Raw genomic sequence first — 57671 nt, forward strand, 5'->3', positions numbered from 1 at the left:
CTTAAGTTATATTTTATGATGACAGAACGAATCAGGATATATTTCTGACTAGGTGATAAAGTTATTTCCTTCCCATCCTCCCTTCCATAAGTTTGATCTTTTTTAACAATTCATTTTCTGCCTTTAGTAAGTTCCGTTCGGCTTCTAAACGAGCATACTTCTCTTCTAACGTAAGCTCTCTCTCAAGAGTTCTTCCCGCGTTTTGGCGTGTATCTCGCAAACCAAATACACCATTTTTTCTGTAAGCAGCACGCCATCTACTTCCTGATGACATAATTCGTTTCATTCCAATCATATCTATATCAAAACCACATTCTTCAAAAATATTTCGAGGTAGTTTTCCTTTCTCATTTTCCTCAATAAAAATACGCTTAAATTCATCTGTATAAGTGATACCTTTCTGACTTACAGATTTTATGTAGGGGTTATTTGATAGAATTTGAATGTCTCTTTCTGTAAATAGCTTTTTTGTCATTTTGAACTTTCTCCGATCCCAATTTTCTCTCATTATACAAGAAATACCCTATAGAATAGACTTTTTTTCAGTGTCTATTCTATAGGGTACATTTTAAATTGTCATGCTTTTTTATTTCTATCAATATTTTTTCACCCCTAACCTGTTACAGAACCTTATACTCAGGAAAGGACTTTTTTATTTATTGACACCACTTAATTCTCAAACACAAAATTAATCTTATTATCTTTCCACTCTAACTTCGCATCAAACGTTTTCTCGCCTTTTTTAAAGCCTTTTATTAAATCGGTCTTCTCACCTTTTAATAGTTTCGTCATGTTTTTTTGCGAAATAGCTTTGCTTAAAATCTTCTTCGAGATGGTAAAGTCACATTGTGTTGTATTGTAGTTAGAACAACCGTAAAACGTCGACTTATCAATAACATCGCCATCGCATTTTTTACAGTTCCCGACCTTTTTACCTGTTGTAAATTTCGATCCTTTTCGTTCAATCGATTCAACATGTAATCCGGTGAAATCCCATTTCTCCGACATTTCTACCGCATCTTCAATAATTTTAGCTGATAGCTTTTTCGTTTGCTCCATAAATGTCGCTGGTGAAGCTGTACCTTCTCCAATTTCCGCAAGGCGTTGCTCCCATTTTGCTGTCATTTCTGGTGAAGCCAGTATTTTATCACCGATTGCTGTAATTAATACTTTCCCTTTATCGGTTGCGTACACTTGGTTTTTCTGTACATCTATATATTTACGGTCTTTCAGCATTGTAATAATACCAGCACGAGTGGCCTCAGTACCTAAACCTTCTGTTTTCTTCAATACTTTCTCAAGCTCTTCATTTTCTAAATACTTACCGGCCGTTTTCATTAACGTAATGAGTTGTCCTTCTGTATAACGTTTCGGTGGCTGTGTTTTTCCTTCTTTCACTTTCACCTTTACAACTTTTCCTTGTTCACCTTCAGCTACAATTGGAAGAATCGTTTCGTCATCTTTATCGTCTTGGAAAATAACTTTACGCCAACCTTCTTGAATTTGCTGTTTTCCTTTCGAAATGAACGCAGCACGTTCGTCTACAAGAGTTGTAATCGTTGTGTAATCAAAGATTGCTACTTCATAATGCGCCGCAATCAGCCTTCTTACGATCATATCGTAAATTTTCTTTTCATCACCTGATAATTTGCTTGGATTTGTAACTTGCTCTGTCGGTATAATTGCGTAGTGATCTGTAACTTTCTTTTCATTCACATAACGCTTATTATTCATAATCGATTCAATTGGTGCTGGCAATAAACCTTTATATTCATCAAACTGACTTAACTTCTGTAAAATATCAGGGAACGTCGCTGCCTCTCCTTGTGTAACATAGTTAGAATCCGAACGAGGGTAAGAGACAATCCCTTTTTGATATAGTGCTTGCGTTATATCAAGTGTTTTTTTTGGTGAAAATTTAAAGGCTTTATTCGCTGTCGCTTGCAGTGCTGATAAATTAAATAAAAACGGCGGCTGAAACTCTTTACGCTCCGTTTTCATTTCTTTTACTACAGCCGGTTTGTTTTGACAAAACGCTGCAATTTTATTTGCCAAATCAGGGTCATTTAAGCGGGACTCATTATCTTTCTCCCATTTCCCCTCATATTTCTTTCCTTCTATATTAAAGGTTGCGAACACTTCCCAAAACGGCTCTGACTTAAAGTTCTCTATTTCTTTTTCACGCTTTACAATGAGTGCTAATGTTGGTGTTTGTACACGACCAGCGGAAAACACATCATTCATTCCTTTTTTCTTTAGCAAAATACTAAAGACACGCGATGCATTCATACCAACGACCCAGTCAGCGCAAGATCTTGTATATGCTTCGTAATACGTATTAATCGTATCTGCTTCATCTAGTAAGTTTTTAAATCCTTGATAAATAGCTTGCTTCGTTAAAGATGAAATCCAAAGACGCTTCATTGGCTTTTGCACGTTGCAAAGATTAATAATATTTCTTACAATCAGTTCCCCTTCACGCCCAGCATCGCCCGCGTGAATAATTTCTGTTACCTGTGGATTATGTAACAGCTGTTTCACAACGTTAAATTGCTTATACTTTGACTTTGTTACCTCAAATTGAAAACGCTCTGGAATCATCGGCAATGTATTAAGTGACCATTTCTTCCACTCAGCGTGATAATGTTCTGGATTACATAACTGCGTCAAATGACCAATTGCCCATGTACAGTACGCTCCATTTGGAAATAACTCATTTGCTTCTACTTCTAAATACCCATCTTTCCGGCGATATTTAAACTGTGAAACAAGAGCCAAACCTTGATCTGGTTTCTCGGCAATAATTAATTTCATCTTCTAACTCCCTATCTGTATTCCAGTGTTACTTTCATTGTCTATCTGTTTAGAAGCGATGATAAAACAACCATCTTATTTATCATTCGCGGTTTGCCTCACAAATGGGAGACTTATAATATTATACGCTTATTCTTTATGGCTTCACAATAGAAACTCATTATATAACACTTTCTTTCTCATGCTTATAGACAAAAAAGACGCTCAAAAATCGAACATCTTTTCCATTCACTACTACTTGCTTACATATATTCTCTCAAAATAAAAATACAACAATTCTTTATGAAGCATCGTCCACTAAGAGAACCATCATTATTTGAAAATTATATTGAACTTACCTTTTTTAAATTGTGCAGATAATTTGCATATATATATTAGCATAAGTACTCTCCATTTGAACATATGATGAAGTGAATGATAGGACAGGGAGGTATCATGATGTTCGCTTATACGTTAACTGCCTTAACACTTTGTTGTATCTCGATTATTATTACATCATATATTTCTAAACGTAAGGGTACCCTAATGGAGTATATGGTATTTATTATGTCTTTTAGTATGTGTATCGGTTTAAGTATAGGTTTTTATTTAGGGATTCTCTTCAAAGGAGAATTACTATATTCTACTTTGCTTGCTATTTTGATTAGTGGGTTTATCGGTTTTTTAGTCGGTCTACGTTTTCACCTATATACTGCTTTAGAAGGACTGTTCTCTGGATTAATGGCAAGTATGATGGGAGCTATGATTACAGAAATGTTAAACGCTCAACAAGCCCACAGTATACTGTTCATTAGTCTTTTACTTACTATAACAATAACTATGTCATGTATAATTCAACTTTTATCAGAAACCTTTTCTACTTTTATCCAACGGCGTTTTTTATTATTACTTTCAATTAGTGTGGTAATTATCGTTGCCGTGTTCGTGACATTCCCCGATCATACTCCCCCATCTTCATCCGGGCACGATCAACATATGCATTAACACTTGCAACGAAAATGAATAAGCAGCTATCCATAGGATAACTGCTTCATATTATTCTGGCTTATTAGGAATGTTAGGGTTTGGAACATAATCAGATTTATAATCTGTATATTTCACTTCTGTTACCATCCCCGCTGAAGCATGGTGTAAATCATGACAGTGGAACATCCATTCACCCGGATTGTCTGCTACAAAGGCTACTTCATATTCTTCTCCTGGTTTTAAGTTCAAAGTGTCTTTAACAATTGGAGAACCTTCTACCGGTTTTCCATCTTTACTTAACACCTGGAAGAAATGACCGTGTAAATGCATCGGATGATCGTCCGCTTTAGAGCGATTTACTAATTTTACTTTTACTAAGTCACCCTTTTTCACTGAAATTGGTTCAATATCTGGGAATACCTTTCCGTTAATTGTATATACCATTTCATTTCCATTCATTTGCGTATTCAAGTCCATATTATATGTGGCAATATACTGTTGATTTAACGTGAAACTACCTAGTTTTTTAGCACCATATTTCGTCATATCTAATTTCGGTAATTTTTCTTTTTCATCTGCTTTGTCTTTCATCTCTTTGCTGCCATCATATTCAATAATAGCTTTCATTCCTTTTGCACCTTTACTTTCTGAATGGTCTTCAACGTACCATTTCCCAGGATTGTTAGCTGTAAATTCAATATCATAACGTTCACCCGGTGCGATTGAAATTACTTTGTCTTTTATAACTTTTGGATCGTTAATTGGTTGACCATCTGTCGCAATTACTTTTATATCATGACCGTGAACATGTATATCATGTGATAGATAACCAGCATTAACGAGTCGAAGACGAACTTTATCCCCTTCATTCACTTTTAACAGCTCTACTAAATCTCCGCTTTTACCATTGATTGTGAATAAGTCATACATACTCATATCATGACCTTCCATCTTCATATTTCCATGGTCCATTCCTGCCATATTACTAGAGTCTTTTTTATCACTGTCCATACCGGAATGATCCATGCCTTTCATATCATCATTCTTTTTCGTATTTTCATTACCCTTAGATTTATTACCTGTTGGCCCTTTTGTCATTTCTTTTAACTGCTTATTAATTTCTTCTTTATCTGTAACCCATTCATCCAACATTAATGTGTAATCTTTATCATATTTTTCATTAGTATCTTCTACAATGAGAGCACCATATAAACCTCTATCTAGTTGATTCACAGAATCTTGATGCGAATGATACCAATATGTTCCTGGTACGTTCGCTTCAAATTCATAGGTGAAACTCTTTCCAGGTTCAACCGCATCTTGCGTCACACCTGGAATTCCATCCATGTTATTTGGGACAGGATACCCATGCCAATGAATAGATACTGGTGCAGATAATTCATTTTTTAATGTCACTTTAACCTTTTCACCTTTTTTCACTCTGATTTCTGGACCTGGGGATGAGCCATTAAATGTCCAGACTGGAACAATAACACCGTTACTTAGCTTTTGCTTTTCTTCTTTCGCTACTAAAGTAACTTCTGGCCCTTTTACAACTTTCAATGGTTTTGTAGCCGTTTCAGTCTGTGTTGTTTTTTTATCGTCCATATTTTTATGATCATTTGTTGTATTTGTGGTCGCAGAACATGCAGCAATTAAAGATATTACGGAGACTGTAACTGCTGTTAATATAAATCTCTTCATTGAAAATCCCTCCTTTTTCTTTTTCAAGATTATTATAGAAGACAATTTTCAAGAAAATATGGAGGTTTAAAATGGCCCAAATAAAAAGACGCCCAAAATTGAGCGCCTCTTCTAATAATTATTTCGTAACAACTTCATCTTCTTTTACATTCACATTATTTTCACTCATAAACTCTTCAATCTCTTCAACTTCTCTAATGATATCTTTTGACAAGTTTTCATACCCATCTTTTGTTACAAGGATATCATCCTCAATACGAATTCCAATTGATTCTTCTTCAATATAAAGACCAGGTTCGATTGTTATAACCATACCTTCTTCTAACACTCTATCTTTGTATGTTCCTACATCGTGAGTATCTAAACCAAGGAAATGGCTAACGCCATGATAATAGTATTTTGATAACTCTTCATCTTCTTGAATTAAACCAATTGCTTTACACTCTTCTGCCAGTACCTTTTTTGTATGCTCATTTAATGCAGTAAACTTTAATCCTGGCTTAATAAGCTCAGTTGTTTCTTTCAATGCTTTTAACACTATATTATATATTTGTTTTTGGCGACTAGAGAATGTTCCACTAGCTGGGAATGTGTAACTAATATCAGCGTTGTAGTAATCTTTTTGAGCACCTAAATCGAGCAGCACTAAATCACCATTTTGAATTTGTGCATCATTATCTTCATAATGAAGGACTGTAGCATTTTTACCACTCGCCAAAATTGTATTGAATGCATGATGTTTAATTCCAGATGATTTAAGCGTAAAATCAAAATGAGCTTCTAATTCATATTCCATCACATCTGCTTTTGCATGCTTCAGCACGTTATAAATACCCTCTTTAGTTACAGCAATCGCTTCTTTAATGATTTCAATTTCTTCTTCCGTTTTAAACACTCGTAATTCACAAATATGCGGATATACATTACCAATTAAAACGTGTGGATACTGTTCTCTTACATATTTAGCAAACGCTAACGTTTTCGTCTCAGTACCCTTCCACTCACGACGCTCTAAATCTAAATACAGATGCTTCACATTTTCTGTGAAAAGTGTATTTGCCATTGTCTTCTCAAAGCTTTCTATATATACAACTTTTTTTATGCCTGAAATTTGTTCTGCATCTTCTTTAGAAACTGTTTTACCGTCCCATTTTTCCATTACTGGATCTGATTTTTCAATGAAAAGAGTTTCTTCCACACTATTTCCAAACTTTTTCAACATGAAAATAACATTTGGCTCATCGATTCCCGTTAAATAGTAAAAATTTCGATTCGGCACAAATTTATAATGTGCATCGGCTGACATATGAGGTGCTTGCCCAGCAAATAAAATAGTAATAGATTCATCCGGTAATGTGTTTACTAATCGTTCTCTATTTTGAGCAAAAAATGTTGATTTCATAATAATCCCCCTAGCGTTCTATGTATAATTTTGAAACTGATTATCCAATATAATTCATTCTATTATTGTTATAATTTTTCGTCAATTAATAGTGCTCATAGAGAAAAGAAAATCTTCATTACTAGGGCCCCTTCCACTCTAAATTATGCATACCACTCCACAATTTCTTGACATTTATTCCATATACTTAAAATCTCATATATATGGAAAGGAGTCTACAAAAGTGAAACATTATGTAGCAACAGGGTTAGCAATTACTTCTTTATTAATAATTACAGGATGTTCTAGCAATGCTGAAACAGCACCAGCTAAAAAAGAAACGGTGCAATCTCAGCCAAAACATACAGAAACAGCAAATACGATTCCGCAAAACTTCTATAAAGAAATTACCTCCGGGAAAATAGAGCACATTCACGGAATTGGCTATGCAGGAAATATGCCCGGGGTTTCTATCGCGACTCATAGCGGGATAAAAGTTTATCAAGATGGAAAATGGTTTGAAGCTAAGACTGAGCTACATGATTATATGGGATTTCAGGCAACGAAGAACGGATTCTTTGCCAGCGGTCATCCTGAACCAGGTGCAAATTTAAAAAATCCTTTAGGGTTAATGAAAAGTTCTGATGGCGGTAATACCCTCGAAAAGCTAGCGTTTTATGGAGAATCTGATTTTCATAACCTTGCTGTCGGATATAATACGGAAGCAATTTATTTATACAATGAGCGTCCAAATTCTAAATTACAACAAGGTTTTTATTTCAGTACGAACAACGGACAAGATTGGAAAAATAGTAAATTAAACGGTCTTTCAAGTACAATCCATTCCTTTTCAGCACATCCAGATCAATCTAGTGTAGTCGCGGTAAGTGCTAAAGACGGTGTATATTTGTCTACAGATTATGGAAATACATTTGAACTATTTTCTAAACCAGTTGAATCGACCGCAGTTACATTAAGTAATGAAGACATTATCTATGCCTCTATTAATAAGCAAACTGAGCAACTGATTACGAAGAAATCAATTGCTACAAATGAAGAAACAAACTTACAGATTCCATCTTTAGATTCTAAAGATACAATTATGTACATATCACAAAAACCTCAAAATTCAGCTGAAATAGTTTTTGCTACAATGAAAGCAAATGTGTTCCTCTCTACAGATGACGGTAAAACGTGGAAACAGCTTACTAGAAATGGAACATTCCAATTTAATTAGAAAGGTGAATATAACGTGTTTTCTACAATTAGCGAGTGGAGTTATCAACTCATGTCTCCTTTAATGGATATCGCGAATGCTACGAAATCAATTCCTCTTTTATTTGCGTTTTTATTAGGCATTGTAGGTACCCTTTCTCCTTGCCAATTAACAGGAAACATTAGCGCTATTACACTTTATTCCGCATTAACAGGCAGTAAAACTCCCACCTCAAAATTCGGATAGGACAAAGAAGTTAGGTGGGATATCAACTGCCCGTAAATGCCCGATTGGTGAGGGCTAATAATCAGTGGGGGATGAACAAAACCCCCACTGATTAAAGTTTCACTTTATGGCAATCAATCTTTACAAAAGGGACATGCATGGAAACATATATTGTTATTCATTTTAGGAAAAATAATAGCTTTTACGACACTTGGACTATTAGTATGGTTCTTAGGAAAAGAGATTCAGCAAATATTAACTTTGTATTTCCCATGGTTACGAAAAATAATTGGACCTTTATTAATTTTAATGGGGCTAATGTTGGCGGGTATTATAAAAGGAATAAGTTTCTTCTCGATCAAATTTATACGAAAACAAAATGAGGTTGGCTCATTTTTACTTGGATTCTTCTTTTCCTTAGCTTTCTGTCCGACTATGTTCGTTCTATTTTTCGGAACGTTAATCCCTTTATCTTTCTCATCTAATTATGGCTACTTGTTTCCAACATTCTTTTCGATAGGAACTGCTCTCCCTATCGTTGTACTTATGTTCATCATCTCCTACCTTGGATTAAATGGAGCACTACTTAAAAAGAGCCGAAAAACAGGAAAAAACATTCAGCATATAGCAGGTGTACTACTCATTTTAATCGGACTTTATGATATATCCTTATATTGGGTATAAATAAAAAAGGCAAGTTCAAGTGAGTCGGACTTACCTTTTTTAAATCATTTTATTATTTTTTCTTTTTTTGTAACTGTGCTAATAAATTCGTAACAAACGCCAGAAACAATGGGTCATTTTCTTTTTTAGGTGACCACTGCATTATTAGTTGCCGTGGAATTTTAATTTCTATCGGTTGCACGATGAAGTCATGAATAATTTGTTTATGAAGTCCTGATAAAGGAACGATTGTTATACCGTTAACTTGTAAAGCCAGTGCTAACGCCGAACTAATTGTCTCTGATTCCATCACTTTATTAACTACTATTTCATTTTTTATCAAATATGGTTCAAGTACTTCTTTACAACCAGAGAGCGGCATTATAAAAGGATAATTTTTCAACTCTTTCATTGTAAGATTAGATGGAACTGACTTAGAAGAAACCATAACATACGGATCTTCACCAATTACATCATAATGAAATCCTGGTATTAAATTTTCTTTTATAGAAATAGAAAAATCTGCACTTCCAGAAGACAGCCAATCTAACACTTCTTGATAGCTTCCTTCTCGAACTGCAAGCACATACTGACTTTGATCAAAATTACCTAGTTCGATACACTCCGCCAAACAATATACAGTAACTGAAGGATATGTAGCTAATACAATCTTATACAAGTTATTATTTTTTAATTGTAAAGCTGTTTCTTCAAGGCTTTCATACTCCATTAGAAGTCGATCTACACAAACTAAAAATTCTTTTCCATTTTCAGTTAAAACAGTTCCTTGTCTAGAGCGATCAAATAATGTTATAGCATATCGTTTCTCTAATTTGTTTACGATATGAGTTATAGCCGGCTGTGTCATATGTAACTCCTTAGCGGCTAAACTAATGCTGTTCAAACGAGCCACGTATTTAAAAACTTTAAAATCAAAAACGTTCATTCTGTTCTCCTTATATAAAAGTTATTTATATCATCTATAAATAAGCTTCATTATATTTATCAACCCACTTCCTATACACTAAGTATACATCATCAATATCACGAAAGAATAAATCTTATAATCATTAGAGGAGTGTTGGTTAAATGAGTACTTACGTTTTAGTACATGGAGCATGGCAAGGTGAATGGGCATGGGATTTAGTAAAACCTCAACTAGAGGCTTTCGGACATACAGTTATTACACTAGACTTACCTGGAAGTGGAAAAGATATGACTCCATCACAAAATATAACATTAGATTCCTATGTTAATGCAGTAACAACTATTATAAATCAACAAAATGAAAAAGTTATTCTTGTTGGACATAGTATGGGTGGAATTGTGATCACTCAAACCGCTGAGCTTATACCAAATAAAATCGATAAATTAGTATATCTTTGTGCATTCTTGCCACAAAATGGAGAAAGTCTTGGTAGTAAGTTAGATGGTGAAGCTGGTCCACAATTCTCTATAAATGAGAAAGACTTGACTGCAGAACTTATACCAGAGTTGATTGAACAAACATTTTTAAATGCTACAGAAGACGGTTCTATTAAAGAAGCATCTTTTAATCAAATGCGTCCTCAACCGCTAGGACCGTTCCAACAAGAGCTAAAAATATCAGAAGAGAACTTTGGAACTGTAAATCGTATTTATATCGAAACAACTCTAGATAGAGCGATTCCGATTGATTTTCAGCGCCGAATGAATACAGAAACTCCTTGCACGAAAATAATTACTTTGGAAGCTGATCATTCACCATTCTTTTCTAAAGCTACAGAACTTGTTAATTACTTAAATGAATTAAGCTAAATTTCATTTAATGAAAATAGACACCCGCGGGTGTCTATTTATTATGCTAACTAAGGATTGTATTTTCTTCTCTACATTTGCATTCCTTTTTGCTTCATCTCCCACTTTTTATACAGTAGTACTGCCCCAAATAAAAATACCCCCGCAATGAATGAGCCTACTGGTAACATCTTTATCATTTCATCAGGAAATACGAGCGGTAATAATGGGAATGCATATGCTGCTGGAATGCGTACTCCAACGATTTTTAATAAAATAAGCATTAAAATCATATTTAATAAAGTAACTAGAATCCATGAATCGATTGCAAAGTACAATAAAGTTCCAACAGTTGCCGATATAGTTAATACTAGTATTTGTTTAAATGCCATTTTTTCATTGTACATCGGTTTTTGAAGCGATTCATACACAACAACTAATATTGGCGGAATAGCCGCTAATTGCTCATAACCAGTGATCCAACATATACTTATCCATACAAAATTTAGTATTAAAAATACAACCATATATTTATATTGTATCTTCACTTTTCTCTCAAGACCGTTATTCAGTTTAAATATAAGAACACCAATCATTAAAATAAATGTCAAAACGAAGACTGAGATAACAAATGACCATTCCGTCGCATTTGTTACTAATGGTAATAAACCTGTCGCAATAGATGGTGCTAAATTGGATTGAATAACACATAAAAACAACATCATTAATATAAGTGTTAAGCTAACTTTTCCTATATAGGAAATGTCCATTTGATTCACTGCAAAACCAATAACAGCTGTTATTGACGGCGCAATAAAGATTTTTTCTGGTTGTCTTAGCCATCCCGGCTCACGATATGCCCATAAAGCTATTGCCATCGCAGCTATTTCCGGCAAAATGACTTCTGGATCATTTAATAACACACCTGCTGTTACCATAGCTAAAATAAATAAAATAGCAATCGTATATGAGATGATTGTTTCTTTCCTTGAAATTACTGAATTCATTATTACATACTCCTTTTTGCTTATTACTCTCATAAAGTAAAACAATACCCTATATACCCTACTCAGGTATTGTATATTAACATCTTTTCTATTTCAAGTATTTGTAGTTTTTTCATTCTTTATCACCCCATACACTTACAAAACAAGGAATGTTTATAGGCATTGACACTTATTAAAAGATACGTTAAAATAACTATATATTAGTAAGTAACTAATGTAATTAAATCTAACTAGAGGTGAAAACAAATGAAAAACATTTTATTCCGTATTAACGAATTATCAAAAAAAGAAAGAACATCTGGATTAACAGTTGATGAAAAACAAGAACAACAAATGTTGCGTCAAAACTATACAAAAACATTTCGCGGGAGCTTAGATTCCATTTTATTAAACACAAAAATTGTTGATCACAATGGTCTTAACGTTACACCAGTTGCATTACAAGATGCTCAAATACGTTTAAAATTAAGCAAATGAAATCAAAGCTAAAAAAACGATCGTATAAAACATAAAAAGAGCTGAAATTCCTATATAGAAATTCCAGCTCTTTTTATTGTCTTTTCTAATTTAGTAAACGAGCGATACATAGCAATTCTCCACGATACAATCATCGCAAAAGCGAGTAAGAAAAACATTCCACTTAATTGGGTTAAATCAATCGACTGACTTAAATATGATTTCAATGCTACCCGGACAGCTAATAAACCAACTAAAATAAATATGAACGCTTTTGACGGTTTCATATATATGTCTTCGCCTCTTATTTCGAACTTAGATGTTTTAATAAGAAATATAGAGAAAATAAGTCCTACGCTAATTGCCTCTACTATTTCTAAAGACGTTAATCGAAACTCTGGTAAGAAGTACATCATTGCACCAGTGCTCATAAAAATTGGCGGTAATATAATTTTCTTTTTCGTTACCGGTTTTTTCGCTGACTTAAAGCGAAGAAACATAACTCCAACGGCCATACAAACCGCTACTATACTTGATAAAAGTGCTAAACTCATACTCTCCACTCCTATCTATTTAAAAGATTTTTTGAGCAAAATCATAAACCAAACGAGCCCAACACTTATAATGACATGACCTAATCCAGCCATATGGCTTAAACCATTAAAGTCAGTTCCATTCACTTGTAGAATACCTCTAAATACCATTGTAGCGATTGTAATAATAAGTCCTATGTTATAAACAACAAACCACGCACGAAAACTTTTTGTTTCACTGACATTAAATACTTTAAATAGAGCTAAAGCGATCAAAAAGAATACGAAGCCGAGCACTAATACGTGTGTATGCACTAATTGCAACATAGTGGATCCTTTAATTCCTTGCGCTTTCGTATACTCTCTTGCAAATACACCTGATAATAAACCAATAATTAAGTAAATGAATGCTGCATTATATAATTTCTTCATTATATTCCTCCTGCTGTAGAACGACAATTCATATTGTCATTTTCTTTATTCACTGCAATCATTTTACGCAAAGTTTATGAACGGAATATGAACAGAAGATTACATTGCAATTTTTATACATAAAAAAGCCCTTCCACAACTATGAGTTATGGAAGGGCTTTTCACCTTATTTTAAATCTTCAATTGAGAAGGCGCCAGGCAGTAACTGTTCCACAGTCACTTCTTTTTCATCGCCTTTTACATTCGTTAGTAAAACTGGCATTTTCGGATCACAAAATTCAGCAATCACTTGTCTACAAGCACCACATGGTGAAATAGGTCCGTCCGTTTCGCCTGTAATGACTAAGTAACTAAAGTCGCGCTCACCTTCTGATACCGCTTTAAATATTGCCGTTCTTTCTGCACAGTTACATAAACCGTAAGAAGCATTCTCTATATTACAACCAGTATAGATTTTACCTTCTTTCGTAACTAACGCTGCACCAACAGGAAATTTTGAATACGGAATATACGCTTTTGATAACATCTTATTTGCTACTTCAATATATTTTTTCTTATCCATATTATTTCCTCCTCAAAGTAAATGTAATATTGATTAGTCAGTAATAACTGTATGAACTAATTTAGGAGCCACTGCTGTTTCAGCGATAGAAATGTTCTCATAAATTTTTGCTTTTACATCTTCTACATTTTCGCGATTTGCATAAATCGTTACGAACGGCTCGCCTTCTTTTACTGCATCGCCAACTTTTTTACGTAACATTAAACCTACAGCTAAATCAATTTCATCTTCTTTCGTTGCACGGCCTGCACCAAGTAACATCGCAGCGATACCGATTTCATCTGCAACAATGTTTGAAATAACACCTGAAGTTTTTGCAGGTACATCAATTACATACTTCGCCTGTGGCATTTTTTCTGGATTATCTACAATTGAGCTGTCTCCGCCTTGATTGCTTAAGAACTCTTTAAATTTCTCAGTTGCTTTTCCGTTTTTCATAACCTCAATTAACATTTCACGAGCTTCTTCTAATGTATTTGCTTTTTTCGCAAGTACGACCATTTGGCTTCCTAATACAAGTACTAATTCTGTTAAATCTTCTGGACCTTCACCTTTTAAAGTATCAATTGCTTCCTTCACTTCTAATGCATTACCAATTGCAAACCCAAGAGGTTGTGACATATCTGAAATTACTGCCATCGTTTGACGTCCAACATTATTTCCGATACGTACCATTGCATGAGCTAATTCTTTTGCATCTTCTTCTGTTTTCATAAATGCACCAGCACCTGTTTTTACATCAAGTACGATCGCATCAGCACCAGCTGCAATTTTTTTACTCATAATTGAACTTGCAATTAGAGGAATCGAGTTTACTGTTCCTGTTACATCACGAAGTGCATAGATTTTTTTATCAGCAGGTGTTAAGTTTCCTGTTTGTCCGATAACAGCCACTTTATCACGGTTTACAATATCAATGAATTGCTCTTTCGTAATTTCAACGTGGAATCCTTCCACTGCTTCTAATTTATCGATTGTTCCGCCCGTATGTCCTAAACCACGACCAGACATTTTTGCTACTGGTACATCTAAAGCAGCAACTAATGGTCCTAATACTAATGTTGTTGTATCACCAACACCGCCAGTTGAATGTTTATCTACTTTAATGCCCTCAATTGCTGATAAGTCGATTGTTTCTCCAGATTCAACCATTGCCATTGTTAAGTCTGCACGTTCACGATCTGTCATATCTTTAAAGAAGATTGCCATTGCAAGTGCACTCGCTTGATAGTCAGGAATACTTCCATCTGTATAACCGTTAATAAAGAAATTAATTTCTTCAGTCGTTAATTCTTTTCCATCACGTTTTTTCGCAATAATATCTACCATTCTCATTACAATCACCATTCCTTTTTATATTATATGAATCTGTTAAAATAATAAGCCAACGATTGTTGCTGATAAGAAACTTACTAATGTTGCACCGAAAAGTAATTTCAAACCGAATCTTGCGACTACATTCCCTTGTTTTTCATTTAAGCTCTTAACTGCCCCTGCAATAATCCCGATTGAAGAGAAGTTTGCAAATGAAACTAAGAATACAGATATAATCGCTGTCGTTCTATCTGAGAAATTAAAGTTTCCTTTTGCTAAATCTGTCATAGCGACAAATTCATTTGATACTAATTTTGTTGCCATAATATTTCCGGCATTAACTGCTTCATGCCAAGGTACACCCATAATAAATGCAAATGGTGCAAATACATAGCCGAGAATTTCTTGGAATGAGATACCGATTACACCTTTAAATACTGCATTAATGAATGCGATAAGAGCAACGAAACCAATTAACATAGCTGCTACTGTAATCGCAACTTTAAATCCATCTATAATGTATTCCCCTAATACTTCAAAGAATGTCTTTTTCTCTTCTTCTTGTACTTCTAACATATCTTCTTCTTCAGTAACTTCATACGGGTTAATGATAGAAGCAATAATGAAGCCACCGAATAAGTTAAGCACTAAAGCAGTTACAACATATTGCGGTTTTAATAACACCATATATGATCCAACGATAGACATAGATACTGTAGACATTGCAGATGCACATAATGTATACATTCTTTTCTCTGGCAATAATCCTAGTTGTTTCTTAACTGAAATAAACACTTCAGATTGTCCTAAAATCGCAGAAGCTACCGCGTTATATGATTCGAGTTTCCCCATCCCATTTACTTTACTTAATACTAGACCGATAGATTTCACAATAATAGGTAATACTTTAATGTGTTGCAAAATACCTATTAAAGCTGATATAAATACGATTGGCATTAATACACTTAAAAAGAATGAAAACTCTTTTTGATTTACTAATCCACCAAATACGAAATTCACACCATCAGCGGCATATTTTAATAATTCTCCAAAACCATCTGCTATTCCGCTAATTAATATATTCCCTACGCTTGTATTTAATAATAAAAACCCCAAAATGAATTGTAATATAACCATCGTTATGATTGGGCGATATTTGACTTTCTTTCTATCATTACTAGCAAGCCAAGCGATACCTAAAATCAATACGAGGCCAAAAACACCGATTAAGTATTTCATAAGCCGTCTCCTCCCATTCGTATCCGCTTACATTTTTTTCAATTGTTAGAGCAATAGATACACTATACGTTGTGTATCTATTGCTCTTCACTCTTTATTGATTAGTAGTTATCTGTAGCACCTTTTGCATCATTTAATACGATTGCAACACTAGCACTTGCTCCAACGCGAGAAGCTCCAGCCTCTACCATTTTGTCTGCATCTTCACGTGTACGAACGCCGCCAGATGCTTTCACGCCAACGTTTGGTCCAACTGTTTTACGCATTAATGCGATATCTTCTGCAGTTGCTCCGCCAGTTGAGAATCCAGTTGAAGTTTTTACGAAATCAGCGCCAGCTTTTACTGATAATTCACAAGCACGAACTTTTTCTTCATCTGTTAGAAGGCAAGTTTCAATGATTACTTTTACAAGAGCTTTTCCTTTTGCTGCTTGTACTACTTCATAAATGTCTTTTTCAACGAACTCATTGTCGCCATCTTTTAAAGCACCTACGTTAATTACCATATCAACTTCAGTTGCACCTTTTGCGATAGCATCTTTTGTTTCGAATGCTTTTGTTTCAGTAGTGCTTGCTCCTAATGGGAAACCGATTACAGTACAAACGTCTACATCATGTCCAGCTAATTCTTCAGCAGCTAGCTTTACCCATGTAGGATTAATACAAACTGAAGCAAATTTGTATTGCTTTGCCTCTTCGATTACTTTCATAACATCTTCTTTTGTAGAATTTGGTTTTAAAATTGTATGATCAATTAACTTTGCAATGTTCATTATCTTCACTCCTCATATCTTTTAACAACTTCATTCTAACTCTTAGTTGAACAAATGTAAATACACTTTTGAACTTTTGTTCATTCTTTTTTAGAAGGGAATTTCTAGTAATACATTGAAAGTAGTATAAGCTTGTAAATAAAGGATGTGAACCACTTGTTTAAGTCAAAATTCTTTATATTCACATTGCTAGTATGCACCTCACTATCCATATTTATTTTTTATAAAAGGGATGTTATTTTCCAAGAAGGAAACCCAGTTCCATTTGCTTTAGCTATGTCTAAGATGGTTATTCAAGATAAAGAAATGGTGGAAGTAGAACCGATAGATAATCAATACCCCTACTTAGTAAAGCGCGGAAAAATGGAACCTTTTATCGATATGATGGAGCAAGATGGCTGGAGTTTTGTAGATAGAGATATTATGGCTAACTCACTAATTTTTGAAAAAGGAGATCAATCAAAGAGCATTCCTTACAAATACTTTACAAGGTACTACACATTGATTTATTCATACTAAAAATAAAAGGCTTTCTCAAAATTAATATTTTGAGAAAGCCTTTTATTTCTAACCTTTTTGATAATGTAACAATTCTTTCGCTGTATGCTGATCTATAATTAGTACATTTGCATACCCGCCACGTAACGCACCGTCAATTGCTTTTATTTTTCTATTACCACCTGCAACTAAAATAGAACGTTTCTTTAATTTAAGTTCCTCTAACTCAATTCCAATTGTACGCTTATTAATTTCTTCGCTACTAATATTTCCGTCTCCATCAAAGAAACGTGAACAAATGTCACCGACAGCTTGTTCTTTCAAAATGTTCGTTTCATCCTTATCTAAATATCCTAATCGGAATAATAACGCTTCATCACGCACTGTTCCAACAGTGAAAATTGCAATATTTGCTTGTTTCCCCATTTCAATAATGTGATGAATATGTCTATCTTGCTCCACTAATTCTTTTGTCACCGCATTATCAAATATAACTGGAAGAGGTAGATTTCTTGGCGTCGTTTGAAAAGCATCTGCAAATAACGCGATCGTTTCATTCGCATATGTATTTACACTTGAGTGACTAATGCCACCTTTTAACTGGACAACCTCTACACCTTTCACATGTTGCGGTACGATTTTTCTAGCGATTTCATACATCGTCATTCCCCAGCTTACACCAACGATATCACCAGTTTTCACTGTCTTTTCCATATACTCAGCTGCATATTTACTAATATACTCCGTAATCGTTGCATATTCTGGTACTGGAGAAAATACGACATGCGCTTCTAACAGGTTATACTTTTCTTTAAGTAAATTCCCAACGTTATCTAAGTCAGCAAATGGATCAGCTATACTAATTTGAACAAATCCTTTTTCTTTCGCATACTTCAATAATCTAGAAATCGTCGGTCTTGAAATATTTAATTTATTAGCAATTTCTTGCTGACTATAATCTGATTGATAATATAATCTTGCAACTTCAACGCTTAACTGTTGTTTATCTTTTTCCATAGTAACTTATTACAAACCCTTTCCTGTATTTCCCTTTCGTTACAAGCATTATACAGCTTTATGCAAGAAATTTCGACTACCGAATTTTATCCACCTAAACTTCTACTGCACTTAGTATATACAATAAAACTTTATTGTGTAGCTTCATAAACTCAATACAGATGATCTTGAAGCAGATAAAGTGAAACTTTAATCAGTGGGGGTTGTCCATCCCCCACTGATTATTAGCCCTCACCAATCGGGCTTTTACGGGCTGTTGATCTCCCACCTAAATCCCCCGCATTCCCCAAATTTTGAGGTGGGAGTCTTACTGCCCGCAAATAGCGGGATAAATCGATTCATATTTAATTCATTCTTTTTGTTCTTTCTGTAGTAACAATAACAAACATTAAATATCGTTTATGGAACTTCCTTAACGTACGGTAAAGCCAAGTTTTTTAATATAGAAATTCCTTAGCGTGCGAAATTCACGTTTTGATGGCGAGACCCCATCGCCATCAAGCTAAAGTTTTAATGTGCCTCCCAAAATAAAAATTTTCTTTCACTACAGTTAATTACTTTGAGAAGTCAGCGGATTTTTTCATTTTAGGGGGATTTTGTTTTGTTAGCTTGATAGTGATGGGATACAGCCAACATCTTGGAAGTTTTATATGCTAGACGAATTTCAACCTAATAAAGTCGAATTCCGGTACGTTAAATGCAGTGATATTTCATTCACATAATCCGTATTATCTGAAGTTAATAAAGTCTGTTACACTCTCTTCTTTAGGAATGTTTCCATAATATCCTTCTTGAATCTTTCATAATCAAACTGAAAAACTACATTATGTGTTTTATAGCCTGGATTAGTAACAAAACGAAAGTCTGCAATGCTTTGACCAAATCCCTCCCCTTGATCAGGAATGACTTTAATGGGTACCCTTGAAAGGCTAACAGCCTCTTGATTCAGCAAATACCACACTGTTACAAAATCATGCATAGGACTTCCACTTATACCAGGATTAGACTTAGAATAGAAATTATAATAATAATCTAACATAGGTTTGATGATGAGTCCTGCAAGATCCTGTGTATTCCGATGAAACTCATCTATTTTCTGAACCATTTCGGGTGTAACAATCGCATGTTGAGTCACATTTAAAGGAATAATTGTCAACTTCTTCGCATGCTGCAGAATTAAGTTTGCTGCATAAGGGTCTGAGTAAAAGTTAGCTTCAGCCACAGCAGTTACGTTACCTGGATAGAAAAAAGCTCCCCCCATGCAAATGCATTCTCTTACGTTTCGCATTGTTTCTAAATTCAACACAAAAGTCGTAGCTAGCGAAGAAAGTCTTCCTAAATTGATAATTGTAAGATCTTCTAAATTTGATTCTATAATTTGATAAATATCATTTAAAGGATAAACTGGATATGAAATTTCAGGGGGAATGATAGGTCCTAATCCGACTTTTCCATGTACCTCAGGGAAATACTGAATCAATATACCTGTCAACGGTACAGAAGCACCAAGGAATACGGGTATCTCTTCTCTTCCCGCAATGTACTTCAAATAGTTAATATTTCTTATTGCATTTTCTCTGGATACATTTCCATAATCGGCTACAATTCCTACAAGTTGAATGTCTTTACGAAAAAAGGTGTACAGTATAGCAAACGCATCATCAATCCCCAAATCTGTAAACAGGAGAACCTTTTTTTTCATATCTCTTCCTCCAAAATCTATAGAATCCTACTTTCACTAATGATGTAGTGATCAGACTAAGCTTGTATGTATATATTTTATGTATTCTTAAAGAGTGGATTCTATTCACTTGAAATAGCTTTGCTCATCTAAATTTGATATTATGTTCAAGCGTAAGTTTCTGTTCTTAAGTTCATAGGCATGTTGTGTTGTGCTATCCCATGCCCATCAACTTAAGAATTTTTTAACACCCCAAAACGAAAAAACAAGTTAAATTCTCATAGATAACTATCTTATAATTAATTATATAATTTATTTTTTTAATATAATAATATAAATATATCACTCTTAAAAGGGGGATTCCAATTGGTTAAAAACTTACCTTTATACTAATAGTTATTTTAATACTAGATGTAAGTTCTTCTACATTAAGTACGGACGGATACTTTTCTCCAGTTATAGAATGGTCTTTAATGATTATAAGTATTATTTTAAACATTACTGCAGTTATAGGCTTATCACTACACGTCTTTGTATATCAACCTATGAAAAGATTTGAAAAAATTAAAATGAGATCTTCAAATAAAATAATTATATTTGAGGTAACACCACCTCGCCATCGAGTGTTGATTTAGAAAAAAGTTTAATTATAAATATTTTATGATATTCAATAAATTTAACTTATAAAAATATTTTTATTCTTATTCAACTATCCTGCCCCGTTAGTTTAAGTACATTTCTTCACAATTTTTACAGTGATAGTAACATAAATACCCAACAAAAAATCATCTCACCTCTAGAAATCTATAATGATAGTTTTAGAATAAGTGAATAAGAGAAATAACCACCATTGATTATTTCTCTTTTCATATACATATTTATTTTTGGAAAAATAACCTAACTCCAAATACTAATAATACTGTACCAGTAATACCCTCTATTGTACGGTTCACTTTTTCTTTTCTTAAAAAAGTTCTTAATTGACGTATTAGTGAGATATAAAGTAAATACCATATTGCTGTCAAAGTCGTAAATGTGAGTCCTAACAAAAGAAATTGGAAGAGATGACTTTGATTGCTCACAATAAATTGGGGTAGAAAACTAAGGAAAAATACAGCAGTTTTTGGGTTTAAGATTGCCGTGGTAAATCCTTGTCTAAAACTTTTAATCGTTCCAATATCCTTAGAGTTCATTTCCACTGAACCTGACATATCTTCTTTTTTAGACAAGGCACTTTTAATTGACTTTACAGCTAAGTAAATTAAGTAAAAAGCCCCAGCATATTTTATTAATGTAAATAGCATAGCAAATTTCATTAGGATAGCAGAAAGTCCTAGTGTAGCCATTATTGTATGAATCATCATTCCAGATACCGTTCCTAAGACAGTCTTTATCCCACCATTTTTACCATGCGAGATAGTGTTTTTTGTAACTAAGGCAAAACCGGGACCAGGCATTATTATGATTAGGATTGCTGTGAGGATAAATAACAAATAATTTTCCATGTTCTAGTATTTCCTTTCCAATTTTTAGTTTTGCCTATAGTATAGCTTTTTTACTTAAAATATTAAATATAAAAAGCGTGATCAGGAGTTTATCGAGGTTATTAGTATCAATTTGACCAAACATTATCCCAAAGTTAAATTGATAAAACACACGGCAAACTTATGGGTAAAATTACAAGCTCGGCTCTCACAAAAAACGGGATAAAAAAATAAACAGCGGAACTAGTCCGCTGTTTATTTCGTCACACCCTCATGTAATTTTTCTGTATAATCTTTTACATCCTTCCAGCTATCTTTCGCCGTATTTAAATCTGCTTTTATAAAGGTAAATTCTTCAGGGCTGATTCCTTTTACGTTTTGTAGTAAATTATTATATTTCGCACCTACCGTATACCACTGATTTGATATGTTTTGCAGTGCTGTAATTGCTGCATCAATTGTTTCTGTCATATTAGTCGTTTTATTTTTCACATCTGTCAAAATTGCCACTTCTGCTTGCGATCCAGAAATTCTATTCTTTAAACTGGCTATTTCTCGTTCTGCATTTGCAATATCTTTTTTCGCAATCGCAATCATCGGTCCCCCCGCAAGACAAGTTATTAACGCTACGCAAAGTACACCACCAGCAATCACCATATCATTACTCTTTTTGATCGAATCGTTATATGTATTTATTTGTTGCTCTAGAGCTGGAATACCAGCATTCGTACTTGCTAAAATCGCTGTTAATTGATTCGAGTCTTCTTTAAAGCTATTTGTATCCTTCGCCATTCTATCGCGATAAGCTTTCAAATTCCCTAATAATACATCTACCTCATTTTGATTCTTTAAAATGTCCGCATACAACTTTTCTAAATCCGCTTTTAACTTTACGCTATCTTTTTGATCAATCGCTAATAGCATGTCACTATAGTACGCTTGAAAAGTATTGTTGTAATCAATAATATTTTGATCCGTTTTCATAATTTGAGGCTTCATATTATTTAACCAATATGCCGCATTAATTTTTGCATCTTTTTGATGCTGAATCATATTTCCTTTAAACTCACCATTAATCGAACTTATTTTACTCAAATCAGTCTCTTGTTGATTTTGAATTAATTTTGCATATGAATCCATCGCAAATATACTTGATGTCGTTTGCGCCATTACATCTTGGAATCCTGCTGGACCGAGAGAATAATTTTTTGCATTTTCTTGTAATGTTTTTACGTTTTGTTCCGCTGCAAAAGGATGTAAAGGAAGTGCATTACTCGTTGCCACCCCAGCAATCATGATCGTTAAAAGACATTTTTTATAAAATCTTTTCTGCATACTTTTCACCCATTCTCTTTATAAGGATATAAAAAAGCTCCTGCTCACAACTGAACAGGAGCTTCAACTCATTCATCAATACTTAACGCTCTAACGATTCGTATTCGATTATGCTTTTTTCGTATCTACTACTTTAATATCTTCAGCATAGATTTTTTCTGCATAGTCTTTAATGTTCTTCCAGCTATCTTTCGCAATGTTTAAATCTTCTTTAATGAAAACAAGGTCATTTGGACTAATTGAATCTACATTTTGAAGTAAAGAATTGTATTTTGATCCCATTGTGTACCATTGATTTGAAATGTTTTGCAGTGCTGTAATTGCAGTATCGATCGTATTTGTTAAATACTCAGTTTGTGTTTTAATGTTTGTTAATCCTGCTACTTCTAATTGAGCAGTTGTAACTTGTCCTGTTATCTTTTGAATTTCTGCTTGTGCATTATCAAGCTCTTTCTTCGCTAATACGATTCCAGCTGTACCACCACCTACAGCTGCTGCACCACCTGCAATTAATGCGATTCCTAGAGGAGTTCCTGCTCCCGTAGCAATAACAACCGCACCACCTATAATTGCAATTGGTCCTAATGCTGTTGCAACAGATGAACCGATAATAATTGCATTATATTTACTAATTGCTTCATTATACGTCGTGATTTGATTTTGCAGAAGCGGAATTCCAGCATCTTGACTAGCTAAGATAGATGTAATTTGATTTGCATCTCCCTTGAAGTTTTGAGTATCCGACGTCATTTTATTTCGGAATTTCTTCAAATCTTCTACTAACTGATCTACTTGCGCTTTATTTTCAGTAATACTACTTGATAATCTAGTTAGACCTTTCGTAAGAGTTGCTTTATCCTTTGCATCTACCGCAGCAACTAAAGTATCATAATAGTTTTGGAATTTCGTATTGTAATTAATAATATTTTGATTCGTTGAAATAAGCTGTGGTTTTAATACATCTAACCATTGCTTCGCATTTCCTCTAGCTGTATCCTGATGCTGAATCACTTTTCCTTTTAAAGCTGCATCAACAGACGATACATTACCAAAGTTAACATTACCTTGTTTAATAATTGTTAAAGCGTACAGATCCATTACTAAAGCGTTAGAACCTGTTCTTTCCATTGCATCTTTCAGGCCTTCTGGTCCTAATGAATATTCGTCATAATCATTATATGCTTTTGCTACAGCATGAACTGGAGCTTGTTTCACTGTACTTTCAGCAGCATACGTATGGGCTGGCATAATATTCCCTGCTGCAAATACTGCCATAAGTGCTGATAGAGCCATTACTTTATATGGTTTTTTTGTCATTTTTCTTCTCTCCCTATATCGCTAATTATTTTTCTGTTTAATGTACTTCAACGTTTGTAACGTAATCTTCAAATTGATTTGTTTGCTTATTCATTTCATCACTTACTTTTTTAAGTTGATTGAAATGTTTTTGAAGTAAACTACTGTCTGTATACGTGCCTTCTTCAATATTTGTTTGAATTTGGATCATATTATTATTTAAAACTTTCCAATCCGTTAATAACGTTTCTAAAGTTGTAATTTGGCGATCAATTAGTTCTGTAAAGCTACTTACTTGATCTTCAACAAATGTAATTTGAGTCGCCTCTAATTCAGTTTGTGATAACTTCTGAATAAGTGGTAATAACTCTTTTTGCTTTTGTTGAATACGAAGAGCTGCTTCCCTCGTTTGACTATCTGCAGCATTTACAATTTCATTACTTAAAGTACCGATAGAAACAAAGTCGATTGTTTTCGTTTGTGCAGTTTGATTTGTAATTGTAAATACTTGTTTACCGATATTAATAGAACCTTTAATGATTTCTTGCGGTCTATTCAAAATAGTAGTTAATTCAGCTTGAATTTCCCCTTGAATTCTTTTAATATCTTCTCTTAATTTCACAATATCTCCACTTGATCCTTGAAGTGTTTTTATTGCCTCATCAGCTTTAATTGATAAGTTGTTACTATCTTTGTCTAATACCGTTTTAAATCGATTTAACTCTAATAAATCTTGCTCCATACTCTCTTGGATGCTTTGTACTTGCACTTGCAATTTTCCATATGCGCTTGTGAAATCTGCTTTTGCTTGTTCATCTTCATTTACTTTTCCTGCTAGTTCATATAGCTTACTATAATAGCTATTAAATCTAGTGCTATATCTCATCATCTCTTGATTTAGGTCGATTAACTTCGGATTATATTCATCAATCCACTCTCGTACATTCGCCTTTGCAAACTTTTGATGATTCGTCAAACTACTCATAGCGTTTACCTTAATGTCTGGTTGTTGCAAAATAACTAATCCGTATGCTTGTATAAGTGGTGACTGTGACCCTAACATTCTAATTGAATTTGATAATGTATTTGGAGCAATTACATTTTGCGCATATACTGTTTTCACTTCTGTTTGCCCCTCCTTAGCGTAAGCGCTTACAGGAACAAAACAACTCGTAGATACTGCTGTAACCAATAACCCTGTAATTAAAGTCTTTTTCACTTTAACTCCTCCTATGTATTAGCAACTATTACTATCGCATTTTATTATTCTATTTTCTTGCAATTGATTTGAGATGGTTAAAAATAGAGAACGTTCTCACCGTGAGTCATGTACGAACCACCTCTCTCAAACTTTATTTCTACAGTACTTACTTATTGTTATAAAACAATTCATACCTTTTCATATGTGCTTAGTATGAATAAAACTGTATAAATTTTCTGTTTTATTGCGAGTTCCACATTCACACAGTGAATATATTACATGAAAATATTATTCATTTAAAACTAATTAACGTATGAAAGTATGAAATTTCGTTTTGTTTTCATGTAAGTTTTGTACTGTAAGGTCATTTAAACACAGCTATTTATATAACGTAAAGAAGTATTTTAATTCCCTTTATTTTCAAGCTCTCATGTCCTTATCCCAAAATAAAATTCAATTCACTTTCTCGATTAAACTATCTATATACCACAACAGAAAACACTACATATTCATAATCATTAAAATTATACTAATATACTTTTTAGATCCATATGCAATTATGCATAGCATATACACAAAAAGGATAACTTCACTTTCGTGAAGTTATCCTTAAAAAATTTCCTTACTTTTTCAAATGATACGGTACTGTCGTAATAACAACATTTCTTTTATAGAGTAAATACGCACGAATGAGTAAACTAGACTGATTATGAAGAATGTTATGCCAACCTTTTTTCGGAATAAACTGTGGTATAACGACCGTAACTCGGTAATTTGATTCACTCGCCTTATATTGTACTGTATCAATAAATTTTGTTAGCGGCTGAATAATACTTCTATAATGAGAATGTAATGTAACAAGCCTTACTTCAGGTTGCCACTTCTCCCATTTCTCTTCAAATTTCTTTTCCTCTTCTCTGTCAAAAGCAACATACACAGCGATAACTTGATCTGCAGAAAGAGCTTTAGCATAGTTCAGTGAATTTTCTACTACATGAGTCATACCTGCTACAGGAACGACAATTACATTCCCTTCAATCGGAACAAGTGGTTCACAAGTTTTTAAACTTAATTGATCCCCCACTGCATCATAATGCTTCTTTATTCGATGGAACAAGAAGATAATGGCCGGTAAGAAAATAAGGATCGACCAAACTTGTGCGAATTTAGTTAAAAAGAACATACTCATTACGATAAAACTAATGACTGCACCAATTAAATTGACCGTTAATCTTAAAGCCCATCCTTCAGGCTTTTCACGAAGCCATTTTAGTACCATTCCAGTTTGAGAAAGTGTAAACGGAATAAATACCCCTACTGCATATAGCGGAATCAAGTGTTCTGTTTTTCCCTGAAAAGCTACAATTAAAATAATCGAAGAAATCCCAAGTATAATAATACCGTTTGAATAACCTAGGCGGTCTCCTCTAATCGTAAACATTCTCGGTATAAACTTATCTTTTGCAAGGTTAACTGCTAATAGCGGAAATGCAGAATAACCTGTGTTAGCAGCAAGAATTAATATTAAAGCTGTTGTACCTTGAATGAAATAGTACATGAAATTACGTCCAAATGTTTGTTCAGCAATTTGTGAAACAACTGTTACTTCCTTACTTGGATTAATTCCGTAATAATAAGCTAAAAAGACAATTCCTGAAAATAAAACTGCAAGTAATGCACCCATTGCAAGCAATGTTTTCGCTGCATTGTTAGGTGCAGGATCCTTAAAGTTTGGAATCGCATTAGAGATCGCTTCAACACCTGTTAATGCAGAGCTACCTGATGCAAACGCTCTTAACAGTAGAAATAAACTAATTCCCGCGACTGGTGTTCCAATTGGCGAATGCAGCGCGGGTGAAACGTGACCAGTCAAAATATTATATATTCCTACACCAATTAATATAAATAATGCTACAACGAATAAATAAACCGGATATGCTAAAACGGAAGCTGATTCCGTTACGCCTCTTAAATTTAAGATGGTAATCAATATGACAAATATAATCGCAATGATTACATTATGTGCATGTAAGCTAGGAAAAGCAGATGTGAGCGCATCTGTACCCGCAGATACACTTACTGCAACCGTTAAAATGTAATCGACTAATAAAGATCCTCCAGCTATTAATCCCGGATTCATCCCTAAATTTTCTTTTGATACAACATATGCTCCGCCGCCATGAGGGTAAGCAAAAATAATTTGTCGATAAGATAAAATAAGAGCTGTCAATAATACTAATACCCCAACAGCGATCGGAATAGAATACCAATAAGCTACCGCTCCAAGGCCTGCTAAAGCAATTAATATTTGCTCTGGTCCGTATGCGACCGATGACAATGCGTCAGAAGATAAAATGGCTAGCGCCTTTGTTTTATTAAGTTTTTGCTCTCCTAACTCAGTTGATTTTAACGGCCTTCCAATTAAAAACCTTTTGATAGATGAAACCACTGCTGTCCACTCTCCAATAATTTTGTACGAACTTTTCTGCTAGTTACAGCGGATAAACTATTTCTTCAGAAAACAAAAAATGTCTACAAGCCATAACGAAATAGACTTGTAGACATTATTTTTTTTGTCGCACAAGCTCCACCTTCCTTCTCAATATAACGCTTACGAGGTTAGCTGTCGGATTCGGGCCTATGAGTAGCCCTACCTTTTTCAAGGATTCACCCCATTGGATTAAGTACTAATCCAGAAGAACGGGTCCCCCGCACCATGCGGCTTCAGCGGTTTAGAAAATTGAAACTGTGGATTATAATACTCCTTTATTTTTAAAATGTAAACAAAAATTTTTAAAAATAAAAAATTTTAAATGATTGCGCATAATCCGCCGATAAATATACATAATGAATACTAAAAAAACCTTAAAGGAGACCCGTATGTCTAAAAAGAAGAAACCGCTTTTTTCTGACTCATATTTAGATGCAGTAGCAAATGAAATTAATCAGTTATATGGTAAACGCGAACAGGAAATAAATTTGACAGAAAGAATTAAAAGAAACAAATAATTTGTCATACTCAAATAAAAAAGATAGCAATACACTTATATATTGCTATCTTTTTTATTATTTCATACATCTAATTATATTATGGATTTATTAAAGGGCGTTTCCTCATACACTTTCAAATTTTGATATACAGCACCTAATGAAGGTGCTTCTATAGAAAATTGTTCTGCTACATCCAGTAAGTATCCTTGTAAATGTTCCCCTTCGATGAGCGAGCCTTTTTCCATATCACGCTGCATAGATGACTTCATATCATAAGAAATTTTATCAATCGTTTTCATATGGTCCTCAATAATATTATCTTTAACCGGAGCCCCCAATGCCCTCATAATTTGCACAGATTCCTCAAATAAGTTTCGGATAAAATCACGTCCACCTTCGCTCTCACGAATCGGTCCTATTGGTGCACGCATTAATGTTGTCACACCTGACATTACAGTAATAAATAAATATTTATGCCACATATCTTGCGTAATATTTTCACTTAAAACAAAACTAGATTTCGTACCTGCAAATGCTTTGGAAATATGATTGATTCTCTCTGAATCTTGAGACTTAATTTCTCCAAATACAAGTCTGTTGGCAGCACTCGTTTGTACAATTTCTCCCTGATTGTTTAATGTCGTCTCGATAAAGCATAGACCGCCAATTACTTTCTCTTCACCGAATTCCTTTTGTAATAGTGATAAATGAGCGATACCATTTAACAATGGGATTATTACAGTATTTTTACCTACAAACGGCTTTAAATCTATGGTCGCCTCGTGTAAATGATACGCTTTTGTTGAAAATAAAATCACATCAAATGGAGTCGTTCTATCTTCTTTCGTTACCAATTTCGGTTGAAATGAAAAATCTCCATTAACACTACGAATAACAAGGCCTTTTTCTTCTAATTGCTGTTTTCTTTTGCTGCGAACGAGAAATGTAACATCTTCTCCCTTTTCTACTAATCGGCCACCGAAAAATCCGCCAACGCCCCCAGCTCCTAATACTAAAATACGCATACAACATCCCCCTTTTTCTAACACAATTATACTAATTTTAGTATACATAACATTATACATGTCCCTTGTTAAATAAGCTGAATTTTCATTCTTAATCTAATGAACAAGAGAGGTTATTTTCAAGAAAAATTGGGCATGTTGTTTCTATAGCTTATACGGAAAGGAAACAATGTAAATGGAGGCAATACAAACAATCGAGGAAAAAGATGTAACAACAGCTATATTTCAATTTATATTCCCGTTTTCGTTTAAAACTGGATATGAACAAAATATGTTCCCTTTCTTACAAAAAAATGATTTTCGGCCTTTTCGACTCGATCATCTTGAAGATGAAAATACATATTACGGGAAATTTCAAGTTTCACATCAAAATATGGAAGCATACTATCTTTCCTTTACAAATAAAATTCTCTTTCCTCATTCAGAACATCAAAAAGGATTACAGCGCTATTCTAAAGACCTTAATTTAAATGGACATTTAACAACTAACCTTATTTCCGTTCCATTCAAGATACATTCTATTGATGTAACACTTTGTCCTTATGAGCTTGGGTTCTTAACAATTCGGACAGAAATAAAAACCGCTCCTAACATGACATTATCAGAAGCGATTGAATTCGCGGCTCGCTTCCGTGTACTTGAAACTAAAAGTGATACGACTGAGACTATTTGTATTGAATGTGATGGAAAAAAATATTCACAAGTAGAAAAACTTATATTCGGTGATTTATTTCATGGTTTAACAGACTTCTTTGAGAACAAGAGATTGCGGAGTTCTTACTTTCAAACATTCCCTTTCTTTGAAGACCAGCGAATGTATGTACAAACTCTATTATCCATAAACAAAGAGTCAGACCTTCATATAATCGATGTATATCGAGCTTCCAGTCTTTCCGGATTATCAGATGATGGTAAGCCATATATTAGTGCAAATAATGTTCCTTATATTCACGATTATTTAACAAAACATTCTTATCAAAGATGGGCTCCTAACCGTTACTTTATTATGGAAGAACATATTTTCACATGTATTACAAATGAAGGTGAACAAGCAGTCACTAAACTTGCTAGTCAAATGTACGGGGAGTTTTATTACGCTTTATTATTAAATTTATTTCATAAAGTTGTTTTATTAAAGATGGCAAACGCCTATGCTGAATTAAATATTGAACAAGATACAAATGAGATAGAGAAATTAATTTATTCAATAAATTCGTTTACAGCTAATTATTTTTCTTTAGAATTAGTATCCCAATCACAAAGTGAAGATATTTTCTTTCGTCTAAGAAAACTTTTTAACATTGAAGTACTGTACACGAACGCGAAACAAAATCTCGATAGTTTATTTAAATATCAAGAAAATGTTGCTTCAAAAAAAGATAGCCTCTTATTATTAATTTTAACGCTCTATTCTGTTGTAGGCCAAATGTTAGGGTTTACTATGATTGACCTTTTAAGAAACACCGATTCAAACAAAATATCATCGCCTTTTGAATTTTTCGCTCTATTAATAGCGATTAGCGGTATAGTCATTTCCCTCATTTTAGGTGCACAAGGTTTATACCAATGGGCTATACAGCATAAAAGAAGAAAAGCATGGGTAAAACAAACTGTATTATCTGCTGTTAAAGAGAAAAAAGATACAAAGTAAATAAAAAACAGATGGCAGCACGATGCTACCATCTGTTTTCTATTATGCTTACTTACCTGCTTCGATTTTTTCTAATGTAGCAGCTACTTGCTCTTCTGTTAATTCGTGTTGCACGATGTAACGGTTACGTGGGTGTACACGACATTCATGAGAACATGCACGTAAATGTTTTGCTTCACTTTCTTCAGAACATAAAATTTTCTTGTTACATTCAGGGTTTGCACAGTTTACATAGCGCTCGCAAGGTTCACCTGTAAAATGATCTTTACCAACGATAACGTGCTCTTTTTGGTTTACTGGTACAGCGATACGCTCATCAAATACGTAACATTGACCATCCCAAAGTTCACCTTGTACTTCTGGATCTTTTCCGTACGTTACAATTCCGCCATGAAGCTGGCTTACATCTTCATAACCTTCACGAACTAACCAACCTGAGAATTTCTCACAACGAATTCCCCCTGTACAGTACGTTAAAATCTTTTTACCTTCAAGTGTTTCTTTATTTTCTCTAATCCAATCTGGTAATTCACGGAATGATTCAATATCTGGTTTAATCGCACCTTTGAAGTGTCCTAAATCAAATTCATAATCATTTCGTGCATCAATGATAACTGTATCTTCTTGTTTCATTGCCTCATAAAAATCTTTTGGTTCTAAATACTTCCCAGTAATTTCTTTCGGGTTAATGTCGTCTTCTAGACGAAGTGTAACTAACTCTGAACGAGGACGTACGTGCATTTTCTTGAATGCATGTTCATCTGCCTCATCAATTTTAAATACGATTCCAGCAAAACGTGGATCATTATTCATCGCTTCCACGTATTTTTCTGTTTGTTCAACAGTTCCAGAACAAGTTCCGTTAATTCCTTCTGTCGCTACAAGAATTCTTCCTTTTAACTCAAGTGATTTACAAAATTCTAAATGCTGTTCAGCAAATTCTTCTGGATTTTCAATTGTTGTGTACATGTAATATAGTAATACTCTATATGGTTTTGTAGTTGCCAATGTATTTCTACCACCTATCTAAATTTTAAAATCATGTATAAGTTAACGTTCATATCAAAACATATATAATAAGAAAATATATACAAAATTATACGTAGCCTATTTTCTTCTATTTACAATTTTTTCTATAAGTTAACAGAAATAAAAACAAGATTACAGAACAAAACACTACGGTTAGGTTGTAATCCCAATATATTATATATCATACAATTTCATTTCCATCAATTAATATGCTGTAATATAGGCTGTATGTTCACATAAATTTCAAAAACAACCCTATAATTTATTATCTTCTCCCTTATTCAACAACCATAAACTCCCAAAATATTTTTGCATCGTCACACCATTCATTGCACACAGTCATATAATTTGCATTAAGGAAACTTTTATGTTCAAATGAAATTGCCACATCATATATCTAAATGTATTGAAATAATGAGTAAAAATAAAGTGAAACTTTAATCAAGTTAAGATTTCAAAGGGGAATATTACTATGAATAAAGATATAACAAAAGATGAACAAGTCCCTTCTCAAAGTACAACAGTTCAATCAGCCCATTTAGCGTTAAGTGGACAAACAAAAGGCTTTAAAAGACTGTTACCATTCTTAGGACCTGCTTTTATCGCATCAGTTGCTTATATTGATCCTGGGAACTTCGCTACAAATATCGCAGCTGGATCACAATATGGGTATTTATTGCTTTGGGTAATACTCGCTTCTAATTTAATGGCTGTATTAATTCAAACTTTATCAGCTAAATTAGGAATCGCTACTGGGAGAAATCTTCCTGAAGTAGCTCGCGAAAACTTCCCCAAACCAGTTTCCATCGGTTTATGGATACAAGGGGAACTCGTTATTATGGCTACAGATTTAGCTGAATTTATCGGGGCAGCACTTGGCTTATACTTACTATTTGGAATTCCGATGTTACCAGCTGCTTTAATTACAGCAGTTGGATCATTTATTATTCTTGAATTTCAACGCAGAGGCTTTCGTCCATTAGAAGCTATCATAACAGGTATGATTTTTATCGTTGTTATCGCTTTTGGTATCCAAGTCTTTTACGCAAAACCGGAATTAAGCCCTCTACTCTCAGGACTTTTCACTCCAAAATTCCAAGGTGTAGATAGCATCCTTTTAGCAACTGGAATTTTAGGTGCGACAGTAATGCCGCACGCGATATATTTACATTCGGCCTTAACGCAGCGCCGTGTAGTCGGAACAAATGATGAACAAAAGAAAAAAATTTTCCGCTTCGAATTCATCGATATTATTATTGCAATGGTTATCGCTGGAGCAATTAATGCAAGTATGTTAATTGTAGCAGCTGCACTATTCTTTAAAAACGGCTTGCACGTTGAAGACCTTGATGTTGCTTTTAACCATTTCAGTAATTTAGTCGGTCCTGTATCGGCTGCATTATTTGGGATTGGACTTTTATCAGCAGGTTTATCTAGTTCTTCTGTTGGTACGATGTCTGGTGATATTATTATGCAAGGATTCATTCGAATGCATATTCCGTTATACTTACGCCGATTTATAACAATGATTCCGCCTCTCGTTATTATCGCTTTAGGTGTAAATCCAACTTACGCTCTCGTTATGAGTCAAGTTGTCTTATCTTTCGGTATTGCCTTTGCATTAGTACCACTTATTATGTTTACAAGTAATAAGAAGATTATGGGCGCACTCGTCAACCATCGCATTACGACATTTATCGCGTGGTTAATCGCTGCACTTATTATCGTTTTAAATATTTTCTTACTGTATCAAACATTTGTAGGGTAATGAAAAAGGGTATTCCAAATTTGATTTGGAATACCCTTTTTGTATGAAATGATTTCCTTCTACTTACCACTTATGCATGTCTCTCTTTCTGGCATTATCGCACCTTTTTCAGTTCGAAAATAAAGTGGCAAGCCTTCCGTGAAAAACATACTCACCTTGGATGGATCCTGCCTTTGATGATGGATATGTAAATGTGGTTCACTTGAACTTCCTGAGTTACCGACTTGGGCAAGAACCTCCCCTTCATTTACACGTTCGCCTTCCCTCACTTTAATTGATCCTTTCTTTAAATGGGCAAGAAACAAAAATGTACCTGTTTCATCCAGTCGTAAATAAATATGATTTCCCGCCATCGATTGAAAATCATCCGATCCCGGAACTAAATCTATTTCATCATTTTTAATCGATACAACTGTCCCAGAAGCTGGTGCCATTACTTTCGCTCCATATATTCCATAATCCTCTAACTTACTACTTTTCACTTCAGCTGGTGGAATGAGAATATCGTACGCCCATCGTTCATTTGGTTTTATAACGTGATAGTTCGTTTCTAATTTATCGCCGCCCCAACCTATCAATGCTCGTTCATTCAAAGGAAAACGAACGACTACTTTAGGACTCATAGACTGTACATCTACTGGGTATGCAATTCTCCCAATGTTAGCGAACCATCCCACGGGCCAAGCTCCAATGGTAGAAAACAGAACTATTAATAGTAGCGTTCCATCTATCCGCTTTCTAAAAATGCCTTTCCAAACAAACATTACTGCTGAGCCTATTAAGAGAAAAACTGAAATTACACTAAAAGCCTGTATAATCCACCAAACAAAGACTGATGTAACGCCATTACCTAAATAAACTAAACTCCAACTTATAATTAAAAAAGCAACTATACTCGCTAATAAAAATCTCTTCCACATGCTGTATCCCTACTCTCCTATCTTTGTTCCCCATGATACGAAGTAAAAATTACGACATATGAAAGAAATACTTACGACTTTCTTACATTTCTTTATACTGCGGTAAAACGATAGTGAAAACCGTTTCTTTATCGTTACTACGTACAGTGATATCTCCTTTATGAAGTTCCGCTATACTTCTCGCAATTGCAAGCCCCATTCCTTTTCCACCCGTATGAGAGCTACGTGATTTTTCACCACGATAAAACTTTTCAAAAACGTAAGGAAGGTTCTCATTCGGAATGCATTGTCCAAAATTTTTAATTTCTATTTCAACATTCATATCTCTTTTAGAAACTTGAATTAAAAGCTCCTTTCCGTCTTTCCCGTACATAATACTATTACTAATTACATTTTCGAATAGCCTCACCATAACCGCTACATCCATTTCCACATGTAACACCTTATCACCTTTAATACAAAAGCTCATATCAGCATCATCTAGTTGTGGTAAAAAATCAATCATGATTTGTTCAATGAACGCTTTCATATTTATTACACTTTTATGTAATTCGATCTCTCTATAATTTATTTGACAATATTCTAATAAACCATCTACTTGATTTTTTAATTCATAACTTTTTCGCTTTAATATACTTACATACTGTTCACATTCTTCTCTATTTGAATGAAGCTGATTTCCTAACAGGTCCGCGTAACCTATTAGGGATGTTACAGGTGTTCGTAAGTCATGAGAAATATTACTAATCATTTCATTTTTCATTTCTTGCGATTTTTTTTCATTCTCGATAGACTCTTTTAAACTTTTGGCCATTCTATTAACATTCGCTGCTAATTCACCAATCTCGTCATTTTTTGAAATAAGTATATGTATTTCAAAATTACCATTACTTATTTCCTTCAGACTCTTGTTAATTTCAGATAATCTTTTCATCATTGTTTTTGTCATGAATGCAAAGTATATTGTAGTAAAAATTAAAAAAACTATTAAATATAAAAATGAATATTTTTCCTCTAACGCAGTAACATGACTATATATATTTCCAATTACAATTTGAAACGCTATTATACTTACAGTTGCTAACAAAATGCTACATATGAATGCGATAAAAAACTTAGCTCTCATGCCTTGTAATGATTTAATCTTCAATTTTATATCCGACTCCCCAAACATTTTGAATAAACTTCGGCTCTTTTGGATTCTCTTCAATTTTATTTCTTAATCTTGCAATATGAACCATTACTGTATTATTACTTTCATAGGCCCTTTCTTTCCAAACGCTTTCATATATTTCTTCAATAGTAAACACACGATTCATTGCAGCGGCCATTAAGTACAAAATATCATATTCAGTTTTCGTAAGATTGATTGTTTCTCCATATAACATCACTGTTCTCGACACTTCATCTATTTCTAAACCTCTAATGTTTATTTTCTTTTCTATTACTTGAACAGCATTTTGATTGAAGTATGTATACCTTCTTAATTGAGCTTTCACTCTTGCTATAAATTCAATTGTACTGAACGGTTTCACAATATAATCATCTGCCCCAGTACTAAAGCCAATTACTTTATCTACGTCCGATGATTTCGCGCTTAAAAACATAATTGGTAAACTATGTTTCTCTCTAATCCTTCTACACAATTCTATCCCATCCATTTGCGGCATCATAATATCCAGAATAGCAAGTTGAATACTGTTATTATTTATTATTTCTAAAGCCTCTTCTCCGTTATGAGCACTAAAAACTTTAAAACCTTCTTGCATTAAATTTGCGTTCACAAATCGAACAATATCTCGATCATCATCTACAATTAAAATTGAGTTTTTCTCCATATCTAAACCTCTTTTTGAAATATATTCCACAATCAATTTTATCACAAATCAAAACCATACTTCCCTCTTGAATAATCTTTATTTTCAGATTAAATTATATAATAACAAATACATTCTAGTTTCATAAGAAATGGAGTGAAAATATGTTTCCTATATTAAAAACCAACCGACTCATTTTACGAGAACTTACCGACGAAGATGCACCGAGTATATTACAGTGCTTTTCTAATACCGATGTCCTGCGCCATTATGGCCAAAAACCATTGCAAAATTTGGATCAAGTAAAACAAATCCTTACTAATTTTAAGTTGGGGTACAACGCAAGAAGCGGCATTAAATGGGGAATCGAATTAAAAGACAAGAAAGGGCTCATTGGAACAATTGGTTTTCATGATTGGTCTTCTGAACATAAACGAGCAAATATAAGTTATGCCTTTTTGCCTGAACACTGGGGAAATGGATATGCTACTGAGGCAGTTTCTGAAATTATATCTTATGGCTTCCATACGCTTCATTTAAAACGTATCGGGGCAATTGTATTTCTTGAAAACGAAGCTTCAAATAAAGTGCTATTAAAATTAGGATTTGAAAAAGAAGGGATTCTAAAAAACTATATGTATCAAGATGATATCCCATATGATACGAATTTTTATTCTTTATTAAAATCCGTTTAATAGATATAATTCCAAAAAAAGAAACCTCACTTTTAAAAGTAAGGTTTCTTTTTTGATTAATAGTTTTACTTATTATCGATATAAGCATTCTTATAAGTATAAACGCCACCAAATTGATGCTTTTCAATTCCTTTTACATAATCCTTTTGTACATAAGCGGAACCAATATGATAAAGCGGTGCTACCGCAGCGTCCTCTAATATGACCTGCTCAGCTTCTCGCAACGCTTCCCATCTTTTCTTTTGATCTAGTATAAGATCATTTTTAGCTTTTTTTATTAGCTCATCGTAATGAGGATTAGAATAATTCATTTTATTATTTGGATTACTTGTCGTAAATAGCTCTAAATAACTAATTGGATCTTTATAATCTGGTCCCCAATTTACCATAGATATATCGTAATCACCTGTTTGTTCTAATTGTAATTTTTGCTTAAATGGCTGTTGTTTAATTTGTATCGTTAATCCATGCAAATTCTTCTCTAAGTCACCTTTTATATATTCCGCCATACGTTTTGCGTTATCTTGTTCAAACGTTAAAAATTCGAGTTTTACTTCGTCTACTCCCAGTTCTTCCTTCGCTTCTTCCCAAATCTTTTTCGCATTTTGCAAATCATATGGAGAAAGATCTCCGTTTTCTTTTCTAAAATCTTTACCAGTCTCTTCATTTACATGACCAACTGGTACAAGTCCACTTGCAGGTTTTGCCCCGTTATTAATAAAGTGCGTAACAAAATCCTTCTTATTTAACACTAATGAAATAGATTGACGTACTTTCTTATTTGCTAACGCATTATTTTTCTCATTAAAACGTAGCATAGCAATTCCAGGATCGCTTGACATATGTAATTCCTTATTCCCTTTATACTTGTCTACAAATTGCGAATTAATAGGCACTCGATCCAAATCACCAGCTTCGTATAAATTAACAACCGTCATTGTATCTTTTACAATTTGAAAGTTTATTTCGTCTAATTTCACTTTCTTTTGATCCCAATATGTAGCATTCTTCTTTAATTGAAACTCTTGTTCATGCTTCCATTTCTCTAATACAAATGGCCCATTATATATGAGATTACTAGGTTCCAATGCATAATTCTTTCCTTGTTCTTTCAAAAATGATTCATGCTGTGGTAAGTAAATAGGTAGTGCTAACAACTGTAAAAAATAAGGAATTGGCTGTTCGAGTTCCACTTCTAACTTATAATCATTTATAACTTTAACCCCAAGTTCATCAAGAGGCATTGTTCCCTTATTTATCTCTTTCGCATTTTTCACGTAAAAGAGCATGTACGCATATTGAGACGCTGTTTCAGAATTAATTGCACGTTTCCATGCAAACATAAAATCATTTGCTGTCACACTGTCTCCATTTGACCATTTTGCATCTTTACGCAAATCAAATGTATATTTTTTACCATCTTCACTTCTTTTAAACGATTTTGCTACTGCTGGAATAGGTTGATCTTGATCATCTAATACATACAATCCTTCAAATATGTTTTGCATAACGTGTGCTGATGTACCATCCATCGTTTTCGCAGTATCAAGAGAAGGAATTTCTTCTGATACCGTTACATTTAATACTTGTTTTTTTGCCTCTGTGTCACTTTTATTCGCTTTATTATTACAAGCTGTTAATAATAAAGTTGTAACAAGTGCCATTACTATTAAATGGCTCTTTTTTCGCTTCATGAGTTGTTCTCCTTAAGTATAAAATATTATAAAGCGTTATATATTATAGCAGAAATACTAACAGAAAGATGCGACATTCTTTTGAATATTTATTCGTTCAAGAAAAAAGCTATCCTTTTAAAAAAGGATAGCTTTCTCAACTGATATATAATTACCTATCTTTGTAAACCTCGTTTATAACGACTTGCTTCAAATATAATACGCTCTTCATCTAATGTTTTACATTCACCATTCCAAACGACACGTTTACCATTAATAATTACATCGCTTATATCTTTTCCACTAGCTGCATACACAAGATGTGATAACACTTCATCTGCCGGTTGTAAATGCGGCTTATTAGATGGGTCAATCGTAATAAAATCAGCACGCTTTCCAACCTCAAGTGAGCCCGTTTGTTTCATCCCGATTACTTCAGCAGCTCCTTTAGTCGCAAGTGTAAGAGCTGTTTCAACTGGTAACGCTGTTGCATCTTGATGAATACCTTTTTGTAATAATGTTGCAATGCGCATTTCTTCAAACATATCTAAATTGTTGTTAGACGCCACACTATCTGTTGCAATCCCTACTTTTATTCCTGCTTCTAGCATCGCTTTTACATTCGCTATACCAGAACCTAGTTTTAAATTACTATTTGGGTTATGAGCTACTCGAACATCATGTTCTGCTAAAAATGCACGCTCATTTTCATTTAATACTACACCGTGCGCAATAACTGTTGGGCGTTTAAACAATCCGCAGCTTGCTGCATATTCTACTGGACGCTTCCCATACTGTGCTTCAATATCACGTACTTCACGCTCTGTTTCAGAAAGATGAATATGAACCATCGTTTGATTTTCTACTGCAATACGAGCACACTCTTCTAACAGTTCTGTGGAACATGTATATGGACTATGCGGTGCAACCATCGTAGTTAACATACCACTTTCGTTATAGTAACGCTTCACATATTTCTCAGCTTCTTCAATTGCTTTCTTTTCATCGTCTTTCGTTCCGAAGCTAAATAAAGTTCTTGAAACAGCAGCACGCATTCCACTCCTTGATACCGTTTCCATAATTGCATCTTGGTCTACTCCAATAGGATTAAACATATCAGAGAATGATGTTGTACCACTTTTCACCATTTCAAGTAATCCTAATTCCGTGCTAGCGACCGCAAGCTCTGGCGTAAACTGACTTTCAAGTGGCCAAATTCTCGTCTCAAGCCATGGCTGCAATAACATATCATCTCCGATACCTCTCAAAAGGCTCATAACAACATGTGTATGTGTATTGACAAGCCCTGGTAAAATCCACTTTCCTTTCATGTCAATTACTTCATCTACTTCAAAATCATTAGCGAATTCTCCGCTATTTATATCTATAATTTGATCATTTTCTACAATGATATATCCATTTTCTATCACTTCATTTTGTTCATTCATCGTTGCAATTGTAGCGTTTACATAAGTTGTTTTCAAAAGTATTTCCCCTTTCAACTCTATGAAGTTCCCTTTAATTAGTTACCACCATTATAGTAACTTATTGAAGATTAAGAGTCAAAAGATAATTTTAATTCTTTCGTTGTCTTTTCCTTCGAAATGCTATATTGTTTTTCATTTGTATCTGCAAATGCTTCTTCACGGCTCGACTTCATGTCCATATAGTTTAATGTTTCATGAAATTGGGTCCTAGTAAAATCATACCTTTTCCCATCTACTTTATTGTAGAAATGCCATACTTCACCTATCTTCGTCTTTATTATCTCTCCCCCGCACAATTCTTGGACAATAAGGGCCGTTACACCACATTATCCCTTTGCTGGGCTTTCACTCGTCCACTTAGAACTCGTTTCTATTGACCAAGATTTTCTTAATGCTTCATATAGTTGTTTAATCTTTATGCTATCCATATTCAGCATCTCCTGACATTAGCAATTTCACACATCATATGTAAAAGCAGTAAAAGGCAATTTTTAAAAATCATTACTATTTGTAACACCGTTCAATATATTGAACGGTGTTACAAATGATTTAATTCACCTTTGCTCCATAACATCTCGCGACTGCAACCGCCTGCGCTATATCTAATTTCACGTTTTTTAAATCAAAAGCTTTAAAATCAACTCTATCAACTACAGCTCCTCTTAAATCCGCCCCACTAAGTTTCACCTTACCTAATTGTGCGCCCGTTAAATCCGCTTCACGCAAATCTGCTTTTTCTAAATTACATTCATATAGGTCAGCTTCAATTAAACGAATACCCTTTAACATTTGTTTACTTAAGTTCGCAAACCTTAAATTCGTATATGACCAATCGCCTGATATAATTGTTATTCCGTCTAAATTCGCCTCTTCGAAATCAGAACCAGTCATTTTACATTCTTCAAACTTAGATACAAATAAATTCGCACCAAAAAACCTACAATTAGCAAACGTAGTTCCTTGATGGATAGAAGCATTAAAAAGAGTACCAGTAAAATCACATTCTATGAAATTACAATTTTCAGTAAAAACTTCTGATGCATCTATCCCTCTAAAACGGCATTTTATGAAGGTACAATTTTTCAATTCCTCGTCTTTTATCCAGACATCTTGAAAATCTATTTCTACATATTCTTTATTTACAAATTCACTCATAATCAATCCTCCAATTTTTCAAAAAACCTCACTTCAGCATGAAGTGAGGTTTCTTCTTATACAATATGCTCATCTAACCATGAAATCAAATCTTGAAATACATCTTCTCTATTCACTTCATGGAACATTTCATGTCTACCATTTTCATATAAACGAAGTGTTACATCTTTCACACCACATTTTTTATAGTTTTCGTATACTTCTTTTACACCTTTCCCCATATCCCCAACAGGATCACGATCACCAGAGAATATATGTATTGGAAGATTTTTTGGTGTCTTCTTGTATTCTTCTATTTTATTTACTTCTAGAACTCCATGAAACAATTCTCGGTAAAAACTAGTCGTGCAAATGAATCCACATAACGGATCCGCAATATACTTATCAACTTGATGAATATCTGAAGATAACCAATCAAATTTCGTACGATTTGGCTTAAAGTGTGAGTTGAAGTTTCCGAAAGATAAGAAGTTCAGCATCGGACTTTTCGTTTTCTTTCCGCGAAGTTTCATCTCAATTGTCGCTACTTTATGACCGATACTTCCTAAAATCCCTGGATTTCCACCAGTTCCTGAAATAAGAAATCCATCATATAGTTCACCTCTAAGTTGTACAGCACGTCTTGATAAAAAAGAACCCATACTATGTCCAAGTAAAAATAACGAGCATGTCTGCTCTTCTTTTATCATTTCCGAAACAAAGATAACATCAGACACAGCCTGATTCCAACCTACATTTGGTTCAAAATGACCATAGTCCTCTTCTCTTTTTACTGTTTTTCCATGCCCTTTATGATCATGAGCATAAACACCATATCCTGCTTCTAATAAGGCATCAATAAATTCTGTATAAACACCTGCATGTTCTGTCATACCATGTGCAATTTGAACAATTCCCCGCGGATTTCCTTCTGGTAACCATTTACGCAAGTAAATTTCCGATTTATCCAATGCCGTAACGAAATTTTCCTGTATGCTCATTCCGACAGCCTCCAAATCTATTATGTATATCTTTTTTTATAATGAATAAACATTCATTATTCTTATTATGTATTATATGCAATTGCTTTCATTATGACAAATGATCTATTTTTCCGATTACATATTAAACTATTATCTTGACGAATTTAAAATAAAATTATATAGTTACTTACATAAAGTAATTAATATATTTTTAGGAGGTTTTAATCATGATGCCCTCACTATTTTTAGCACATGGATCACCTATGCTTGCTATTCAAGATACAGACTATACACGCTTTTTAAAGACACTTGGAGAAACATATAAACCGAAAGCTATTGTTATTTTTACCGCTCACTGGGAAAGTGAAGTATTAACGATTTCCTCTTCAGATGAAGTATATGAAACAATCTATGACTTTGGAGGTTTTCCTCCTGAGTTATACGAAATCAAATATCATGCGAAAGGCTCTTCTAGCATTGCGTCTATGCTAGAAACAAAATTTAAAAACAAAGGCATTCCAGTCCATCATAATATGACGAGAGGTTTAGATCATGGTTCATGGACACTCCTGCATCGTATGTACCCAGAAGCCAATATTCCTGTCGTACAAATATCAGTAAATCCATTCCTTCCTGCAAAAGAACAATTTGAAATTGGAGAAGCACTAAAAGGACTTGGACAAGAAGATATTTTAGTAATCGGCAGCGGAGTTACTGTTCATAATTTACGAGCATTAAAATGGAATGAAACAACTCCGGAACAATGGGCGATTGAATTTGATGATTGGATTATAAATCATATGCATACTAGCGATAAAGATGCATTGTTTAACTGGGAAAGAAATGCTCCTCATGCACAATTAGCTGTACCAAGAGCGGAACATTTTGTTCCTCTATTTATCGCGATGGGTAGTGGTGAGAACGACGGTACGGTCATTCACCGTAGCTACGAGCTTGGTACATTAAGTTATCTTTGCCTTCAATTTTAATGAAAAAGGATGAAGCAATATTGCTTCATCCTTTTTCTGTTTTTCATTCACATAGTTAACTAACTTCCAAATGTCGTTTCTCTGATACCTCTTCGTTCTTACTATGAAAATAAACCCAAATGCACGCAATAAATAATAGTGATGATGTAGAGAAGAAAACATATTGGAAGCCTGCATGAGCTGCAATTTGTCCACCAAGTACTGGCCCAATCATATTTCCTAAAAACTGAAACGATTGATTATATCCAAATATTCGTCCCGTTACATGGGTTGGCGTATGTTGTTTTAGTAGAGTTTGTACGGAAGGTAATAGTCCTGCTTGTGCAATACCTAATAAAAAGCGAAGAATTAATAGTTGCCAAGCTGAGGTTACAAATGCTTGCGGAATAAAAATAATTCCTGCAGCAAACAACGCTACAACTAACGTTTTTTGAGGTCCAATATGATCTGATAATCTTCCTAGCTTAGGAGCTGCTAAAATTACTGCTAATCCTGTCGCAGACATGACTGCACCTGCAAGCATTTCAATATGATCTGTTCCTGGTCCTGCCAAATGCTTTACGTACAACGTAATAATAGGTTGAATCGACATATTTGCAAGCTGAATAATAAACGTTGCTACAAATAAACTTATTATTAAATGTTTTGCAGGGACCATCGTCCATACTTTCTTCGGCTGTGCCTTTTTTTCTTTAGCAGAATGTTTCTCCTCATGTAAGAAGAAAAAGACGATAAGAAAGGAAAGGAATAAGAAAGCTCCTGTAACTAGAAAAACATGGCGCATTCCAATTAACTCTGACAAATAACCTCCGAGTATCGGCCCAAGTAATGAACCGCTCACGCCTCCAGTTGAAATTGTAGAAATTGCCCAACCTGAATGTTCTTGCGGAGTTTCTGCAGCAATAAGTGTCATCGCTGTAGAAAGGAAACCTGATACCGATCCCATTAAAAACCGAAGTGCGACTAATTGATACACATCTGTCACAAACCCCATAAGCGTCATAATTATCGCCATACCAAGGCTAGCACGTATAAGCATCAATTTCCGTCCATGTATATCACCGAGCTTTCCCCATATCGGTGATACAATCGCACCCATTAAAAATGTTACACCAAATGCAAGTCCCGACCACTGTGCAATACTAGCAGTGCCGGTCACCCCTAATTCCTCAATATAAAAAGATAAAAAAGGAATTACTAAACTCATACCGGCTGCAGTGGTAAAACAACCTAGCCAACAAATCATTAAATTTCGTTTCCAGCTGGCCATTTTCACACCTTCTTTCATTAGATACCCATTCTACACCGTTTCCTGGAAAAAGTTTAGTAATTTGCTTTATACATAATAAAACTCTATCCCTTTGCATTCTTTGCAAAGGGATAGAGTTAATTATCTCCTATGGGTATTAAACGTGCATTACAGCATCGCTCGTAAAACTCAATCGGACCTGCTTGTCCTATAATTGCATACTCATATCCGCTTTTCTTCATGTTATATAAACAATGATTCAATAACGTCTTCCCAACACCGTTCACACGATTATGTTTCGCTGTACCCATCGGGCCAAACAACCCTTTCTTTCCTCTCACAACATCATAACAAGCGAAACCAATGATTTCTCCTCCTTGTTCAGCAATAAATATAGGTAACTCTTCTTTATATGTCCGAAATCCATAATCTAAAGATTTTAACCAACGCTCACCAAATTCATCCTTAACAAAACGTGCCAACTTTTCAAAATCAGAAGAGATCGCTTTTCTAATATTACAGCTTAAACTATTACAAATAGGATCAAATATTGTTAATGCAACCGTCAAGTCTCTTGGTTCAGATGTAATTTGCAACAGATCTTTTTTCATCTTTTCACTTATAACCTTATCAATAACTGTATCCCCTTGAAAAATTGCATATAAAACATGCCCTTCATTTATTACTATTTGCTGAAAACGTTCCATCCGTTTCTTCGCTACTTGTAAAACTTCTATCGTCTTATTTGAAACTTTAAACTCCCCAACATTTATGTATTCTATTTCATTTGCATAATATTGTTGGAGTAACGATATCTTTGCTAAAAAACCCATACCCACCGTGTGAAATAAATACATATGTAACTCCGCGCAAACTCCAGTACCTTCCTTACAAGCTCCTATAAATAGATGAACTGGATGGATAATACCTTTACTACACTCAGCCTCTTCTGCTGCAATCTCCAATATTTTATATGCACGTTTTGTAAATTGGAATTCCATCATCTATATCCCTTCCCCTAATGACTTATTATCAAACCATAACCGTATATAATAGAAACAATTACTCCAACCATTAATATGCCTGGAAGTAAATTTGCCACTTTAATTTTAATAAATCCAAGTAAGTTTAATCCGATTGCGAATATCATAATACCGCCAGTAGCCGTCATTTCCACTATAAATTGATTCATTAATTCTTTTGGAACAAAACTATTAATTTGTGTTGCAAAAACTGCAATACCTCCCTCATATAAAATCACTGGAATCGCTGAAAATACTACGCCAATTCCTAGAGTTGTCGTTAATATAATAGAAATGAATCCATCGATAATCGCTTTTGTGAATAAAACATCGTGATTCCCTCTAATACCACTGTCTAATGCGCCAAGTATCCCCATCGCTCCAATTGCAAAGATTAGAGTAGCTGTTACAAAACCTTCTGATATACTTCCTTTACCTTTCGATCCAACTTTATTTTCTAGCCATTCTCCTAAATGTGTTAATCTTTCTTCTAATTGTAGCCATTCTCCAATTACCGCACCAATAACTAAACTTAAAATCACAACGAGAAAATTTTCACTCTTCAATGCCATTTGAAGTCCAAGTACAGCAACCGTTAAACCAATTGCATGCATAATCGTTCCTTTCATACTTTCTGGAATATTACTAAATAATTTACCAAACAAAGTTCCAATTATAATGCAGACTCCATTTACAACTGCTCCTACTATAACCATACTACATTCTCCATCCTCTGAATTCCTTATTACTATATTCTGGATTACACATTGCTTTAAAGGTTACCTATATGTTAACTTAATATTAAGAATATTAGCAAATGATTTAACCCGCTTTTTAGCATCTACGAATCTATCTATACGCTATTTTCACTACATTCATTGTGGAAGTTCACGATTACGGTATACAAGGAACCTTTAGTCAGTGATAGATTTTTATCAGTTGAACAAAACGGGACAAAACCAAAAGGGACGGTAGCTATGAAAACTTTATTAAAACGACTTATTTTAATAGCCTTTTTCATTACACCAATTGTTTTATTAATCAATTACACTTACATTTCAAAAGCAAAAAATAAACCAGATATACAAAACGCATCAACCAAAGAAAATTCGACGACCGAAAAGAAAACCGAAAACCCTGAAATCACACTCACCTTCTCTGGTGATACAATGTTCGATTGGCAATTACGTCCCGTAATCGAAAAAAATGGGGCTGATTATCCGTTTCAACATGTAAAAGAGGAAATAACGAAAGCTGATATCTCCTTTATTAATTTAGAGTCTGCATTTACAACGAGAGAAAAAAAAGTACCTGGGCAACAATTTTGGATTAAAAGTGATCCATCCACACTACAAGCCATTAAAAACACCGGATATGACATCGTAAACATTGGCAATAACCATACGCTTGATTATGGACAAGATGGACTACTAGACACCATTTCTCACGTCGAAAAGTTAAAACTACCTTACACTGGAGCCGGAAAAAATGTTGAAGATGCTTATACCGCTCGTGAACTAACTGTAAAAGGAAAAAAGTTTAAATTTCTTTCCTTTGTACGCTTTATGCCTAACTTTAATTGGGTAGCCGGTGACAATAAACCCGGCGTTGCAAACGGATATGACCTAGATCTTGTAACAAAAACGATTCAAGAGCAAAAGAAAGATGCTGATTATGTAATCGTCTATATGCATTGGGGCGTCGAAAAATCTAATCGCCCAATAGAATACCAGAAACAATATGTTCCGAAAATGGTAGAGGCGGGTGCTGATGCAATCGTTGGAAGTCACCCGCATTGGTTACAAGGATTTGAGTATTACAATAAAGTTCCTATCGCATACTCGTTAGGAAACTTTTTATTCCCGAATTATGTAAATGGAAAGAGTGCCGAAACAGGCGTATTAACTTTAACCTTTAAAGGTAAGGATGTCCAAATGTCATTCAATCCTTACATCATTCGCAACAACCAAGTTTCTCCTGTAAATGAAGAAGAAAAGAAAAAAGCACTGCAATATTTACAAACGGTTTCAACTGATGTAGAAATTGATGACACTGGGAAAATAATAAACAAACGCAACTAAACAGCACGAGATTCATTTCTCTGTAACATACATTACGGGATAGGTGATGAATATGTTGAAAAACTTATTAGAAAATATAAGTCTGTTAGAAAACGTGTATAAAATATCTATAGCGATCCTGCTTTTATGTTCATTTTTTTCTGTTAGACTTCTAAGAAAAATAAAGCGAGAGAGAAAACTTACTCCCTTTGAATTTACAATGTATGTAATCATTCGTATTGCAATACTTTTTTGGTTAACTAGCTTTATCCTTCTTGAATATGGAGCGTATTTCGTTTAACTTTCAAAGAATAAAAAAGATAGAACAAGCAGGATTTCCCTCCGCTTGTATCTACCTTTTTTATTTCAAGTAGAATTGTATGTTAACTCTTTTCTTTTATTAAATAAGTAAATCAAACAGCACAGGATTTTTATTAAGCTCCACGAATTGAATGTTATTTTCTTGAAAACGAGTAATTAAAGCTTCATAGTCTTCCTTATGCTTTAATTCTACCCCCACTAAAGCTGGACCATTTTCTTTATTATGTTTCTTAATATACTCAAAGCGAGTAATATCATCTTCCGGTCCTAATCCTTTATCAAGAAACTCTCGTAGTGCTCCTGAACGTTGCGGAAATTCAATGATGAAATAGTGCTTTAATCCTTCATGAATAAGGGATCGTTCTTTCATTTCTTGCATTCTATCAATATCATTATTTCCACCACTTAACGTGCATACAACTGTTTTTCCCTTTATTTCATCTCTGTATAGATCAAGTGCCGCAATAGAAAGCGCACCAGCTGGCTCTGCTACAATTGCATTTTTCTTATACAGTTCTAAAATCGTTGTACAAACCTTTCCCTCCGGTACTAAAACAATATCATCAATTACATCTTTACATGTTTCAAAAGTTAACTTTCCTACCTTCTTAACAGCTGCTCCATCAACAAAACTATCAATCTTTTCTAATGCAACATTTTCATTTTGAAGAAAAGCTTCTTTCATAGATGCAGCTCCCATCGGTTCTACACCGATTACCTTTGTAGTAGGACTAACCCCCTTTACATATGTACCAATACCAGATGCTAATCCACCACCGCCAATTGCTGTAAATATATAATCAACTGGTTTCTCCATATCATGCATAATTTCAACAGCGACTGTTCCTTGACCAGCAACGACATACGGATCATCAAACGGATGTACAAATGTCATCCTATTTTCTACACAATAGCGCTGCGCCTCTTGGAAAGAACTATCAAATGTATCACCAACTAATACAATGTCTGCGAAATCACCACCGAAAAATTCAACTTGTGATACTTTTTGCTTAGGTGTCGTTGTCGGCATGAAAATTTTTGACGGAATCTTCAATAAATTACACGTATAAGCAACTCCTTGTGCATGATTACCAGCACTTGCACAAACAACACCATTTTGTAACTTTTCTTTCGGTAAACTTTGAATTAAATTATACGCACCACGAATTTTGAAAGAACGAATAACTTGTAAATCTTCTCGCTTAACATATACGTCACATTCATATTTCTCAGATAAAACTGAATCTCGTTGTAACGGTGTTTTAATAATGATATCTTTCATGCAATTATGAGCCATTAAGATATCTTCAATTTTCACTCTCTCCTTTACATTTTGCACCATTTTATATCATCCTTATCTCTTTTTATATTGGCTCAATCAAAATTCGGGATTTTCAGAACTGCACCTGTATTCGCCGATGTTACCATTTGTGCATAACGTCCAAGCCACCCAGTTTTCACTTTTGGTTCTGGTCGTTTCCACCCTTTTTTACGCTTCTCTAATTCCTCATCACTAACTCTCACTTCTAACAAGCGTTCCTCAACATCAATACATACAATATCTCCTTGTTCAAGAAGTGCAATCGTTCCGCCAGCTGCTGCTTCTGGTGAAATGTGCCCTACCGAAATACCACGTGAAGCACCAGAGAAGCGACCATCAGTTAAAAGTGCAACATCTGCTCCTAATCCCATACCAGCAATTGCTGATGTTGGTGCTAACATTTCCGGCATACCAGGTCCGCCTCTTGGTCCTTCATAGCGAATAACAACTACATCTCCTTTCTTAACTTTCCCAAGCATAATGCCGGCAAGCGCCTCATCTTGTGAATTAAAAATAACGCAAGGTCCTTCAAATCGTTTTACTTCTGTTGCTCCGCTTTTAATAACCGCTCCGTCTTTCGCAAGATTTCCTTTTAATATACGTAATCCTCCTTCTTCACTATGAGGATTTTCTAGAGAATGAATAACTTCCTTATCTTGAATCTCTGCATGAGCAATGTTTTCTCTTAATGTTTGCCCAGTAGCAGTTATACGATCAAGGTGAAGTACCCCTTCTTTTCGGCTCATCTCTTTCAAAATTGCACTAATCCCGCCTGCACGATCGATATCTTCCATATGCCAATTAGAAGCTGGACTTACTTTACATAAATGCGGTACACGCCTTGAAACTGCATCAATGCGGTTCATATCGTAATCTAATCCCGCCTCTTGTGCGAGTGCTAACGTGTGTAATACTGTATTCGTTGATCCACCCATCGCCATATCAAGTGCAAACGCATCATCAATTGCTTCTTCTGTTACAATGTCGCGTGGTTTAATATCTCTCTCAATTAAAATTTTTAATTTTTCTGCTGCTTGTTTAATTAACTCCTCACGTCTTGGATCAATTGCTAAAATACTCCCGTTACCAGGAAGAGCTAAACCTAACACTTCGCATAAACAGTTCATAGAGTTCGCTGTAAACATCCCAGAACAAGAACCACAAGATGGACAGCCATGATCTTCAATGTCCTTTAATTCTTCTTCTGAAATTTTCCCAGATTGATAGGCTCCTACCCCTTCAAAAACAGAACTTAAATCGACAACTTCCCCTTTAGATGTTTTCCCAGCTGCCATCGGACCACCTGAAACAAAAACAGTTGGAATGTTTATGCGAAGTGCAGCCATCATCATACCTGGTGTAATTTTGTCACAGTTTGGAATACAAATCATTCCGTCAAACCAGTGTGCATTTACAACCGTTTCTACTGAATCTGCAATGATTTCACGACTCGGAAGCGAATAACGCATACCGATATGACCCATCGCAATACCGTCATCTACTCCAATTGTATTAAATTCAAATGGAACCATGCCTGCTGCACGTACTGCTTCTTTAACAAGTTTCCCAAACTCATTTAAGTGCTTATGACCTGGAATAATTTCAATAAAAGAATTACAAATTGCTATGAATGGTTTATCAAAATCTTCATCTTTTAAACCAGTTGCTTTTAATAAACTACGATGCGGAGCTTTATCAAAACCTTTTTTAATCATGTCACTTCTCATCTTGTCAAATCCCTTCTTACACATTTTTTCTCTTACTTAATCTATTTTTTAAAATAAAAACTCTCACCTCAGCAATCAACTACTACTTAATAGTAGCTTTGATTGCTGAGGCGAGAGTTTCGCGTTACCACTCAGCTTCCTTACACTTCTCACGAAATATAAGCTTTGTAGGTCCAACCAGACCCCCGTCCTTTTACCGGAGACGATACCGCCGCCCTCTACTCAGTTTCCCTTTCGCAAGCGATGCTCCGAGGTGATATTCAATGATTCGATGCTTACTACTCTCGCAGCCTTGGAGTAGCTCTCTGAAACGATCATAATCATCTACTTTCCTCTTCTTTGCATATACATAATATAAAGTCTGAAAATTCATAATTGGCTTTTATTTGTTAAACGTATTATAGGACTTTGTTCTTTTCATTGTCAACATTTTTTTAAAAATTCATTTTTAAAGTTCAATTCATACACTAAAAGGTTGTTTATTTTTCTCAAAACAAAATTGGAATGAACTTCTTACACGTACTCATATATTACTTAAGTATGTTTGCTTTTCTACATAAAGAAAAACAACTTAAAACATATAAAAATTTCATGAGGAGATGAGGGAACTATGTTAAAAGGTAAAATAGCATTAGTTACTGGAGCAAGCCGAGGAATTGGACGTGCTATCGCAAAACGTTTAGCAAACGATGGTGCATTAGTTGCTGTTCATTATGGTAACCGAAAAGAAGATGCTGAAGAAACTGTTCATGAAATTCAATCAAATGGCGGATCAGCTTTTTCTATCGGTGCGAATCTTGAATCTTTACACGGTGTAGAAAACCTATATAATTCTTTAGATACTGAATTGCAAAAGCGAACTGGTGGAACGGAATTTGATATTTTAATAAACAACGCTGGAATTGGATCTGGTGCTTTTATTGAAGAAACGACTGAACAATTTTTTGATAGAATCGTTTCAGTAAATGCAAAAGCACCATTCTTCATCATCCAACAAGCTCTACCGCGTTTACGTGACAATAGCCGGATTGTTAATATCTCATCAGCCGCAACTCGCATTTCTTTACCTGATTTCGTTGCATATAGTATGACGAAAGGTGCAATTAACACAATGACTTTCACTCTAGCAAAACAACTTGGCGCACGAGGTATTACTGTAAATGCAATACTTCCAGGCTTCATTAAAACAGATATGAATGCGGAACTCTTGAGCGATCCAATGATGAAACAATATGCTACTAACATTTCAGCTTTCAATCGATTAGGTGAAGTAGAAGACATTGCCGACACTGCTGCATTTCTCGCTTCTCCTGATAGTCGCTGGGTTACTGGACAATTGATTGATGTTAGCGGAGGATCTTGTTTGTAAATTCATTTACAATAAAAAAGCCAGCAAAAATGCTGGCTTTTTTATTAGTGTGTAAAACGATATCCTACTCCCCAAATTGTTTCAATGTATGATTTATCAAATGGATCGAGTTCAATTTTTTGACGAATATTTTTCACATGTACAGCAACCGTTGCTGCATCACCAATTACATCCATCCCCCAGACAGTTTCAAAGAGACGATCTTTACTAAATACTTGGTTTGGATGTTCCGCCATACAAGTTAATAAATCAAATTCTTTTCCTGTTAACATGACCTCAGTTCCATTTATAAATACACGTCGTGCCGATTTATCAATAAGCAATCCTCGAATACGAATTTCATCTTTTATTTGTTCTCGCTTCCCTGTTAAACGATCATAACGGGCTAGATGAGCGTTTACACGCGCCACCATTTCACTTGGGCTAAATGGTTTTATAATATAATCATCTGCTCCAAAACCTAACCCTTTAATTTTATCGATTTCCTCTTGTTTTGCGGACACCATAAGTATTGGTATGTCCTTTTTCAATCGAACTTGTTTACAAATTTCATATCCATCTATTCCCGGTAACATTATGTCTAAAATTAACAAGTCATAATCCTCCAGAAGAACTCTTTGTAAACCTTTTTCGCCAGAGTAATCAATATCTACTGTATACCCAGCAACCTCTAAATAATCCTTTTCTAACTCTGCTATAATAGCTTCATCTTCAATAATTAAAATTCTTTTCAAGATGCTCTCCTTTTTCTAATTGATTTTTTGTAATGTAAATGCCAGCGTCGTTCCTTTACCTTTTTTGCTTTCTACCCAAATATCACCACCATGTTGTGTGATAATCTGATGTGCAATTGACAAACCAAGTCCGCTTCCACCCGTTTTAGAATTTCTAGAATGATCTGCACGATAAAATCTTTCAAATATATAAGGCATCGCCTTCTCCTCTATTCCTATCCCATTATCTTTTATGTAAATCGTTACATAATCACTAGATTCAGTCATACGAATTCCTATATATCCTTCTTCTTTATCCATATACTTCACACTATTCCAAATGATATTTGTAATAACACGACGTAATTTTTCACGATCACCTTTTACCAAAATAGAAGTATCCTTTTGAGCATCCCAACTCACTGCAATTCCCTTATCTTGCAATTCAAGCTGTAGTTCTTCTATACAATCAGATAAGTATTGATTAATTTCAACCTCTTCAAATTGAAACGGTTCCTCTTTCAAATCAAGTTTTGAAAAGAGAAAAAGCTCGTCAATTAATTGATCCATATCAAACACTTTATGATAAATAATCGTTAAATATTTATCTAATTGTTCTGGAGTTCGAGCGATACCTTCTTTAATTCCTTGTACATAACCTTTAATAGCCGTTATCGGCGTCCGTAAATCATGAGAAATATTTGAAAGCAACTCTTTACGATTCTTTTCATATTGCATTTGCAACTCGACCGATTCCTTCAACCTGCCACGCATCTCTTCAAACGATAAACTTAATTCACCTATTTCATCTTTCGCAAGTGGCTTTACTTGAAAATCTAAATCACCCTTTTGAATTCTTTCCGTTGCCTGCTTTAATGAATGCAATGGTTTAATAATACTCCGTGATATAAAATATGTTAATATTCCATTCGTAATAATTAACCCAAGTATTAAAGAGAATACGAAATACGGGAAAAATTCTCTAATCATTTCTTCTAAAGGATTTACATACTCAAATACAAAAATACTAACCTTATCCTTCTCTTCATCGTAGTAATCAAATTGCTTATAGTAAAAAGAATTACCCTCTATTTTCACATCCATTCCCTTTCTTTGTCCTTCCGTTTCAAATGCGGGTAGGTATTTATCAAACGAAGAGATTTTAAAATATGGGGATGAATATTTAAGCTCATCATTTTTTCGAATTAGTAATCCTGCTTGATTATCATTTAATTCTTTATCAGTTTCCTTTAAAAAATTTATATCCTCCAATTTATCTGGAGCATACGATGAAAGAATTTTCAACCTACTAAAAATATCATCTTCATCTTCTTTTGTACGAATAGCTCCCTCCTGCTCTTTATCAATGAGAGAATGACTATTTTGATTAAGACCAATGATTGCTTTTGCAATACGAATATCACCAAATAAAGTAACACTAATTAACATAACTGCTATACCGCAAAAAACGATTGGAATAATTACCATCGCAACATACGACAACAGCAATCTAATACGGATTGACATTACAGAACTCCTATGAACATTATAATTTTAGCTAGTTACAGAATTCACCGGAAACGAAACTTGACTCATCCAAATACCAGCTAATAATACGAGTATAGCTAGAACAATTTCTAAGAGCAATAAACGGCGATTAACTGTTCCGATATCGTTACCCCATGTTTTCGTTTGTCTCCATGCTACAATTGTAATTATACATACAGTAAGAATCTTTATATTTAAAAGGTTCGTCCATATTGAATTAAAATTAAAAAGTACCCAATTCCTTGTCTGTAAAAACACAATTAATTCCCCAGAAAGAAATGCTAGAATAAATGAAGTACCAGCAATAATACTAAAATGTTTACGGAAACGCTTTTGATCAAATGTAATTTTGTATAATCTTGTCCACGCTATAACAAGAGCTAAATAAATAAGTGCTCCTAGCCACACTGCAATACTCATAACGTGGACCATTCTAATTATAACTGCTGCCCAATTTGGATTAGTAATCCATACATGACCTGTGAAAGAAAAACTCGCAACAAGAAATCCCCAAATTAGCGCATACCATTCGTTCCCCATATGCTGCAAAGACATAAGAACTAATAATAGCAGTTGAATCATAATAATAACTGAAAATGGCGAATGAATAAGTAAACTCCCCTTCGGAATAATTGACTTATACACTATTAATTCGGCTATCAATCCTACTACAAGTATAGAGAAGAAAATCTTTTTCATATTCTTCATTCTTTGCAATATGGGAGGTAATCTATAACGTTTTACAAACATATCGAGCCACTTTACTCCTGCTCCAATTAAAATCATTCCCTCTACAATATAGCGTAGTGTTACTATCATAACATCTGAAAATACTGAGCCACTCGCATTTCCCTCTACCACTACATTAGTTTGTACTTCTTCTCCAATTGAAAAGGGATAGCCTCCTTCACTCGGATGTCCGTCTGCAGATATCATAGACCACCTTACTGTGTAAGTACCATTATTTAAGTTTGGTATTTTCACTTTTATTTTTGCTGGGTTATCTAATATTTCAACCTTTGATACTTGCACTCTCTTTGCACTTGGATCTAGCAGTTCAATATTGACTACATTTCCTGTAACTGGTTCACTAAATTCAAGAATAATCTGCTCCGGTTGTACTGTAAGAACCTCACCCTCTTTAGGGTTGGCTCCTATAACACTTGTATGAGCAAATACACTACTATGAGAAAATAAAAATATACTTGTACTTATTACAATAAATACTATCATTCTATAAAGCATGAAAACCTCCGTATTATTATTCTGGATGATTACCCGCGTGATCTCCTGTAGAAAACGGAGTAGTTACCCCCTCATAATTCATCATCGTATGCATTCCTTTTTCCGCATGAACGAGATGATGACAATGAACCATCCATAGTCCACTATTATTTGCCTCTAGAGCAATTTCATATTCTTCTCCCGGAAAAACATTAACTGTATCTAAGTAAATCGGACTTCCCTCCATTGGTTTACCATTTTTAGAAATAACCTGGAATGTATGTCCATGCAAATGCATTGGATGAATTTCTTCCCCCTTATTTTTAAATCGAATCTTAACTTTATCCCCTTTCTCTACTTTAATTGGTGGAATGTCAGGTGATGTCTTTCCATTAATCGTATACACCCATTTTTCTTGTCCATTTATATCTTTCACACCTTCTGCCAAATCCATATCATAGACTTTTGTAAACTTTGAATCTATCGTAAACTTGCCAACTTCTTTTTCTCCATATTTCGTAAAGTCAAACCATGGATAACTCTTTATATCAACAGGTTTTTTCGGCAAAGAACCGTTCCCAATAGTCGTCGTTAACATTCGATTCATTTTCTTAGATGGATCAACATTAATAAGTTTTACACTCGTTGTTTCTGGCATTTTAAAAACAAGGTCATAACGTTGTGCAGCTCCCATCGGAAGAATTGCTTTATCTAGCTCGTCCCCACCTTTTATGTCACGACCATCTAATGCAATAATTTGAAATGGCGCCCCAACTAATGTCATTAAATGCGTATTATTCCCAGCATTAATTAAGCGAAGGCGTACTGTTTCACCTGGTTTTGCATCCAATCGTAGTCCCTCACTTGTATCATTTAATGTAAATACATCGTAATCATCTCCATCAGATAAATCTTTGAGTTGATCATTACTCGGCATCATAAGCGGTCCTTCTAAAGTTTGTGCCTTTTCATTTCGAATATAATTACTAGGATAGCTACCCCAATCTTTATCTTGTTCGCCATTATGCTTACGGGTTTTTATGGCTCCTGTTTTCCATTCATGGATCGCCACTGTATAATCCTTTTCATATTTTACAGCTGGTTTATTTGGTTCAATAACAATGGTTCCAAATAGTCCCCGTTCCGTTTGTATTGCACTTTTTTGATGTGAATGATACCAATATGTCCCTACCTGATCAGCATTAAATGCGTATGTATATGTTTCACCTGGTTTTATAGCATTTTGCGTAACACCTGGAACACCATCTACCGCCGCAGGAACATCTAATCCGTGCCAATGGATTGTAACCGGTTCTGGTAATTCATTTTTCAAATTTACAACAATACGTTCACCTTGTTTAACTCGAATTTGAGTACCCGGT

The 57671-nt window shown here is 34.4% G+C and carries 52 protein-coding genes, 2 pseudogenes and 1 riboswitch (2 of these 55 only partly in view); of the genes and pseudogenes, 16 read left to right on the forward strand and 38 right to left on the reverse strand.

Annotated features, from left to right (window positions below):
* Positions 1-475, reverse strand: a protein-coding gene (locus tag JFU20_RS05740) for an IS3 family transposase (RefSeq protein WP_201038441.1) whose coding sequence is annotated in 2 segments (ribosomal slippage) — positions 1-91 and positions 91-475 — 1332 coding nt in all (it extends 856 nt beyond the left edge of the window). Because the reading frame shifts where the segments join, the coding sequence is not laid out codon by codon here.
* A gap of 194 nt (positions 476-669) precedes the next feature.
* On the reverse strand, positions 670-2814 hold the full coding sequence (gene topB, locus JFU20_RS05745; RefSeq protein ID WP_002012275.1) for a DNA topoisomerase III: 2145 nt from the start codon (positions 2812-2814) through the stop codon (positions 670-672).
* A 438-nt stretch (positions 2815-3252) separates the two neighbouring features.
* Between topB and JFU20_RS05750 the strand changes: the two genes are divergently transcribed.
* Entirely contained in the window at positions 3253-3798 is a 546-nt protein-coding gene (locus JFU20_RS05750) for a hypothetical protein (RefSeq protein ID WP_002141309.1), read from the forward strand.
* Positions 3799-3849: 51 nt separating this feature from the next.
* Here the strand turns inward: JFU20_RS05750 and JFU20_RS05755 are convergent, their stop codons facing one another.
* Together JFU20_RS05755 and JFU20_RS05760 are read right to left on the reverse strand one after the other, a co-directional pair.
* A complete protein-coding gene (locus tag JFU20_RS05755) occupies positions 3850-5484 on the reverse strand; it encodes a multicopper oxidase family protein (RefSeq protein WP_002165963.1) in 1635 nt (544 codons plus the stop codon).
* Between the two features lie 118 nt (positions 5485-5602).
* A complete protein-coding gene (locus JFU20_RS05760; RefSeq protein WP_002012280.1) occupies positions 5603-6886 on the reverse strand; it encodes an aminopeptidase P family protein in 1284 nt (427 codons plus the stop codon).
* A gap of 223 nt (positions 6887-7109) precedes the next feature.
* On the opposite strand from JFU20_RS05760, the gene JFU20_RS05765 reads away from it, so the two are divergent.
* The 3 genes from JFU20_RS05765 (at position 7110) to JFU20_RS05775 (ending at position 8990) form a co-directional block, all read left to right on the forward strand.
* Positions 7110-8102 carry a F510_1955 family glycosylhydrolase gene (locus tag JFU20_RS05765; protein ID WP_002012281.1) on the forward strand — a complete coding sequence of 331 codons (993 nt, stop codon included), beginning with the start codon at positions 7110-7112 and terminating at the stop codon, positions 8100-8102.
* Between the two features lie 15 nt (positions 8103-8117).
* Complete coding sequence (locus JFU20_RS05770) at positions 8118-8327, forward strand: hypothetical protein (RefSeq protein ID WP_079998952.1); 210 nt, start codon at positions 8118-8120, stop codon at positions 8325-8327.
* A 150-nt stretch (positions 8328-8477) separates the two neighbouring features.
* Positions 8478-8990 carry an urease accessory protein UreH domain-containing protein gene (locus JFU20_RS05775; RefSeq protein ID WP_207198939.1) on the forward strand — a complete coding sequence of 171 codons (513 nt, stop codon included), beginning with the start codon at positions 8478-8480 and terminating at the stop codon, positions 8988-8990.
* A 52-nt stretch (positions 8991-9042) separates the two neighbouring features.
* Here the strand turns inward: JFU20_RS05775 and JFU20_RS05780 are convergent, their stop codons facing one another.
* A complete protein-coding gene (locus JFU20_RS05780; protein WP_002165964.1) occupies positions 9043-9915 on the reverse strand; it encodes a LysR family transcriptional regulator in 873 nt (290 codons plus the stop codon).
* A gap of 143 nt (positions 9916-10058) precedes the next feature.
* On the opposite strand from JFU20_RS05780, the gene JFU20_RS05785 reads away from it, so the two are divergent.
* Positions 10059-10766, forward strand: coding sequence for an alpha/beta fold hydrolase (locus tag JFU20_RS05785; protein ID WP_002012100.1), 708 nt, complete (start codon positions 10059-10061; stop codon positions 10764-10766).
* Positions 10767-10837: 71 nt separating this feature from the next.
* On the opposite strand, the gene JFU20_RS05790 is transcribed toward JFU20_RS05785, so the two are convergent.
* Positions 10838-11752, reverse strand: coding sequence for an HPP family protein (locus JFU20_RS05790; protein ID WP_002012101.1), 915 nt, complete (start codon positions 11750-11752; stop codon positions 10838-10840).
* Between the two features lie 246 nt (positions 11753-11998).
* Here JFU20_RS05790 and JFU20_RS05795 point away from each other — a divergent pair, with 246 nt between their 5' ends.
* Positions 11999-12229 carry a DUF896 domain-containing protein gene (locus JFU20_RS05795; RefSeq protein ID WP_002012102.1) on the forward strand — a complete coding sequence of 77 codons (231 nt, stop codon included), beginning with the start codon at positions 11999-12001 and terminating at the stop codon, positions 12227-12229.
* A 50-nt stretch (positions 12230-12279) separates the two neighbouring features.
* Here the strand turns inward: JFU20_RS05795 and JFU20_RS05800 are convergent, their stop codons facing one another.
* The 6 genes from JFU20_RS05800 to deoC all read right to left on the reverse strand — a co-directional run bounded on the left by JFU20_RS05800 (position 12280) and on the right by deoC (position 17061).
* Positions 12280-12762, reverse strand: a complete 483-nt coding sequence (locus JFU20_RS05800) for a CcdC family protein (protein ID WP_002012104.1) — start codon at positions 12760-12762, stop codon at positions 12280-12282.
* Positions 12763-12777: 15 nt separating this feature from the next.
* Positions 12778-13173 carry a DUF2871 domain-containing protein gene (locus JFU20_RS05805; RefSeq protein ID WP_002012105.1) on the reverse strand — a complete coding sequence of 132 codons (396 nt, stop codon included), beginning with the start codon at positions 13171-13173 and terminating at the stop codon, positions 12778-12780.
* Positions 13174-13339: 166 nt separating this feature from the next.
* Positions 13340-13735, reverse strand: a complete 396-nt coding sequence (locus JFU20_RS05810; RefSeq protein WP_002012106.1) for a cytidine deaminase — start codon at positions 13733-13735, stop codon at positions 13340-13342.
* 33 nt (positions 13736-13768) lie between these two features.
* A complete protein-coding gene (locus JFU20_RS05815) occupies positions 13769-15070 on the reverse strand; it encodes a pyrimidine-nucleoside phosphorylase (RefSeq protein WP_002165965.1) in 1302 nt (433 codons plus the stop codon).
* 36 nt (positions 15071-15106) lie between these two features.
* On the reverse strand, positions 15107-16288 hold the full coding sequence (locus tag JFU20_RS05820; protein ID WP_002012109.1) for a NupC/NupG family nucleoside CNT transporter: 1182 nt from the start codon (positions 16286-16288) through the stop codon (positions 15107-15109).
* Between the two features lie 101 nt (positions 16289-16389).
* Positions 16390-17061 (reverse strand): deoxyribose-phosphate aldolase, encoded by a 672-nt coding sequence (deoC, locus tag JFU20_RS05825; RefSeq protein ID WP_002012110.1) that lies wholly within the window; start codon positions 17059-17061, stop codon positions 16390-16392.
* Positions 17062-17217: 156 nt separating this feature from the next.
* On the opposite strand from deoC, the gene JFU20_RS05830 reads away from it, so the two are divergent.
* Entirely contained in the window at positions 17218-17580 is a 363-nt protein-coding gene (locus JFU20_RS05830) for a hypothetical protein (protein WP_033706663.1), read from the forward strand.
* A gap of 48 nt (positions 17581-17628) precedes the next feature.
* Here JFU20_RS05830 and JFU20_RS05835 read toward each other — a convergent pair whose 3' ends face one another.
* Both JFU20_RS05835 and JFU20_RS05840 read right to left on the reverse strand, forming a co-directional pair.
* Positions 17629-18576 carry a DNA-binding transcriptional repressor DeoR gene (locus tag JFU20_RS05835; RefSeq protein WP_201038442.1) on the reverse strand — a complete coding sequence of 316 codons (948 nt, stop codon included), beginning with the start codon at positions 18574-18576 and terminating at the stop codon, positions 17629-17631.
* Between the two features lie 751 nt (positions 18577-19327).
* Positions 19328-20278: a nucleoside hydrolase gene (locus tag JFU20_RS05840; protein WP_201038443.1), complete on the reverse strand. Its 951-nt coding sequence runs from the start codon at positions 20276-20278 to the stop codon at positions 19328-19330.
* 345 nt (positions 20279-20623) lie between these two features.
* Here JFU20_RS05840 and JFU20_RS05845 point away from each other — a divergent pair.
* Positions 20624-20892: pseudogene (locus tag JFU20_RS05845) on the forward strand (hypothetical protein).
* A gap of 243 nt (positions 20893-21135) precedes the next feature.
* Here JFU20_RS05845 and JFU20_RS05850 read toward each other — a convergent pair.
* The 5 genes from JFU20_RS05850 to JFU20_RS05870 form a co-directional block, all read right to left on the reverse strand.
* Complete coding sequence (locus JFU20_RS05850; RefSeq protein ID WP_201038444.1) at positions 21136-21762, reverse strand: LysE family translocator; 627 nt, start codon at positions 21760-21762, stop codon at positions 21136-21138.
* Positions 21763-21996: 234 nt separating this feature from the next.
* Positions 21997-23076, reverse strand: a complete 1080-nt coding sequence (gene nheC, locus JFU20_RS05855) for a non-hemolytic enterotoxin subunit C (RefSeq protein ID WP_201038445.1) — start codon at positions 23074-23076, stop codon at positions 21997-21999.
* 108 nt (positions 23077-23184) lie between these two features.
* Complete coding sequence (nheB, locus tag JFU20_RS05860) at positions 23185-24393, reverse strand: non-hemolytic enterotoxin NHE subunit B (protein WP_002012120.1); 1209 nt, start codon at positions 24391-24393, stop codon at positions 23185-23187.
* Between the two features lie 37 nt (positions 24394-24430).
* Positions 24431-25591 (reverse strand): non-hemolytic enterotoxin NHE subunit A, encoded by a 1161-nt coding sequence (nheA, locus tag JFU20_RS05865; RefSeq protein ID WP_002012121.1) that lies wholly within the window; start codon positions 25589-25591, stop codon positions 24431-24433.
* 604 nt (positions 25592-26195) lie between these two features.
* Positions 26196-28022 (reverse strand): APC family permease, encoded by a 1827-nt coding sequence (locus JFU20_RS05870; protein WP_002165968.1) that lies wholly within the window; start codon positions 28020-28022, stop codon positions 26196-26198.
* Between the two features lie 144 nt (positions 28023-28166).
* Positions 28167-28313: riboswitch (cyclic di-AMP (ydaO/yuaA leader) on the reverse strand.
* 140 nt (positions 28314-28453) lie between these two features.
* Here JFU20_RS05870 and JFU20_RS30395 point away from each other — a divergent pair.
* The gene (locus JFU20_RS30395; protein ID WP_000038255.1) at positions 28454-28582 is read left to right on the forward strand and encodes a hypothetical protein; all 129 of its coding nucleotides are present in this window, start codon (positions 28454-28456) and stop codon (positions 28580-28582) included.
* A 74-nt stretch (positions 28583-28656) separates the two neighbouring features.
* Here JFU20_RS30395 and panE read toward each other — a convergent pair whose 3' ends face one another.
* A complete protein-coding gene (gene panE, locus JFU20_RS05875) occupies positions 28657-29589 on the reverse strand; it encodes a 2-dehydropantoate 2-reductase (RefSeq protein ID WP_002165969.1) in 933 nt (310 codons plus the stop codon).
* Positions 29590-29764: 175 nt separating this feature from the next.
* On the opposite strand from panE, the gene JFU20_RS05880 reads away from it, so the two are divergent.
* A complete protein-coding gene (locus JFU20_RS05880; protein ID WP_002064823.1) occupies positions 29765-31240 on the forward strand; it encodes a hypothetical protein in 1476 nt (491 codons plus the stop codon).
* Between the two features lie 48 nt (positions 31241-31288).
* Here the strand turns inward: JFU20_RS05880 and trhO are convergent, their stop codons facing one another.
* Positions 31289-32248: an oxygen-dependent tRNA uridine(34) hydroxylase TrhO gene (gene trhO, locus JFU20_RS05885; protein WP_002086277.1), complete on the reverse strand. Its 960-nt coding sequence runs from the start codon at positions 32246-32248 to the stop codon at positions 31289-31291.
* A gap of 493 nt (positions 32249-32741) precedes the next feature.
* Here trhO and JFU20_RS05890 point away from each other — a divergent pair, with 493 nt between their 5' ends.
* On the forward strand, positions 32742-34037 hold the full coding sequence (locus JFU20_RS05890) for an Nramp family divalent metal transporter (protein ID WP_201038446.1): 1296 nt from the start codon (positions 32742-32744) through the stop codon (positions 34035-34037).
* 59 nt (positions 34038-34096) lie between these two features.
* Here the strand turns inward: JFU20_RS05890 and JFU20_RS05895 are convergent, their stop codons facing one another.
* The 3 genes from JFU20_RS05895 to JFU20_RS05905 all read right to left on the reverse strand — a co-directional run bounded on the left by JFU20_RS05895 (position 34097) and on the right by JFU20_RS05905 (position 36795).
* Positions 34097-34957 carry a M23 family metallopeptidase gene (locus tag JFU20_RS05895; protein ID WP_002165971.1) on the reverse strand — a complete coding sequence of 287 codons (861 nt, stop codon included), beginning with the start codon at positions 34955-34957 and terminating at the stop codon, positions 34097-34099.
* Positions 34958-35039: 82 nt separating this feature from the next.
* Positions 35040-36107: a sensor histidine kinase gene (locus JFU20_RS05900; RefSeq protein WP_002165972.1), complete on the reverse strand. Its 1068-nt coding sequence runs from the start codon at positions 36105-36107 to the stop codon at positions 35040-35042.
* A complete protein-coding gene (locus JFU20_RS05905) occupies positions 36097-36795 on the reverse strand; it encodes a response regulator transcription factor (RefSeq protein ID WP_002165973.1) in 699 nt (232 codons plus the stop codon). Before JFU20_RS05905 ends, JFU20_RS05900 begins: the two co-directional genes overlap by 11 nt.
* A gap of 143 nt (positions 36796-36938) precedes the next feature.
* On the opposite strand from JFU20_RS05905, the gene JFU20_RS05910 reads away from it, so the two are divergent.
* Complete coding sequence (locus tag JFU20_RS05910) at positions 36939-37469, forward strand: GNAT family N-acetyltransferase (RefSeq protein WP_002126807.1); 531 nt, start codon at positions 36939-36941, stop codon at positions 37467-37469.
* A 65-nt stretch (positions 37470-37534) separates the two neighbouring features.
* Here the strand turns inward: JFU20_RS05910 and JFU20_RS05915 are convergent, their stop codons facing one another.
* The 5 genes and pseudogenes from JFU20_RS05915 to JFU20_RS05935 form a co-directional block, all read right to left on the reverse strand.
* The gene (locus JFU20_RS05915) at positions 37535-39163 is read right to left on the reverse strand and encodes a peptide ABC transporter substrate-binding protein (protein ID WP_002165974.1); all 1629 of its coding nucleotides are present in this window, start codon (positions 39161-39163) and stop codon (positions 37535-37537) included.
* Positions 39164-39318: 155 nt separating this feature from the next.
* Complete coding sequence (locus JFU20_RS05920) at positions 39319-40644, reverse strand: bifunctional S-methyl-5'-thioadenosine deaminase/S-adenosylhomocysteine deaminase (protein ID WP_002012138.1); 1326 nt, start codon at positions 40642-40644, stop codon at positions 39319-39321.
* A gap of 53 nt (positions 40645-40697) precedes the next feature.
* Positions 40698-41057 (reverse strand): annotated as a pseudogene (locus JFU20_RS05925) (YunG family protein).
* 121 nt (positions 41058-41178) lie between these two features.
* The gene (locus JFU20_RS05930; protein ID WP_002012141.1) at positions 41179-41784 is read right to left on the reverse strand and encodes a pentapeptide repeat-containing protein; all 606 of its coding nucleotides are present in this window, start codon (positions 41782-41784) and stop codon (positions 41179-41181) included.
* A 56-nt stretch (positions 41785-41840) separates the two neighbouring features.
* Positions 41841-42764, reverse strand: a complete 924-nt coding sequence (locus tag JFU20_RS05935; RefSeq protein WP_002165977.1) for an alpha/beta fold hydrolase — start codon at positions 42762-42764, stop codon at positions 41841-41843.
* Between the two features lie 209 nt (positions 42765-42973).
* Here JFU20_RS05935 and JFU20_RS05940 point away from each other — a divergent pair, with 209 nt between their 5' ends.
* A complete protein-coding gene (locus JFU20_RS05940; RefSeq protein WP_002012144.1) occupies positions 42974-43735 on the forward strand; it encodes a DODA-type extradiol aromatic ring-opening family dioxygenase in 762 nt (253 codons plus the stop codon).
* Positions 43736-43790: 55 nt separating this feature from the next.
* On the opposite strand, the gene JFU20_RS05945 is transcribed toward JFU20_RS05940, so the two are convergent.
* The 3 genes from JFU20_RS05945 to JFU20_RS05955 all read right to left on the reverse strand — a co-directional run bounded on the left by JFU20_RS05945 (position 43791) and on the right by JFU20_RS05955 (position 46722).
* Positions 43791-45005, reverse strand: a complete 1215-nt coding sequence (locus JFU20_RS05945; protein ID WP_002165978.1) for a multidrug efflux MFS transporter — start codon at positions 45003-45005, stop codon at positions 43791-43793.
* Positions 45006-45121: 116 nt separating this feature from the next.
* Positions 45122-45988, reverse strand: coding sequence for a GNAT family N-acetyltransferase (locus tag JFU20_RS05950; RefSeq protein WP_113735533.1), 867 nt, complete (start codon positions 45986-45988; stop codon positions 45122-45124).
* Between the two features lie 14 nt (positions 45989-46002).
* Positions 46003-46722, reverse strand: coding sequence for a DUF554 domain-containing protein (locus JFU20_RS05955; protein ID WP_201038447.1), 720 nt, complete (start codon positions 46720-46722; stop codon positions 46003-46005).
* A 261-nt stretch (positions 46723-46983) separates the two neighbouring features.
* On the opposite strand from JFU20_RS05955, the gene JFU20_RS05960 reads away from it, so the two are divergent.
* Positions 46984-48087 carry a CapA family protein gene (locus tag JFU20_RS05960; protein ID WP_201038448.1) on the forward strand — a complete coding sequence of 368 codons (1104 nt, stop codon included), beginning with the start codon at positions 46984-46986 and terminating at the stop codon, positions 48085-48087.
* 52 nt (positions 48088-48139) lie between these two features.
* A complete protein-coding gene (locus tag JFU20_RS05965; protein ID WP_012260734.1) occupies positions 48140-48367 on the forward strand; it encodes a hypothetical protein in 228 nt (75 codons plus the stop codon).
* Between the two features lie 99 nt (positions 48368-48466).
* Here the strand turns inward: JFU20_RS05965 and ilvA are convergent, their stop codons facing one another.
* Positions 48467-49729, reverse strand: a complete 1263-nt coding sequence (ilvA, locus tag JFU20_RS05970; protein ID WP_002086291.1) for a threonine ammonia-lyase IlvA — start codon at positions 49727-49729, stop codon at positions 48467-48469.
* Between the two features lie 32 nt (positions 49730-49761).
* Entirely contained in the window at positions 49762-51435 is a 1674-nt protein-coding gene (gene ilvD, locus JFU20_RS05975; protein ID WP_002012150.1) for a dihydroxy-acid dehydratase, read from the reverse strand.
* A 610-nt stretch (positions 51436-52045) separates the two neighbouring features.
* Between ilvD and JFU20_RS05980 the strand changes: the two genes are divergently transcribed.
* Complete coding sequence (locus JFU20_RS05980; RefSeq protein ID WP_201038449.1) at positions 52046-52804, forward strand: SDR family oxidoreductase; 759 nt, start codon at positions 52046-52048, stop codon at positions 52802-52804.
* A gap of 44 nt (positions 52805-52848) precedes the next feature.
* Here JFU20_RS05980 and JFU20_RS05985 read toward each other — a convergent pair whose 3' ends face one another.
* The 4 genes in view from JFU20_RS05985 to JFU20_RS06000 are tightly spaced (at most 27 nt apart) and all read right to left on the reverse strand, a layout consistent with a single transcriptional unit that may run on beyond the window.
* The gene (locus JFU20_RS05985; protein WP_002031197.1) at positions 52849-53538 is read right to left on the reverse strand and encodes a response regulator transcription factor; all 690 of its coding nucleotides are present in this window, start codon (positions 53536-53538) and stop codon (positions 52849-52851) included.
* A 15-nt stretch (positions 53539-53553) separates the two neighbouring features.
* Positions 53554-55044 carry a sensor histidine kinase gene (locus JFU20_RS05990; protein ID WP_201038450.1) on the reverse strand — a complete coding sequence of 497 codons (1491 nt, stop codon included), beginning with the start codon at positions 55042-55044 and terminating at the stop codon, positions 53554-53556.
* A 27-nt stretch (positions 55045-55071) separates the two neighbouring features.
* On the reverse strand, positions 55072-56310 hold the full coding sequence (locus tag JFU20_RS05995; RefSeq protein ID WP_201038451.1) for a copper resistance CopC/CopD family protein: 1239 nt from the start codon (positions 56308-56310) through the stop codon (positions 55072-55074).
* 16 nt (positions 56311-56326) lie between these two features.
* Positions 56327-57671: the 3' portion of a multicopper oxidase family protein gene (locus JFU20_RS06000; protein ID WP_242488150.1), read on the reverse strand. The gene runs 47 nt beyond the window's last position; 1345 of the gene's 1392 nt are visible here — the last part of the coding sequence; its start codon lies off the right edge, out of view; it ends in the stop codon at positions 56327-56329.

This window comes from Bacillus sp. TH30 (assembly GCF_016650875.1).
Lineage (GTDB): Bacteria > Bacillota > Bacilli > Bacillales > Bacillaceae_G > Bacillus_A > Bacillus_A mycoides.

What these genes read in the sequence shown, in the direction of transcription:
- topB (WP_002012275.1), bottom strand. Translation starts at nt 2,814, where the DNA reads ATGAAATTAATTATTGCCGAGAAACCAGATCAAGGTTTGGCTCTTGTT.
- JFU20_RS05750 (WP_002141309.1), top strand. Translation starts at nt 3,253, where the DNA reads ATGTTCGCTTATACGTTAACTGCCTTAACACTTTGTTGTATCTCGATT.
- JFU20_RS05755 (WP_002165963.1), bottom strand. Translation starts at nt 5,484, where the DNA reads ATGAAGAGATTTATATTAACAGCAGTTACAGTCTCCGTAATATCTTTA.
- JFU20_RS05760 (WP_002012280.1), bottom strand. Translation starts at nt 6,886, where the DNA reads ATGAAATCAACATTTTTTGCTCAAAATAGAGAACGATTAGTAAACACA.
- JFU20_RS05780 (WP_002165964.1), bottom strand. Translation starts at nt 9,915, where the DNA reads ATGAACGTTTTTGATTTTAAAGTTTTTAAATACGTGGCTCGTTTGAAC.
- JFU20_RS05785 (WP_002012100.1), top strand. Translation starts at nt 10,059, where the DNA reads ATGAGTACTTACGTTTTAGTACATGGAGCATGGCAAGGTGAATGGGCA.
- JFU20_RS05790 (WP_002012101.1), bottom strand. Translation starts at nt 11,752, where the DNA reads ATGAATTCAGTAATTTCAAGGAAAGAAACAATCATCTCATATACGATT.
- JFU20_RS05795 (WP_002012102.1), top strand. Translation starts at nt 11,999, where the DNA reads ATGAAAAACATTTTATTCCGTATTAACGAATTATCAAAAAAAGAAAGA.
- JFU20_RS05800 (WP_002012104.1), bottom strand. Translation starts at nt 12,762, where the DNA reads ATGAGTTTAGCACTTTTATCAAGTATAGTAGCGGTTTGTATGGCCGTT.
- JFU20_RS05805 (WP_002012105.1), bottom strand. Translation starts at nt 13,173, where the DNA reads ATGAAGAAATTATATAATGCAGCATTCATTTACTTAATTATTGGTTTA.
- JFU20_RS05810 (WP_002012106.1), bottom strand. Translation starts at nt 13,735, where the DNA reads ATGGATAAGAAAAAATATATTGAAGTAGCAAATAAGATGTTATCAAAA.
- JFU20_RS05815 (WP_002165965.1), bottom strand. Translation starts at nt 15,070, where the DNA reads ATGAGAATGGTAGATATTATTGCGAAAAAACGTGATGGAAAAGAATTA.
- JFU20_RS05820 (WP_002012109.1), bottom strand. Translation starts at nt 16,288, where the DNA reads ATGAAATACTTAATCGGTGTTTTTGGCCTCGTATTGATTTTAGGTATC.
- deoC (WP_002012110.1), bottom strand. Translation starts at nt 17,061, where the DNA reads ATGAACATTGCAAAGTTAATTGATCATACAATTTTAAAACCAAATTCT.
- JFU20_RS05835 (WP_201038442.1), bottom strand. Translation starts at nt 18,576, where the DNA reads ATGGAAAAAGATAAACAACAGTTAAGCGTTGAAGTTGCAAGATTATAT.
- JFU20_RS05840 (WP_201038443.1), bottom strand. Translation starts at nt 20,278, where the DNA reads ATGAAAAAAAAGGTTCTCCTGTTTACAGATTTGGGGATTGATGATGCG.
- JFU20_RS05850 (WP_201038444.1), bottom strand. Translation starts at nt 21,762, where the DNA reads ATGGAAAATTATTTGTTATTTATCCTCACAGCAATCCTAATCATAATA.
- nheC (WP_201038445.1), bottom strand. Translation starts at nt 23,076, where the DNA reads ATGCAGAAAAGATTTTATAAAAAATGTCTTTTAACGATCATGATTGCT.
- nheB (WP_002012120.1), bottom strand. Translation starts at nt 24,393, where the DNA reads ATGACAAAAAAACCATATAAAGTAATGGCTCTATCAGCACTTATGGCA.
- JFU20_RS30395 (WP_000038255.1), top strand. Translation starts at nt 28,454, where the DNA reads ATGTCTAAAAAGAAGAAACCGCTTTTTTCTGACTCATATTTAGATGCA.
- panE (WP_002165969.1), bottom strand. Translation starts at nt 29,589, where the DNA reads ATGCGTATTTTAGTATTAGGAGCTGGGGGCGTTGGCGGATTTTTCGGT.
- JFU20_RS05880 (WP_002064823.1), top strand. Translation starts at nt 29,765, where the DNA reads ATGGAGGCAATACAAACAATCGAGGAAAAAGATGTAACAACAGCTATA.
- JFU20_RS05890 (WP_201038446.1), top strand. Translation starts at nt 32,742, where the DNA reads ATGAATAAAGATATAACAAAAGATGAACAAGTCCCTTCTCAAAGTACA.
- JFU20_RS05895 (WP_002165971.1), bottom strand. Translation starts at nt 34,957, where the DNA reads ATGTGGAAGAGATTTTTATTAGCGAGTATAGTTGCTTTTTTAATTATA.
- JFU20_RS05905 (WP_002165973.1), bottom strand. Translation starts at nt 36,795, where the DNA reads ATGGAGAAAAACTCAATTTTAATTGTAGATGATGATCGAGATATTGTT.
- JFU20_RS05910 (WP_002126807.1), top strand. Translation starts at nt 36,939, where the DNA reads ATGTTTCCTATATTAAAAACCAACCGACTCATTTTACGAGAACTTACC.
- JFU20_RS05915 (WP_002165974.1), bottom strand. Translation starts at nt 39,163, where the DNA reads ATGAAGCGAAAAAAGAGCCATTTAATAGTAATGGCACTTGTTACAACT.
- JFU20_RS05930 (WP_002012141.1), bottom strand. Translation starts at nt 41,784, where the DNA reads ATGAGTGAATTTGTAAATAAAGAATATGTAGAAATAGATTTTCAAGAT.
- JFU20_RS05935 (WP_002165977.1), bottom strand. Translation starts at nt 42,764, where the DNA reads ATGAGCATACAGGAAAATTTCGTTACGGCATTGGATAAATCGGAAATT.
- JFU20_RS05940 (WP_002012144.1), top strand. Translation starts at nt 42,974, where the DNA reads ATGATGCCCTCACTATTTTTAGCACATGGATCACCTATGCTTGCTATT.
- JFU20_RS05945 (WP_002165978.1), bottom strand. Translation starts at nt 45,005, where the DNA reads ATGGCCAGCTGGAAACGAAATTTAATGATTTGTTGGCTAGGTTGTTTT.
- JFU20_RS05950 (WP_113735533.1), bottom strand. Translation starts at nt 45,988, where the DNA reads ATGATGGAATTCCAATTTACAAAACGTGCATATAAAATATTGGAGATT.
- JFU20_RS05955 (WP_201038447.1), bottom strand. Translation starts at nt 46,722, where the DNA reads ATGGTTATAGTAGGAGCAGTTGTAAATGGAGTCTGCATTATAATTGGA.
- JFU20_RS05960 (WP_201038448.1), top strand. Translation starts at nt 46,984, where the DNA reads ATGAAAACTTTATTAAAACGACTTATTTTAATAGCCTTTTTCATTACA.
- JFU20_RS05965 (WP_012260734.1), top strand. Translation starts at nt 48,140, where the DNA reads ATGTTGAAAAACTTATTAGAAAATATAAGTCTGTTAGAAAACGTGTAT.
- ilvA (WP_002086291.1), bottom strand. Translation starts at nt 49,729, where the DNA reads ATGGTGCAAAATGTAAAGGAGAGAGTGAAAATTGAAGATATCTTAATG.
- ilvD (WP_002012150.1), bottom strand. Translation starts at nt 51,435, where the DNA reads ATGAGAAGTGACATGATTAAAAAAGGTTTTGATAAAGCTCCGCATCGT.
- JFU20_RS05980 (WP_201038449.1), top strand. Translation starts at nt 52,046, where the DNA reads ATGTTAAAAGGTAAAATAGCATTAGTTACTGGAGCAAGCCGAGGAATT.
- JFU20_RS05990 (WP_201038450.1), bottom strand. Translation starts at nt 55,044, where the DNA reads ATGTCAATCCGTATTAGATTGCTGTTGTCGTATGTTGCGATGGTAATT.
- JFU20_RS05995 (WP_201038451.1), bottom strand. Translation starts at nt 56,310, where the DNA reads ATGCTTTATAGAATGATAGTATTTATTGTAATAAGTACAAGTATATTT.